We start from the raw sequence: 57671 nt of genomic DNA, 5'->3' as shown, positions 1-57671 counted from the left end.
GATATACCGGTATGCAGGACAATCAGTCCGCCTCCCCCGCTGACATAACTCAGCAGACCTGCAGTCTGCTGCGGGGATACCGTTTCGTTCCATAATTCATTATATGCGATGCAGAGATCGTATCCGGACAGATGCTCGCTTAACAGCAGCTTCTTGTTCTCCGAGCATTGTACCGTCAGAAGCTCATTCAGAATTTCACTGACCTGCTTATCTACCCCTTGCAGCGGGTGAAACCGGGGGTGTGTGTAATCGCCTAACAACAGACATTTTCTCTTATCCATGGGTCTCCTCCTCTGTATTACTTGTATTACTTGTGTTACTTGTCTTTGTACGCAGGGCCCGGCGGCCTTCTGCTACCGGTGTGCCGCAATATAGCGGCCCAGTGCCACGAACATGCTGCCCATCCGTTCATGCTCCGGCATAACAATCCGCTTCACGCCTTCTTCCTTCAGGGCCTCCGAGGTAAGCCGGCCGACGGATACTGCCAGCACCTTGTCCTCCAGTGCCTGAATGAGCGCCTCCAGCCGGCCCTGCTCCCTTGCATGCTGCGCCAGGAAGCGGAATTGCGGCGCACTTGTGAAGGCTACCGCATCCACCTGTCCTTCCGTTATCTCTGTGAGCAGCAGAGCCAGGGCTCCCGGCTCCGGCTCGGTATACCGGTAAGGCTGCACACAGCCTACGGTTGCCCCCGCCTGCTCCAGCCACCCGACCAGCTGAGGCGCAGTCTCCCCGTGCAGCTGCAGCATAACCCGCTTGCCCTGCAAATCCCAATCCTGCAGTCCGCGGATCAGACCGGCGCTGCTGCCGTCATCGTCACGCACCACCGGCTCAAGTCCCCGTTTCTTCAGGGCATTCACTGTCTTATAACCGCGCGCAGCAATAGGTGAGGCGGAGAGAACCTCCAGGAAGCGGCCTTCAAGCTCCAGCTTCGTGGCCATCTCGAACAATGCGTCGAGGCCCATGCCGGTAGTCAGAACGGCTAGATCCGGCGGCTGATTCGTCCAGGCGATCAGCCCGTCACGCAGGGCATCATCATCCAGAAAGGTGGTTCCCTGGGCGGGACGGTGCAGCGCGGTTCCTCCCATATTCTCTACCAGCTTGGCCATTTCCTCCGCTTTGCGCGGACCGGCCAGGGCCACGGTAATGCCCTTTAATTGCTCTGCCATGAACGTTTCTCCCCTTCGTCACCCCGTATTATTGCTTATCAGTATACTTGCAAAGTGTGGTAAAAGAAAAGACCAGGCCGCATATTTTTCCTCAGGAAATGTGCCGATCTTCGGGAAGACTCTCCCCGGGCTTAAGGACTTCGGACACTGGTGGAGCCTGATTTCCGGGATACAGCTTGAAGCGGCCCACGAGCTGCTGCAGCTCATCGGCGAGATGGCTCAGATCCGCTGAAGACGAGGCGATCTCCTCCACGGAAGCAAGCTGCTGCTGGGCTGCCGCCGAGATGGTCTCGGTATTGCCTGCCGCCTCCTCGGTAATGCCGCGGATCTCGCCGATGGCTTTATCCATACTGTCCGCTTCAGCGGTGAGGGTATGGACGGCTTCGTTCATCGCTTCTATTTTCTCCGCCGCCCCTTTGACGGCCCTGCGGATGCGCGAGAAGGAACGCCCCGTTGTATCCACAGCCATAATGCCGCCCATAACCTTATTCTTCGCATCCTCCATAGTAGCTGTAGCCTGGAGCATCTCTGAATGAATGGACGTAATCTGTTCGGAGATCATCCTGGCTGACTTCTCTGATTCCTCAGCCAGCTTGCGGACCTCTGAGGCTACTACAGCGAACCCTCTTCCCTGTTCACCCGCTCTGGCCGCTTCAATGGAAGCATTCAGTGCGAGCAGGTTGGTCTGCCGCGAGATCCCCGTGATCACACCGGTAATTCCCTGAATCTGTACGACCCGCTCACTCAGCTTGTCGATGACCGTCCCCATCTCCTCTACGGTCTCATGAATGCCGTTGATTTTGTCCACCACGCTGATGACCGAATCATTGCCTTCCGAAGCCGAGAACGAGGTCTTGTCCATCATCGCCGACACCTGCTCCATGAATTCCGAGATATGGGCTACCTCGCTTGTGGTGGCTGCCGTACTAATCATTCCTTTATGTACACTGTTCACCTGACGTTCAGTCCCTGCCGCCACTTCTTGAATTGCAACAGTAACATGCTCTATGGCTCTGGTCGTCTGCTCTGCCCCCGCTGTAAGCTGCTCCGCCGATGAGGAGACATTGTCCGTCATCTCCTGCACACCGATGATCATCTGCCGCAGATTCCCGACCATCTGGCGGAAATTCCCGGCCAGGAGGCCAATCTCATCCGCACGGAAATCCCCGATATCCTGCGACAGGTCGCCTCCGGCGATGCGTTCAGTCGCTCTGCGCAGACGTAGCAGCGGCTTCAGGATCGACGAGACATTGAAATAGATCAGCACCAGTGCCAGAAGTACGGATACAGAGATCACCAGCCACACCGTTTCGCGGATATCACTGGTCGCCCGCGTAATCTCATTCAGGCTGATGGTCCCCCCGATTCTCCATCCGGTCAGTCCGTTCACCATGTAGGTCAGCTTCTTCGGTGAATCCTTATAGACATAATCGAAGCTTCCGCTCTCACTCCCGAACATTTGCTTCACGAAATCAAGCGAGGATTCTTCGCCAATCGCTTCTGACGGATGAACCAGAAATTTCTTGCTGCTGTCTACAATGAGAATATAACCTTCCTGTCCGACCTTGATATTCGTCAGACTGGCGAGTGAGGACAGGTTAAGATCAAGGCTGACTACCCCGTCTCCGCCCGCAAGCACCGCCGAAATGGCAACCGCGCTCTCCTGATTGACCGTCTGAAATACCGGTGAAATCACGATGCCGCTGCCACGCTTAAGCGCATTGACATAGGAATTCTCCTTGCGCGGATCATAGCCGTCCGGCAGCTCCATCTCTGCTGCGCGGATACTTTTGCCTTTGCTGGTTCCGGCATAAATATCCAGCACATCGGAATGCAGCGCGGCATATTCCTTCAATCGGCTCTCCAGAACAGGCGCAGTCTCTCCGGCTGCTTCACTATTAATAGAATCCGCCGCAAGCTGGCCGGCAAAATAAAGAATATCATCTATTTTGGACTGAATATTGTGATTAATAATCTCGTTAACTGCTACTACGCTTTCCTTGGCATTATTGGTAAGCTGCTCCCCGACCTTGCTGCTGGCGGATTGATAGGTTTGCCAGCCTATAATGATGCTCGGCACCAGCAAGACAAGCAGGTAGGTAGCAATCAGCTTGGTACGGATGTTCAGACGCGCCTTTTTAGTCATATGATGAACTCACTCTCTCTTTCTTCATGGGTCTTAAGAACGATAATTTGGCAGACTAACTATATAATTAAATACCGCCCCCGGAAACCCTCTTTTCCGCTTCAATTCATGATTATTCTCCTATCTTTATTGATAATTTTTATATGTACACAACAAAAAACCGTTTCGATGAAAACGGTCTTTTGTTATATTCAGCCTTTTGCCCAAGGCATATCCCCGTACAAAGGTCCTATATAAGACGCACTTAAGTTTTGAACTTGAAGCTTCATCGTCACTGCGGTGAACATTTGGACTTCCGGCCGCTGTTGTCCCCAGATTTCTTGATTTTGAACCGCTGTTAGCGGGTGAAATCCGGTGACAAAGGCGGACGCTACCGCTCCTACAGTTCCAAATTTCCCCTCCGCTTCTTTTGCTTTTTGTTTTTTTCTTTAGTGCTTCTTATATAGTTCTATTGCGAATTCTTATTTCTGCAAGCCGGGCATACGCCACCGAATACAACATGCGTATGGGTGATCGAATAGCCGGTGTCCTGTGCCACCGAGTCGCTCCACTCCTGCGGAACCTGGCTCATCACTTCATCTACTGCCCCGCAGATCTCACAGACAATATGCTGATGATCGTCCAGGCGGGCGTCATACCGGCTTGCCGCCTCACCCAGCTTCAGCTCACGGATCATCTGCTTATCCGAGAGATAACGCAGGGAATTGTAGACTGTTCCGTAAGCCAGATTATGCCCCTGCTCCACTAGCCGGTTCATGACTTCCGCAGCGGTCGGGTGGTCATGGGAATTACGGACGATATCGTATACAGCTTGACGTTGAGAGGTTAAGTTCAGGGTTCTCATCTTTATCATCCTCTAGCTTGTTTTTAGATCAAGTATAAGTCCTGATGCTGAAAGCGTCAATCCAGCCGGACTTTATTTGATCATTCCTGAGTATTTCACATCGACATCGGCTTTGACCTGGAATTTCAGCTGGGGATATAAATTCTCCCAGTCCGACATCTCTGTTGCGTTGTTCCAGTGCCGTGACCCGTAACGCAGCCCCCACCCCAAGGGGTCCATGCCGCTATCCTGAATTTTGACCAGCAAGGCTGTAACAGCCTCACGCAGCTCCGCAGCTCCCGCCTCATTAATCTTCTTCAGCATCTGGTGGGTGATCATCTCCTCCGTACTGTTCTCCTCCAGAATTGCCCGGATCTTGATGGTGTACCGGATATAAGGCTCTCCATCCGGCGGATTCACAATCCGGTAGCTGGAGGAGGAGCTCTCCGTATAGTACTGATACATTCCATTCCCGATATGGGCAGGGAAATTCGTCTGCAGATCGGAGCGGGATAGCAGGTTGAACAGCCTGGTCTCATCGGGCGTGAGGACCAGCTTGATTTTATTCTTATCCAGCAGAGCGATCTTATCAATCAGGAATTGATTCTCCTCCGGCACCTCAATAATCGGCAGGATGGGATCTATCCCTTTCTCATAGATGCTCCTCATCAGCTGATAGGAGTACACACTTGAGATGAAGGGGGACTCGGTCCCTTGCCCGCTCATCGCCAGAATCAGAGAGTTGGACGGAATGCGCTCCGACGGCGGCTTAACCTGCAGCACTTCCAGCGCCCCCGGCCTGCCCACGGCAAAATTAATAATCAGCTGGATATCTCTGCGCCGTACCGCCCAGTCCACAACATGCCGGATATCCTTGGCGGCAATTTTTTCACCCAGAACCACTGATTTGCAGTGGACATAATCCAGCTCCTTCTCCACCTTGGACTTCATTCTGCGCAGCGCCTCGGAGATACTCTCCGATTCTTCCGTGAGGATCTGCATCTTCTCGTCAATCTTCGTCACATCCCCTTGCGGAATCGCCAGCTTCAGACTGACCTTGAATGTTCCTTCCGCCTTGCCGGGATCAATTCCAATCGCCACTACGAATATTCTCCGGTCGATATCCTTGTAGTTGCAGCCTGATATGAGCATGGCCATGACGGTGGACAGCAGGATCAGCAGCATTGCCCGAACGACTCTTCCCCTCACGCTCTGCGCCTCCTTATGATCCAATAACACCAGAATAACAGCAGAATCAGCAGCAGCTCCCCGTACCAACGGACATGCAGCAGGAATACGCCCAGCATATTCAGGTTGTATTGATCCATGCGCATGAGAAAGAGGGTTCCTCCCGCAAAAATCCCCAGGATAACCACCTCCCGCCGCAGCTTGGCCTTAGGCTTGCCGCCTGTAGAGGGAAGCTGGCTAAGGAACAGCTCCTTGCCGACATGCCACTGGATAATGGCACTGACCAGAGCCAAGGTACTGTATGCGAAATAAAAAATATACAGCATACGCTCCACCAAAAAAGCCTCAATACGGATGCTGTCCGCCGTGGTAAACCAGGTATACACATGCCGTTCGACACCGACGGTCCCATGGTACCCGATAGGCACATAAAAAGTGACAAGCAGCACCAGCAGCCCCTCCAGACTCAGAATCCATACATGCTTAAGCTTCAAACCATGAAATACCCGGTTGAAGATGGCCATATTAATGTAGCCGCTGAACGTAAACGTCGCTGCCGCAATACTATTCATATCCGGAGGATGTAGCGAATAGGTCATCATCTGCAGTACGGCATCCCAGCTGAAGTTCGGGTTAACGACCGCCTTGACTGTCGTATACAGAATTAAGGGCAGTGTGATCCCGAGTGTCACCTCCAGCCCGTAGAGCAGAGACAGCGGGTCAATTCGGCTGCAGAGACATACCACAGCCAGGAACCCCAGCAGGACTGCCGTTGGATGGGTATCCGGGCTGACAAACCGCAGGGTAATATCCACAAAGGACAACAGAATCAGCGCACCGGCGAAATACCATAGAACCGCATAAATCAGAATCAGCGGAGAGGCCAGCAGCCTCGGCAAGGCCGACGCGAAGATTTCCGGGAGTCCCTTGCCAGGGAATTTATTAATGACTTTGGTGAACAGGTAGATGAACAGGGTACCTGTAACCACCGCAACCAGAATGGAGGACTGCGCACCGTCAAAGCGGGTATCGAGCAGCTCCCGGGGGGTGAAGTTAATGATATTGATCAGGGAGTTCATGAGAAACAGGCAGTAGAAATAGCGGCTCTTCGCCATCATTGTCCCCCGCCTTTCTTCTTCAGGGATGTTCCTATCGTATCCAGGAAGAACAGCTTGAAATAAGGCTGGCCGAAGCTGCGCTGGCTGCATAAATACAGCGTGAAGCCCACCAGGCAGATGACCACGCCGATGAGTCCGAGGAAGGCTGCTGCGATGACAAAGAAATATTTCAGAACCCGGATCGAGAAGCTCATCATATTGAGCGGCACCAGGAAATTGGATATCGCCACAACGGAGACGAGAATAATCATGATGTTGCCAATTAGTCCCGCTGCGGTAGCCGCTTGTCCCAGAATCAGACCGCCCACTGTTGTCGCTGTCGGACCGATAGCCCGGGGCAGCCGCAAGCTGGCCTCCGTCAGAAACTCCATCATGATCATCATCAGAATCACCTCGACAAAAGAAGGGTAAGGCACCGTTGCACGGCTTCCCCCGATCAGCAGGGCAATTTGTACGCGCACAATCTCCGGATTGTACGAGGTGAAGGCTATATACAAGGCTGGCAGCCATAATGTCATAGCCACGCCCAGGATGCGCAGCAGCTTGAGGAAGCGCCCTACGAAGGGAAGCTGGATTTTGTCATCCATAGCTATGAAGAAATCGTTGAAGATCGACGGAAGCACAATAGCATACCCGGTCGTATCCAGCAGGATAGCTACCTTGCCCTCTGCCAGATTGAATACTACCCGGTCCGGGCGCTCTGTAACGATGGTTTTGGGAAAAATGCGCAGCTTGTCGCTGCTGATATACTTCTCCAGCTCTCCGGCGGCCTGCAGAATATCCAGCTTAAGCGAGTCCAGCTTCTCTTTTAACTCCGCCAGCACCTCAGGATTCACTCTGTCCTCGTCATAGAGAATCGCCGCCTTGGTCTTGGACATATTGCCAATAACGGTGAATTCCATCTTGAGTGCAGCGGATTGATAGCGCCGCCGGATCAGATTGAGGTTCACTGCGAGATTCTCCCCGAGCGCGTCGGAAGGGCCTTGACTGATGCTCTCCGTGACCGTCTCCTTCACACTGCTGGCCTCGGCCCGCAGGACATCGAAGAAACAGAGCTTATCCTGCCAGCCTATGCAGGCATAACCGCTGAGCAGAAGCTCCACCGCCCGCGGTCCCTCTGTCACCACCTCACTGCCCGGGTAATCCGCGATGTAGCTGTAATAGCCTGCGGGATTCCCCATTTCGTAGAACGGAGCAATGATATTCCGGCTGATTGCCTGTCCATCCGTAACACTTTTGATATACAGCAGGCTGACCTGCCCCGCCGGAACTGTCAAGCTCTTGTCTTCAAGGTCGCCGAACCCGCTTAGCTGACCTCTGATCCCGTTCAGGGAGGCCTCCTGCTTATGCTCTTGTCCTGACATGGGTCCGTCTCCCCTTTATGCCCGTTTCTCCTTGAATCTCTTTATATTGGCACTTCCTGCCTGTTTTCATGCACCTGTAGCTGGAGCGTGGCGTTTCTATTTCCAGAAGAGTGGTAATAATTGAATGGATAATGACTTAGGAGGGACTGTACTATGAACTCACAGGAACACCGTTCGCAAGGTCTTCCGCAATTCCCGGAATCGTTATGGAGAAGCAGCACCGGGCTGCCCTCTTTCAAGGCGCTTGCGGAAGATCATGTCACAGACGTAGCTATTGTAGGGGCGGGGATTACCGGGATTACCACCGCTTATCTGCTGTCCAATGCCGGGTACAAGGTCACCTTGCTGGAGGCCGGAGAGATTCTTGGCGGAGCCACCGGCTTCACCAGCGCCAAGATCACCGCCCAGCACGGGATGATCTACGGCGACCTGCTGAAGAATTTCGGTGAGGAGCAGGCCCGCATGTATTATCAGTCCAACCGCGAGGCCATGGAGTGGATGATGGCTACTGCGGAGGAATTGGACCTCTCCTGCGGGATGAAGCCGGAAGCCGCCTATCTCTATGCCGACAAGGGAGATGAGAAGACGCTGAAGGAGCTGAACCGGGAATTCGAGGCGTACAGCAAGCTCGGACTGCCTGGGGAGTGGCTGGATCAGGTGCCCCTGCCTCTGGGCGCGGGCGGCGCGATCCGGATGCCGGGGCAGGCCCGGTTCCATCCGCTTGAGTATTTGAAGGGACTGCTGCAGGCGGTTCTGGATAAGGGAGGCACCGTATTTGAACATACGATGATCGGAGAGCAGGTGGATTCGGACGGACATCTAACCCTTCATACCGAGGGCGGCAAATACCAAATCCGCTGCCGCCATGCCGTGTCTGCTTCCCATTTCCCTTTTTATGACGGCGGGTCTCTCTACTTCTCGCGGCTGCATGCCGAACGCTCCTATTGCCTGGCGTTCGAACCGGAAACGGATTATGAAGGCGGCATGTATCTGAGTGCCGGTGAACCGACCCGTTCGCTGCGGGCTGTGGAATGGGGCGGGCGTAAGCTGGTCATAGCCGGAGGGGAGAACCACCAGACCGGACAAGGCATCTGTACGTTCGGCCATTATGAGAATCTGGAGAAGTTTGCAGGAGAATTACTGGGCATCCGCAGCATTCCGTTCCGCTGGTCCACCCAGGATCTGATCACTCTGGACCGGGTTCCCTACATCGGCAGGCGGGCAGAGAACGAAGAAATCTATATTGCCACCGGGTTCGCCAAGTGGGGCATGACCACCGGGACCCTGGCCGCCCGCATGATTGCAGACTCGATTCAGGGCAGCAGCAACCCGTACAAGGAGTTATACGATCCTTCACGCTTCAAGGCGGTTCCTGCCATCAAGAATTTCGTCGTGCAGAACCTCTCTGTCGCCAAGGAGCTGGTAGCCGGAAAAGTGGAGATTGTCCATAAAAAGACGCAGGATCTGGAACCGGATCAGGGCGCCGTGGTCTTCCATGACGGTAAACGCGTTGGCGCCTACCGCGATCCCGAAGGCCAACTGCATCTGATCGACAGAACCTGCACCCATATGGGCTGTGAATGCGAGTGGAATGACGGGGAACGCTCCTGGGATTGCCCGTGCCACGGATCCCGCTTCTCCTATGAAGGCGATGTGCTGGAAGGGCCGGCGACTGTGCCGCTTAAGAAAATCACGGCCGGCGACTGAGCGACGGCGACTGAGCGACGGCGACTGAGCGACGGCGGCTGAGCGACGGCGGCTGAGCGACGGCGGCTGAGCGACGGCGGCTGAGCGACGGCGGCTGAGCGACGGCGACTGAGCGACGGCGATTGAGCGACGGCGATTGAGCGACGGCGACTGAGCGACGGCGACTGAGCGACGGCGACTGAGCGACGGCGATTGAGCTGAGCCTCCGCCCGCGATGCGCGTCACCGGCAGCCCGGGCGGATAGTAGGACAATATTGCCCGGGGCTGTCGCTCCGGCGTGATTGTCGCTGTCCGCTCAGGTATAATAGCAATATATTCGATCTTGCAGTACCCATCATTCTATAAGGAGCGTGACGACAGGTTATGGATTTGAGAGGAACCAGTATTGTAATTACAGGGGCAGGCAAGGGAATCGGTAAGGCGCTCGCCATGGCGCTGGCGAAGGAAGGCGCCAACCTGGGCCTTATCTCCAGAACTTCAGCGGATCTGGAGGCGCTGAAGACGGCTCTGACCGAAGTATATGACATCAAGGTCAGTATTGCAGTTGCCGATATAGCCGTACGTGAAGAAGCCGAGCGCGCAGTTATGGCCCTGCAGAAGACCCTGGGACCCTTCGATGCGCTCATCAACAATGCCGGGATCGCCCAGTTCGGCACGTTCCTGGAGATGGACCCTGCCGACTGGGAACGGCATATGCAGATCAACCTGTTCGGCGCCTACTATGTAACCCGTGCGGCACTGCCTGCTATGATTGAGCGTTCAAGCGGCAATATTATCAATATCTCATCCACCGCAGGAGAACGCGGCTTCGCCACAGGCTCCGCCTACTGTGCTTCCAAGTTCGCGCTGATGGGCATGACGGAAGCGCTGGCCATGGAGGTGCGCAAGCATAATATCCGTGTCGTGGCGCTGACTCCGAGCACAGTGAATACAGGCCTGGCTACAGGCGCAGGCCTTAAGATCGGAGAAGAAGACCGGATGATGCAGCCGGAGGATGTGGCCGAGCTGACACTCGCCGCACTGAAGCTGCCTGACCGCGTCTTCCTCAAAACAGCAGGGATCTGGACCACCAATCCGCAATAATAACAGCAGTACTTACGAAAGCCCTACAAGGAGGACTTGGTTATGCTGGTAGTTACCAATACAATTAAGATCAAAGAAGGGCACGGAGAAGCGCTGGCCTCGCGGTTCGGTGCTGATAACGGTATACAGAGTATGCCCGGATTCATCCGCATGGAGGTCTGGCGCGGAGCGCCCAAGGAAGGTGTGGAGGAACTGAAGATCTCCACCGTCTGGGAGAGCGAGGACGCGCTGAACGGCTGGACTTCAAGCCCTGCCTTCCGCGAATCGCACCGGGGCGCAGGCAAAAACGAGGCCATTGTCGGTGCCTCGCTCGACAAGTACGAGCTGCTGCACAGCCGTACTCCGGGCGGCCAGGCCTGAAGAACTGCATAGAAGTAGAAACGGCTGCGCCTTCCTTTTCAGGACAGCGCAGCCGTTTCAGCGAGAAATAGAAGAAATCTATAAATTATATTTAAACAAAATCACCGTAACGGATAAATGCCGCAAGAATTTATGCAGCCCAGGCCCAGGCAGCTTATAAAGCGGCCACAGCGTTCTCCATTCAGCCTGCTTCTGGTGGTAAGGGGCGAATGAGGTGCACTTCTGCTCCTCATTCGCTCATTTGGGTCCGCGTCCGGGGAATTCAGGTGCACTTCTGCTCTTCATTTGCTCATTTAACCCGCGTCCGGGGAATTAAAGTACTTGGCAGGTCCAGTCCAATTGTGTTCGGTTTTTCGATTACATTCGGCCTACGTGGCAGGTCCAGTCCAATTGTGTTCGGTTTTCCGATTACATTCGGCCCACAGATACTCGCACCGCACATTGTATTCGGTTTTTCGCTTACATTCTGGTCTCTTCCTTCGCTCATTTGGCCTGCGTCCGGGGAATTAAAGTACTCGGCAGAGTCAGAGGAACTTCCTTTGTTCTTGGCATAAAATCCCTATATTTGTGAACAAAGATGCCCCGCAGGCCTGATAGCCTTTGCGGGGCATCCCTATGGTTATCCCTGTGTATCTGGAACAGAGGTTTCGCTTATCTCCTCATGCTTACCCGGCCAGAAGGCCACCCGGCCGAAGAGGACGGTGATGGCCGGCACCAGGAAGGGGCGGACCACGAAGGTATCCAGTAGGACACCAATCGCTGTAATGATGCCGAATTGCACCAGTACCTGAATAGGAAGACTGGCCAGCACGGCGAAGGTACCGGCCAAGATGAGTCCGGCGGAGGTAATCACCGACCCGGTCTCATTTACGCCTTCAGCAATCGCCCGCTTCAGCGGCATATGCTTACTCTTTTTCCAGATATTCGAGATCATGAAGATGTTGTAATCCTCCCCTAGCGCTACCAGGAAGACGAAGGAATAGAGCGGAATTGAACCCTGAATCGCATCTGCACCGAGTACATAATGAATGATGATCCAGCCCAGGCCCAGTGCCGAGAAGAACGATAGAATAACTGTCCCTACCAGATACACCGTAGCTACAACGGATCTGAGATAGACCAGCAGCAGCAGCGTAATCAAGCCGATTACGACAGGTATGATCAGATCGGTATCCCGTTCCCCCAGCTCCTTGGTATCATGCTGGGTAGCGGTCTGGCCGCTGATCCACACCTTATCCTGTACGTTCCCGATTCCCGACTCCGCCAATGCCTGCTCAACCGTAGTCTGAAGTGCCGGAATATGATTCATCGCTTCGATGGAATACGGATTGTCCTTGAATTCAATATCATATCCCGTGATCTTCGGATTGACCGCTCCCTGCTGCGGGTCGGAGACGACATCCACATAGGATAAGCTGCCCAGCACGGCTTGGAGGTCTTCTCCCCCGGACAACCCTTCTGTATCGACCATCAGCTTAGCGGGCGCAAGCTCCCCCGGAGAGAACTGCTTGCCGATCAGGTCGAACCCTTCCCGCGACTCCATATTCTTCGGGAATGAGGACAGAATATCATAGGTGAATTTGATTCCGCTGGAGAACGAGGCCAATACGCCCAGAAGCACCACGGTAATCCCTACAATAGCCCAAGGACGGGTAATGACAAGCTGCCCGATTCCTTTGCGGCGGTTCGGCTGCGGCTGCGGTACCGGTCTGCCCTTGGCCTTGGCACGTTCCGCTTCCATCTGCGGAGTCCGCGGCACGAACGGGAAGAACGAGGTCCGTCCGAATATAGCGAGCAAGGCCGGAACCAGGGTCAGACTGGCAACCCCCATAATAAGAATCGAGACACTGAACGGAACCGCGAACCGGTGATAGGCGCCATATTTCGCCAGCAGTAAGGCGAAGAGGGCCAGGACAACCGTGAAGCCGCTCATCGCAATCGCTCCTGAGGAATGGGAAATGGCACTCAGCAGCGCACGCCCTTTATTCTCCTCCACCTTCAGCATCTGGCGGAAGCGCGAGATCATGAACAGACAGTAGTCTGTCCCTGCCCCGAAGAGCAGTACGGTCATAATGGAGACAGCCTGCGAATCCACCTTGATCCAGCCTTCCTTGGCCATCAGGCCCAGCACCGGGCTGGTAACGCCATAAGCAAAGCCTACAGCGATCAGCGGAATCAGAGCCAGGATAGGTGAACGGTAAATCAGGAGCAGGAAGACCAGCACCAGAATTACGGTGGCAATCAGCAGGGACACATCGGCATTCTTGAATAGTCCTGTGGCATCCACCGAGATTCCGACGGGACCAGACACCCTCAAGCTTAAGTCTCCGCTGTCCGGCTTGGCTGCAGACGGATCAGCAAGCGTCTCTGTACGTATGATTTGCTTCAGGCTGGTCAGAGACTCCCCGAGCTGGTCGCTGTCTGCCGTCTTGTCGAACAGCACCGGAGTAACCAGTGTGCTTCTATCCTCCGACAACGACGCCTGCAGTGCTTGCGGGGGCAGCTTGCCAAGCGGTGGAACGAAATTCTGATGCTCCAGAGGGTCCTGTTCAAGCTTGTTGTAGACTGCCGTTATATGTACGAGATCCTCCTCCGATATTCCTCCGTCACGATGCCATACAAGCAGCGCCGGTACTCCGCTTCCGGCAGGGAATTCCCGTTCTGCAACGACCGATGCCCGGACCGATTGTGAATTCTCCGGCAGGTTAGGCGCATTATTGGCAACCTGCGAGTTCACCGAAGGCCACAGCATGGTCAGCACCCCAACCACTGCGATCCACACCAGCAGAGTAATCCATTTGGTCTTGCTCCCTGCTACCCATTTTCCGTAGCCTGACATACCTTTCATCCTCTCTCCTGTCCGTCCGCCCCAAAAATGAGCCACGGGTCATTTTACTCTCCTTATCATATATACCCCGAAAATTTTAAGCAAACCTTTTTTCTCGTTTCATAGAAAACTAGAGGTATAATCTGCTACATCGTCAATGGCGTACCTTGATTCATTACCACTTACAGCAGGTGAATGGCGGTCTCTGTATCTATTATGGCCCTGGAAAATATTATATATTACAGAGAGTTACAATAACCATTTACTAGAGCAGTTCCCCCGGATTAATAAGCTCACTGTGGGCGGACCAGACCAGAAATGCTGTAATTAATGCAGCTTCTGCTCACCAATAATCGGGTATTCGGAGGATTGTTGCAGGGAATGCAGGAATTTTACTTGTAGCCGGTGGATAAGAGGAAGAATCGTGCCTTCTGTGCAACATTTTCCTACTGAGGTGGATTGGATGCGGTTAAAGTTGCATTTTAGGCAGGAAATGGTGAAATCGGGATGGAGGTTGGGTGGGAGTGGATTGAGGAAAGTTGGGGTTGGACGGAGTTAGTTGAGGATAGTTGGAGGCTGGATGGGAGTGGATTGAGGAAAGTTGGGGTTGGACGGAGTTGGTTGAGGATAGTTGGGGGCTGGACGGGACTTGGTTGAGGATAGATGGAGGTTGGATCGGGGGTGATGGGTGGTGGATGGAGTTGGGTTGGTTGGGTTGGTTGGGTTGGTTGGGTTGGTTGGGTTGGTTGGGTTGGTTGGGTTGGTTGGGTTAGTTGGGTTAGTTGGGTTGGGTTGATGGACCGGGTAGATCGAGTGTGTTAGGTAGATTAGGTTAGGTTCATTAGATAAAAAACGGCGTCCACGCAAAGTGGGTCCGAAGACCCTCTGCAATGAACGCCGGGGCTGAGCTATGAAGTGGAGCTATGAAGCGGAAACGGCTACGCTGTCTTTTAAAAGGACGGCATTCGTTTCAGCTTATCTTGGAACCAATCGGGATTAGCCTGCATCCGGCAGGTCATCCCCGGAGAACTGGCTGTTATACAGATCGGCGTAGAAGCCGCCTGCTTCCAGAAGCTCCAGATGGGTTCCCTTCTCAATAACGCTGCCCTGGTTCATGACCAGAATCAGGTCTGCATCACGGATGGTGGACAGGCGGTGAGCGATAACGAAGCTCGTTCTGCCGTTCATCAGCGTGTTCATGGCCTTCTGAATCTGCACCTCTGTCCGGGTATCCACACTGCTGGTCGCCTCATCCAGAATCAGGATGGACGGATCGGCCAGTATTGCCCGGGCAATGGTAAGCAGCTGCTTCTGCCCTTGGGAGATGTTCGAAGCTTCCTCATTCAGAATGGTGTCATAACCCAGCGGCAGCGTGCGGATAAAGTGATCGGCATGTGCCGCCTTGGCTGCACGTACCACATCCGCTTCCGTAGAGCCCTCGCGGCCATAAGCGATATTATCACGGATGGTGCCGTTGAACAGCCAGGTATCCTGGAGCACCATTCCGAACTTGCTGCGCAGCTCACTGCGCTTCATATTGGTGATGTTCACACCGTCGATGACAATCTCGCCGCTGTTCACTTCGTAGAAGCGCATGAGCAGATTGATCAGGGTTGTTTTGCCGGCCCCGGTTGGCCCTACAATGGCAATGGTCTGCCCCGGACTGACCTCGATATTCATGTCTTCGATCAGGACTTCATTCTCCTTGTAGCCGAACTTCACATGGCGGAATTCCACCGCGCCCTCTTCCGCATCCGCTGTACGCTTGGCAAGCGAAGTCCCCACTTCAGGAATCTCCTCTTCTTCATCCAGCAGTTCAAATACACGTTCCGCCGAAGCGATCGTAGACTGAATAATGTTGGCAATATTCGCGGTCTGCGTAATCGGCATGGTGAACTGGCGCGAATACTGGATGAACGCCTGGATGTCACCGACATCAATTGCTTTTTTGGTAACGAAAATCCCGCCGACCACACATACCAGCACATACCCCAGGTTCCCGATAAACATCATCAGCGGCATAATAATCCCGGAGATGAACTGGGATCTCCAGCCGGAGTCGTATAGCTGATCGTTGATCTTATCGAAGTCCTTCAGCGAATTTTTCTCGCGTCCAAAAGCCTTTATAATCCGGTGTCCCGTATACATTTCCTCTACATGGCCGTTCAGCTGGCCCAGCGATTTCTGCTGCCCGACAAAATAAGTCTGGGAGCGCTTGGTAATCAGCATGATGACCACGAAGCTAAGCGGCAGCGTTACAATAGTAATCAAGGTCAGCCAAGGGCTGATGGTCAGCATCATCACAATGACTCCGACAATCGTCACAATAGAGGTAATAAGCTGGGTCAAGCTCTGCTGCAGGGTCGTACTGATGTTGTCCACATCATTAGTCGCCCGGCTGAGAATCTCCCCGTGGGTCCGGGAATCGAAATATTTCAGCGGCAGCCGCTCCAGCTTGCTGTTGATCTGCTCGCGCATATCATATACGACCTTCTGTGCCACTCCGGCCATTACATACTGCTGTATATAACTGAACAGTGCACTGAACAGATAGAGTCCGGCCAGTAGGATAAGAATATCATTAATATAGCCGAAATCAATGACTGCACCAGGCACATCCATCATCTTCCCATAGGCACCTTCAAACAGCTTGGTAGTCGCTCTTCCCATTACCTTGGGGCTGAAAATACTGAATACGGTACTGGCAATCGCCATCACGAATACAATAATCAGCTGCACCTGGCGCGGACGCAAATACCGGACCAGGCGGCGCAGGGTTCCTTTGAAATCCTTGGCCTTCTCGGGAGGCATACCCATGCCGGGTCCGCCCGGGCCGGGGCCGAATCCGCCGTGTCTGCGGGCGGGCGGCTTCGTTGCTTTGTTCTGTTCACTCATGCTATTTCCTCCTCTGACAGCTGCGAGGATACGATCTCGCGGTACACCTCATTATTGTCCAGCAGCTCACGGTGCGTGCCCATTCCGACAATCACGCCATCATCCAGCACGATGATCCGGTCTGCATCCATTACCGTACTTACCCGCTGGGCGACAATAAGGACGGTAGATTCTGTAGTCTCCTCCTTGAGCGCTGCACGCAGCTTGGCATCGGTCTTGAAGTCCAGCGCGGAGAAGCTGTCGTCGAACAGGTACACTTCCGGTTTGCGGACGAGGGCCCGGGCGATCGACAGGCGCTGCTTCTGGCCGCCGGAGACATTGCCGCCCCCCTGGGAGATGCTTGAATTGAAGCCTTCCTTCATCGCAGAGACGAAGTCATAGGCCTGAGCCACCTTGGCGGCATGAATAATCTCTTCGTCTGTAGCATCCTCTTTCCCGTAACGGATATTCTCGTTAATGGAACCGGTGAACAGCACTGCTTTTTGCGGGATATAGCCGATCTTGCTCCGCAACTCCTCTTGCGTCATCTCGCGGACATCCACTCCATCCACACGGACCGAGCCTTCTATAGCATCATAGAATCTTGGAATCATGCTCAGCAGCGTCGACTTCCCTGACCCGGTTCCGCCGATAATGGCCGTTATCTCACCTGGGCGCGCACTGAAGGTAATTCCGGACAACGCCTCCTGCTCCGCACCCGGGTAAGAGAAGGACACATTGTCGAACTCTACGAACCCGCGCATTCCGTCACGGCCGTCTGCATGGGTAGCTGTAGCCGTAGTCTTCAGCTCTGCAGTTGTAGGGTCCACAATCTCAGGCTGCATATCGAGTACTTCATTGATACGCTGCGCAGAAGCGGAGGCTCTAGGAATCAGGACGAACATCATGGATACCATAATCAGCGAGAACATAATCTGCATCGCATATTGAATGAAGGCCATCAGGGAGCCGACCTTCAGATCCCCGTCGCCAATACGGATTCCGCCGTAATACAGGATGGCAATCATGGAGAAGTTCATCACGATCATCATCAGCGGCATCAGTCCCGCCATTACCTTATTGACTTTGATCGCAGTGTCAGTAAGGTCGCGGTTCGCCGCACTGAACCGTCTATTCTCATGCTCAATCCGGTTGAAGGAGCGGATGACGCGGATACCGGTCAGATGCTCGCGCAGCACCAGATTTAATTTGTCCAGCTTGATCTGGATGGCCTTGAACAGCGGCAGACCCTTCATTCCGATGAAGAAGATCGCTCCGACCAGCAGCGGAATCACCACTACAAAGATCAGCGAGAGCTTGGCATCCTCCGACACCGCCATAATAATCCCGCCGATCATCATCATCGGGGCACCGACCATCATGCGGAGCATCATAGTCAGGACGGTCTGGACCTGTGTAATATCATTGGTGGTCCGTGTAATCAATGAAGCTGTGCCCAGCTTATCGAATTCATGAAGTGTGAAGTTCTCCACATGATTGAACACCCGTGAACGGGTATTCTTGCCGAAGCCTGCCGCCACTCTGGCTGACAGATAGCTGGCAATAACAGAGCATAGGACACCGCCGGCTGCTACCAGCAGCATGAAGCCGCCGATTCTCCAGATAAACGGCTGGTCGCCGTTTACAATCCCTTTATCAATAATGTCACTCATTAAGGTGGGAAGATACAAATCACCCATGGACTGCAGGAATACAAGAATCAGCACCCCTGCGATAGCCAAGCGGAAGGGCTTCAGTTGTTTCATTAATTTAATCAAGCTTCTCATCTCCGTTCATTTGTAGCCGGTCTAGATTAGGCGGCGGATTATCCTCCATGAAGGTATAGACCTTCCCCAGCAGCTCCGCCAGCTGGTCGGATTCTTCCTCGCCTAAATATTCCACCATCTTGTTTAGTGTTGCATCCATATGGTCCCTGGCCTTACGTGTAATAATTTTGCCCTGTTCCGTCAACTTGATGCGCACGACTCTCCGGTCGGAAGCATCCGCCTGTCTTTCTACCATCTGTTTGGCTTCAAGGCTGTTAATCAGCTGGGTTACCGTTGGCGGACTCAGTCCCAGAAAGCGGCTGATCTCCGATACCTTAAGTCCAAGCTCCCTGGAATGGGAAGCCCGTGCAATGCATATTAATAAAGTCATCTCACTTGGCTTATGCCCCTCCACTGTGTGATGCCATAGCCCTTTGCGCAGCTTCCTCAGTGCAGAGAAAAGCTTGTGCCCGACTGAATGTTCACCTTCCCGCTCTATCCCAATGCCTTCACCTCATTTTAGTTAGGTCTACAAATAATTAAATCATATATTAATTAGGCTACCTAATTATATTTTCGTGCCCGCACTTTGTCAATTCCGAAATTCACGGGAATCTATGTAATTTATTTCACATTCCCACGTACAAACGCTCCCTCGACACGAATGGCCGGGGAGTCCCTCTTAGATATGAGTGCGACTGTATTGTATCTGGTAATAGGCTTAGAATTCCACTCCGTGTTCCATAATGGTAATTCCTCTTCCCTTGGACTTCTGGTCTGCTCCGGCACCGGCAAGAATGAAGCTAAACAATACCAAAACGCTGGCTGTCATCAACAGTGATTTCTTCATGCTGTCTCACCTCCCTAATCAGTTCCCGGTATGCATTCTGCTGGATCTCCGAGGCGTAATCTCTGTTCAGTTCAAACAGGGTTACACAATTAATGAAGTCCTTTCCGCTATTCAGCCTGATGGTCAGACGCAGACAATGAATGATATAGTCGATTCCCTTAGAGCATTGGTTACGGGAGATGTGGTATATGGCGATCTGATAATAGAGACGGTAGACGCGGTCCACATTAATCGTGTCCTGGAATTGTTCGAACCGCAGCATCTCGCGGGAAAAGCGCGACATCACCGCATCGGCAGAGAACCCGAAGCGGTTCGCCGACTCCATAATGATCACCATGCCGGACAGAATCTCCCCGGGATGCTCGGATAGAAATGCTATATAGGAGGGCAGCACCGAAATGTTGCCCATCAGAATCTCAAGCGTGAAGCCGTTAGCGACAGCAAACAGCTTGAAGCTCTCCACGCTGCTGCGCCCCTCGTCGTCCAGCATTTCAAACCATCCCAGGTCCGCATATCCGGCAGTATACCGCTTGGCCAGCTCATATTCCCCCTGCTTGGTAAGCGCCGAGGCCTTAAGCAGATAGCCATGCCCGTAGTAGACCACCAGCGGGCGTTCCGCCTGGAACGGCTCCCCCCGCTTCCCCTTGGTGCGCCGCAGCTCCTCGCGGTAGATGCCATTGGCCAAGGCCCTCAGCTCATCGGCGAACTTCTCCACATCCTTCCAGCGGTGCAGCGCGAAGCATACCTTCGCCAGCTTCAGCAGCCCGTCCAGCTGCATGTCCTCGGGAAGCAGCCCGCGGTAAGGCTCGAAGCTGATGACAGCACGCAGCTTCTGCTCCATATCCACATCAGGAGTGGTCTCCAGGGATTTGAAGATCCGATACTTGCTGATCGCCATCCGTTCGGAGTAGCCGTCCTGTTCATTCTCTACAATCAGTCTGTAAAAGATGATGGATTCCTGTATTCTGCCGCTGCAGAACAGCCTCTCTGCCACCCTGTAGATAATATCCAGCGGCCTCTGATATTCCATAATCCGTCCCAGAACCTCTTCAATGCACTGCTGTTTGCCAATCTCGGCACATTTGACCAGGAAAGGCTCGACACGGCGGCGGGAGATTCTATCTTCACTGAAGCACTCGTCCACATATAGCGGGTACAGCCAGCCCTCGGGGAATCCGAAGGCCCGGGTCATGGCATCCAGCTGTCCCAGCGAGATCGGCTTAGGCGGATTGCCGTGAAGAATGGCACTGAGACTGCCGCGGTTCAGGCCGGAGACTTTGGCAAATGAGGCAAGATTATGACCCGAGCGGGACAGATTCTTCTCGATTTCCGTTCGTATAGTAGTCAGCTTCGCCTCCACCCGGCACCTCCCCCATCCATCATTCAGTTTAACCTTCTATTAATTGCCATTATAGGACATGACTATGAAAAGCACAACAAAATGGCCCCACAAATCGCAGGGCCACGGGTTCCCGGACGCCGCCGGGAGATTCATATAATATAGTCTACTGCTGTAGAGCCGCCTTATTCCTGATCCGCTGGCTCTTGGTATTCTTGCCGTAAGGGGCTGCAGCGTTCTTGCGGCTGCGCAGGCTCTCCATCATCAGATTCTGGGCCATGACAATGTACCCGTCCAGCCGCTGGCTAAGCTCCAGCACCGTATGATCGCTCAGACTCCGTTCCTGGGCCACCTCCAGCAGCTCACTTCTTAAGTTCTCTATAGTAAGGAATAGCTCATCTTCTCTGTAATCCCGGCCTTTGGCATCCGGAGAATTCTGGTAAAGGTTCACAGTCACTCACCTTCTCTCTATCAACTTCCCCCTTATCATAAATCATGATGCCAAAAAACAAAATTTGCAAAAAAAGAAAAAAATGTCGATGAAAGCAGAACTAAACCCTCTTATTTATATCCTGTTCATATCTTACCCGGATGCTCCGGCGGGTGAAATCGTTCCCCGAGTACATTCATCGCAAATGCAATCCATTCCCTTGCAGCAAAGGACAGGTAACGGTCCTTCCGCCAGATCATCCCCAACTGCCAGGGAATCACCGGCTCGGTCAGCGGAATGACGGCGATCCGCGAACGGTCGATATCCCGGCAGATGGTCTCCGGCAGCAGCGCAATGCCCATACCGGCGGCTACCATCCGGCTGATCAAGTCCCACTGTGAGCTTTCATAGACCACCTTGGGCTGAAAGCCCGCTTTGACACATTCCGATATAATCCGGTCATGCAGGGCGAAGTCCTCCCGGAACAAGACGAACTCCTCTTCCGCCAGCTCCTTCAGCGGTACCTGCTGCGCTCCGTCCAGACGGTGTCCTGCCGGGACCAGCAGTTCCAGCTTCTCTTCAACAAAGGTGAAGCAGTGGAACCTTGCCGGGTTCACCGGCAGCACAATCGCCCCGATGTCGAGCAGGCCGGACTCCACATCATCTTCCACTTTTTTGGCCCCGTCCTCATGCAGCCGGATCGTGACCTCGGGATACCGCCGGTGAAATTCCCCGATGACCGCCGGAAAGAAGCTGGCCCCCACCATAGGCGGAAGCCCGATGCGGATATGCCCCTGCTTCAGATTGCGCAGACTGTCCAGCTCCGAAGAGAGGCTGGCAAAGGACTCCACAATGTTCTGCGCCTTGACGAGCAGAAGCTCTCCGGCATCCGTCAGGCGGATGCTTTTGCCTTCCCGGTAGAACAGATCCGCCCCCAGCTCCGTCTCCAGATTACGGATCATCTTGCTGATGGTGGGCTGGGTGATATACAGCGATTCGGCAGCCCTGGAGAAGCTGTTCAGCCTGGCGGCCTGCACAAAGTACTCCAGTTGTCGGACATCCATTAAGAACCACCTCCATCTATAGACAATTGGAATGTGAGATATTCAATCTATTCATTGTACCTATGAAAGAATTAGATGTAAACTTTCAGTAAGATGAAAGGAGGTAATCATTTATGAAAAAGATTGCCTTAGGCTTACTGCAGGTTGCCGGACTTACCGTGTTCTCCCTGCTGGTTAACAGTATAACCTCATTGCTGCATATTCCTCTTCCCGGAAGCATTATCGGGATGATTCTATTATTCCTGCTGCTGGAGTCCGGCGTGATCCGCCTGAACTGGGTGGAGGCAGGTGCTTCGTGGCTGCTGGCCGAGCTGCTGCTGTTCTTCATTCCTTCGGCAATCGGAGTGATGAATTACTCCAAGCTGCTTGAATCTGATGGCCTGCAGGTGCTGGCGGTTGTACTCGTAGGGACCTTTGCCGTCATGGCCAGTTCCGGCCTGTTGACAGGGGTTATCTATAAAGTGAAGGAGCGTAGAAGCTTATGATGACCGGACTGCTATTCCTTGGACTTACCATTGCAGTATACCTTGTAACCAAACGGATCTATGCGGCCAGCGGCAAAATGTATACCTCCCCGCTGATCATCACCCCGCTGCTGATCATCAGCTTCCTGCTGATGACGGGAAGCTCCTATGAATCCTACAATGCGGGAGGCAAATGGCTGTCGGACCTGCTTCAGCCGGCGACCATCGCCTTCGCCATCCCGCTGCATAAGAACTTCAAGGTACTCAAAAAACACGCCGCCGAAATTGCGGCAGGCGTGCTGTCAGGAACGGTTATGGCCGTGCTGTCCTCGATGCTGCTGGCCAAATGGCTGCACCTGAGCGGTGATCTGGCGACCAGTCTGGTCCCCCGCTCGGTGACCACGCCCATTGCCATGAGCATCTCGCAGAGCATCGGCGGGGTTCCCAGCATTACCGCGGTCTTCGTCATTCTGACCGGTGTGCTGGGAACGATGATGGGACCCTCCGTGCTGCGCCTCTTCCATATTGAGAATGAAATCGCGCGCGGGGTATCGCTTGGAACCGCAGCGCATGGCACAGGCACCTCCAAGGCCTTCGAGCTTAGCTCGCTGACCGGCACCATCTCCAGTATCTCGATGATTCTGACGGCGCTGTTCTCCATCGGGCTGGCACCGGCCCTGCTCGCCGTCTTCCTCCACTAGGCTGCCCTTGCCCCGGCCCCGGCCAGAATTCTACAGCTTCACCGGGACTCCGCTCTGGGCAGAATCATACGCGGCGCAGGTCACCTTAAGTGTCTTGTACCCATCCTCATAATCACTGAGAATGCGGGAACGGTCTCCGGTACGGACCGCGTACAGGAACGCCTCGCTCTCTACCGCGTAAGGGTTGCCCGTGTTCTTGTATTCCTTGCTGTCCCCGCTGCGGACTTCGAGGAGACGCTCCGGGTTCCAGTCCAGCATTCCGTTGTCATTATAGAAGCTGATCCCGGCTTTGTTCACCTCACCGGGCAGCACACAGGTGTTGGAGATGCTGGCCACAATGCCGCTCGCAAGCTTCAGGGATACGGTGCCCACATCGGATACGGTCACCCCTTCATGCTTCTCGTGCATAATCCGGTTGCCGAACATGCCATAGACCTCCGTCACTTCACCGGCCAGATAACGCAGCAGGTCCACGATATGGGTCGTCTGCTCCGTGAATTGCCCGCCGGACTGTTCCTGATTGCGCCACCAGGCCGCGCCGGGCATCCCGCCCATCCATTCACCGACAATCATCCCTACCTTGTCCCCGCTGAGGAGCTGCCTCAGCCGCTGGATGTTCTCCTGATACCGGAAATGGTAGCCAACCGAGGTCAAGAGCTGATGCTCCTTGATATCCTGCAGCAGACTGGCCGGAATGGCCGTACTTGAGCCGAGCGGCTTCTCGACGAAGAAGGGAATGTCCCTGCGGATCAGCGCCCGTTCAATGGCCCCGTGCGACTGCGGAGGCACACAGATATAGACGGCATCCAGCTTGTGGCTGTCCAGCATCTCGGTAATCTCCCCATACCCTTCGGCTCCGTAAGGACGGGCCATCTCCTCACCCTTAGCCTTACTGCTGCCGCACACCGCCTTCAGCGACACCTCCTCCATGCCTGCCAGCAAATCTGCATGTACTTTGGAGAACCAGCCTGTTCCGACGATTCCGATATTGAGCGTCATGTCCTTACCTCCTGAGTAGTCTGATGAATGCCTTTTCATTGATTATACCCGCTTAGGTCAGGACAGAGTAGTCCCGCCATTCCTCAGGAAGCAATTGCCGGTAAGAAGGCTGCATAAACCGGTCATCCGCCAGTATGATGATGCCGCTGTCGTTCTCGCTGCGGATCAGCCGTCCCCCTGCCTGCTGGACCTTGCACATGCCCGGGTAAATATAGGCATAATCGAAGCCGTTCCGGCCCTGCGACTGGAAATAGCTCCGCAGCAGATTGCGTTCCAGACCTACCTGCGGCAGGCCGACACCCACGACCATTACCCCGTTCAGCCGGTCGCCGGGCAGATCCACCCCTTCGGAGAAAATACCGCCCAGTACGGCAAAGCCCAGCAGCGGCTCCGGGTTGTCCGGACGGAAGGCCGCCAGGAAGCTCTCCCGCTCCACCTCGCTCATCCCGCTGCCTTGCAGCAGTACCGGGACCTCCGGGTATTTCTCAGTGAATACCTCATAGACATTCTTCAGATACACATAGGAAGGAAAGAATACCAGATAATTGCCCTTCTTCGAGACCATCCCCTTGAGCGCATCGCTTAGCGGGTGCAGGGATGCCTCCCGGTCATGATACCGCGTCGATACCGGAAGCACCGACACCTGCCACTGCTCCTTGTGAAAAGGCGAGGCGAGACTCAGGCTATAGTCCTCCTCACCCGCACCGATCATATCCCTGTAGTAAGGCAGCGGCGAGAGTGTCGCGGAGAACAGAATCTGGCTGCGGAAGCTCTTCGCCATCTGCTGCAGCAGATGTGAAGGATCTAGATTGAACAGCTTCAGATACACATCCCCGCTGCGTACCTCGGCATAAGTAATGTAGCGTTCGTCATAGGTTTTGAAGGTGCGCAGCATCCCCTGCACCGCGTAATAGGTATCCAGCAGGCTGACTGCCCCATCGTCTTCCGCCTGTACAGCGCTGAACAGGGATGAGGCATTCAGCAGCTCCGCTTCAGCTTCGGCAGCGAAGTTCTCCAGCAGCTCCGGGAGCTCCCCGGGATACGCTGCCCACTCTCCTGCCCCCTTGTCACCGCAGCTCTTGCGCAGCGCAATGAAGAAGGCGTTCACCGCCTTGGCGGCGCTGCCGAGCCCGGGATTCGCTGCCTTGTAGGTCCGGCTGAGCGCCAGGAACGGCGCCTTGGTGAGCGAGGCCGAATACATCTCCCGCCCCCGGTCCACCAGATTATGCGCCTCATCTACCAGCAGGACCGTGTTCTTCTTCCGCTCCTCGGACATCCGCTTCAGGCTGATGCGCGGATCGTAGATATAATTGTAATCGCAGATGACGATATCACAGGTATAGGCGGCATCCAGGGAGAATTCAAATGGGCAGACCTTATGCTTATGGGCATAGCCGGCAATCGTCTCCCGCGTCATCAGCGTCTCATGCTCCAGCATATCAATCAGTGCGGCATTAATCCGGTCATAATAGCCCTCCGCGTATGAACAGGAGTCATTACCGCAGATGCCCTCTTCGCGGAAGCAGGCTTTGTCCTTGGCCGTCAGCGCAATGACATGCAGATGCAGCCCCCGGCTGTTCAGCATCGCGGCCGCCTCCTGCGCCGCAATCCGCGTAACCGTCTTGGCTGTCAGATAGAAGATACCGGCCGCTTTGCCTTCCCCCAGCGCTTTGACCGCAGGGAACAGGGTCGAGATGGTTTTGCCGATGCCTGTCGGGGCCTGGGCGAAGAGATTGGCCCCCTCGGCAATTGAGGTGTAGACCGCGGCGGCGAAATGGCGCTGACCGGGACGGTAAGCCGGGAATGGAAAGGACAGGCCGGGGATGCTCTCCCCTCTCTTCACCCTGTAGCGGACCATCATCTCGGCATAAGGCGCATACCGGCTTACGGTATCTTCAGCGAAGGCTGTCAGCGCTTCGCGGGTCATCTCCCGGTACAGACTGTACTGCGCTTCACTTCCCCGCTGTACATAAGTAAGCTTGACCTGTATCGAAGGGAGCTCCAGACCGTTTGCAAGCATGTAAGCATACATATAAGCCTGCGCCCAGTGAACCTCCCGCCCCTCCAGGGAGGAATCCGGTATTCCGGCGATGGACTTGATCTCCTCCACGGTCAGGCTGCCGTCCTCCGCAGTAAGCAGGCCGTCGCAGCGTCCGTCGATCTTGAAGCGGAGGCTGCCATGCAGAATCTCAGTCTGTAAATAGACCTCCTTGCGGTCCCCTTCCTTATATTGCTTCTGGATAAGCTGGTGGCTGCGCGTCCCCTCTGACATCGCCGCTCCGCTGCGGAAGCCGGGCTCCAGACTGCCGCTGCTGTAGGCAAATTCCACGAGTGCTCTCACCGACAGCGCAATTTCTGTGTGTTCCACCTGTTCACACCTCCAATAATTTCCGGCTCATTCCACTGCCTCAGCTTCATATTCTTCTTTTAACTCCGATATTAACCGGTCTGAGGGAATTACACGCGGTAAGGTTCCTTCAGAGCGGATTTTACGCACTCTCCAAAGCTTATACGGCGGTTTCTGATTTTTGACATTCCTTCCCTGGCACTGCATAATAAGTTCTATTGATAATGGTATTCTTATGTCCAATGCCGCTGTTTCCTTCAGCCGGGAAACCTGTTCATCCTTTAGAAAGAAGGCGAAGCTGTGTCATCCGTAACTTTGAAACGATGGCTCCTTAAGCCATTTGTGTTCTTTTCCATTCTTTTTCTGTTCAAAAGCCTCTTGGCCTGGGGCGTTATCTTTGATGATCTGCAATTCTGGAAATCAGTATTAACAGAACTGCCTTTTGTCTGGGCATTGTTTTTCCTGATTGAGCGTTTAGCCTCCAAGCGGAAGCTCGGCTATTATATGACGGTCAACCTGCTGGTTACTGCAATCTTTTTTGCCGCCATTATGTACTTCAAATACTACGGTGTCATTGTCACTTACCATGCTGCTGAGCAGGTGAACCAGGTTACTGCCGTCAGCAACAGCGTATTCTCCTTGATGGACCCTTATTATCTGCTGATCTTCACCGATATTATCGTGCTTGGCTTCTACTTCTTCATTAACAAGAACGGACGCAGCTACAAGAAGGCTACCATCAACCGTCCGAATGGCAGAATGCTGCATGTCGTGCTGTTCGCGGTCTCGCTCGGCCTGTGCCTGTTCAATATTCTTCCGAATAAGGCCAGCATGAATGAGATCAAGAAGGCCCAGGAGATGGGCATCCTTAATTATGAAGCATATACGATTTTTGCTCAAGATAAACCGGAGCTTGTACAGGCCAGTGAAATTACACAGAGCACGATTAATCAGCTTAAGGGAATCGACCCTTCGGCAGTCTCGCCTTATGCAGGTGCTGCGAAGGGCAAGAATCTGATTATGATTCAGCTGGAGTCGTTCCAGAGCTTCCTGCTCGGTCTCAAGGTAGACGGCCAGGAGGTTACCCCTAACCTGAACCGCCTGATGGAGAAAAGCCTGTACTTCACGAACTTCTATCAGATGGTCGGCCAGGGCAATACCTCTGACGCCGAATTCGTGGTCAACTCGTCTTACTATATCCCTCCGCAGGGTGCAGCTACCATGTCGTATGTTGATAAGAAGCTGCCAAGTCTGCCCCGTCTGCTGCAGGACAGCGGATACCAGACAGCCACGTTCCATACCAATGTGGTGGAATTCTGGAACCGCGGTGAGCTGTACAAAGCACTGGGCTGGGAGAATTATTATGACCACAAATTCTTCGGAGACGAGGATGCCTTCTTCTTCGGTGCTTCCGATGAAGTGCTCTACCGCAAATCCTCGGAGAAGCTGAAGGAAATGAACGAGGCCGGCAAGCCGTTCTATGCCCAGGTCATCTCCATGTCTGCGCATCACCCGTTCACTATTCCTGCAGAGAAGCATAAGATGAAGCTTCCTGAACGGTATGAAGGCACCTTTGTCGGAGATTATGTCCGCTCACAGAACTACGCGGATTATGCCTTCGGACAATTCGTGGATGAGCTGAAGGCGGACGGATTATGGGAGGACAGCCTGATTATGGTCTATGGCGACCATATGGGACTGCCCATCTATTCGCTTGATAATGACGACAAGGAACTAATGAAGGAAATCTACGGCCATGAATATAGCTACGCAGATATGCTCAATATCCCGCTGCTCATTCATGGCGAAGGACTGGCTCCGCAGAAGCTTGAGCAAGTAGGCGGAGAAGTGGATATTATGCCTACGGCGGCCAGCCTGCTGGGGGTATCCATGGATAACAACATTCATTTCGGCCAGGATCTGCTCAGCCAGTCCTACAATCTGCTGCCGCAGCGGTATTACCTGCCTACCGGCTCGTTCATCTCAAGCTCTGCACTGCTGATTCCGGGGAACAGCTTCGAGGATAATACACAATATCCGCTTGCTGCCGGAGGCACAGCTCCTGCCGGTACCGAGGATGAATATAGCCGTGCTCTGCGGCTGCGCCAGTTGTCGGACAGCTATGTTACCCAGCTCCCGGACAAAGTGCCAGCCGGCGAATAGTTCGTCAAGGAAGGATACAGAAATAAGCCAGCCCCGCTGTGATGAGGGGGCTGGCTTATTGTTATTTTAGACAGGCTGCCGGTTTTGGTGTGCTAAGTTACCGTTCCTGCTTCTCCAGCAGCAGATAGTAATGGGCGAAGTTCTCCAGCTCCTCCGGCTCAAGGATGGATAGATGCTCCTCCAGCAGCAGCAGCGAGCGGCGCTGTGCTTCTTCCAGAACCCCTTGCCCTTTATCGGTGATCGTTACAATGACAGCCCTGCGGTCATTCTCGTCAGGAACACGGGCGATCAGCCCCAACAGCTCCAGACGGTCCAGCATGACCGTGACTGCACTGGATTTCACCTCCATCTTGTCGGCCAGATGAACCACCCGCGCCTGCTTCTCCTGCGCGATCATATGCAGCAGTCCGAATTGCGGTACAGTTAACCCCAATTCCTTATGCAAAGACATCTGTGACATGATTTTGCGCTGTACCTTCCACATGGATAATCCCACACGTTCGATCAACGGATTGATTTCTTGCGACATCCCTTCCACTCCCAGTCCGTTCGTTCTGCTTCAAGCGTACCATTTTACTGGCTAGACATACAGATTTATATATATAATTCATCCTTTTCCGACACAAAATCTCTTATCTGTCGCCTGCTTAAATAGCAGCCGATGCGCTATAATCGTAGCAGTGATAACTAAAACTCACTTAATATCTTAGAATCAGGGCTGGTGATACTTGTTATGAAATTGGCAACAAAATTAACTTGGATGATGCTGATTGTGTTGCTTCTGGTTGGATCATCCATAGGCTTCTTCGGGTACAACGCTGCTTACAAGCAGATTGATGAAGCTGCAGGCATTGAATTGGTAGGCTGTGCCAATATAACCACCGGCCTTATCGATCCTGCCGACATCACTGCTCTGGCTGCAGGGGATACGAGCAAGCTAGATGCTATTGAAGACCGCATAGGATGGATCAGTGATCACAAGCCTATTTTCAAAGAAGCGTTCATCTTGTCACTGGACGGCATCATCCTCGCTGCTGATACAAACTTCAAAGAAAGAGGCTACAAAGCGGGAGATCCCTTCTACTTCTCAGATGAAGATAAAGATATGATTACCACCATGCAGCATTCTACATACTCCAAGGTGTATACCTATCAAGGTACCTCGCTCAAAACCGGCTACGGCCCCATCTACCAGGACCATGACCCTACCAAACCAATCATTGCTCTAATGGCCATTAACTTCGACGGTCCGTTAATTCAGACCCGGACGATGGATATTATCACCCAGCCCTTCATGGTCGGCAGCTCGATTCTGATCCTTGCGATTCTCGCAGCCTATCTGCTGATCCGCCGTATGGTAAGCCCGCTCACCAAGCTGTCCGCCTCCGTCAATACAGTGGCTAGAGGGGATCTTACCCAGGAGCCGATGCTCTACACGGGCAAAGACGAGATCGGCAAGCTGGCCCGTGACTTCAATGCGATGACACTGAATCTGCGGAACCTGATCACACAGGTCAATGATACCTCGATGCTGGTGGCCTCCTCTTCCCAGGAGCTGTCTGCCAGCGCCCAGGAGACTAACCGGGCCGGAGAACACAGCGTCAATGTCACCCTCGAATTGGCCGACGGGGCACACACCCAGCTCCAGAACCTTGAAGGCAGCTACAAGGCGGTCCAGGACATGTCGCAATTCATTACCGAAATAGCGGGCAATGCGGACAGTGCGATGAATCAGGCTGCCCTTAACTCCCAGAAAGCCCGGATGGGCCGTGAATCTATGGATTCCACCACCTCTCAGATGGGGATTGTGAGCGGAAGCATCTCGGATCTTTCCGGGATCATTGAGTCGCTGGGCAGCCATTCCAAAGAGATTGAGAATATTGTAGGCACAATAGCCAGTATTGCCGAAGAGACGAATCTGCTATCCCTCAATGCAGCGATTGAAGCTGCGCGGGCCGGAGAAGAGGGCCGCGGATTCGCAGTTGTGGCAGGCTCTGTACGTAAGCTGGCCGAACGGTCTGCCGGGTCTGCCCGCCAGATCGGAGAGCTGGTCAGCCTGATTGTCCATCAGATGGACAAGGCCGGAGAGACCATGCATCGGTCCACGGAAGAAATGCATCACGGCAAGGAGATGATTATAGCCGCCGGGCACTCCTTCTCCGAGATCGAGAGCTCAGTCTCTGAGATGTCTGCCCAGAGCCAGCAGATTTCATCCACGGTCCGTGAGCTAGCCCTGATCTCCGACGGGCTGGTCACCGCGATCCAGAAGATCGTCGCCGTCTCCAATCAGACAGCCGAAGGCGCGGAGACCTTGTCCGCCTCGTCTCAGGAACAGCTTGCTGCCATGCAGGAAGTCGAGTCTTCCGCCACTTTCCTCTCCTCACTCGCAGAGAAATTGCAGGTATTGGTGGAGAACTTCAAGATCTAGGCTGGAGCATCAGAGTTAAAGAAGTGAATTCATTCCATAAATTTGGGAATGTATTTTGGTAATGTATGAGGTAGCTTTCGAAGCGAACATTCAGGGATAGTTGTATTCTGTACATTTAAAAACAGTGAAAAGGTAGTCTTTCCTCTTCTAGCTGTAGTCTGTACAACTAAATTTGCCCAAATGGGCGAGAACCACATACTGATGGCAGTTTAATTGCACGAAATACAGGTAAACGGGTATTCGGCGATACATCCGGCGATTTAGTTGTACAAAGTACATTTAAGCATATGATGTGCCCCTTCATCAGGGCACGGCACGCCCTCTTGCGATGGGTTACTCTAGTTCTCACTATTTTAGATAGGATGATCCAATAGGCTGGAGCGCCGATCAGCCAGAGTACGTTAATGATGATGCTGTTCCAAGGCTGTCCCAGAAGTCATGAAATGACTGCTTGGGACAGCCTTGTATTTATTGTGTGGTCAAGTTCAGCGCTTGAGCTGATGCTGAAACCTTAATTTTTTTGGCGGATAGTACGGATGGGTACGGAGGGGCATGGAAAGAGGAGGGACAACACCTCACTGATTGCACTTTATGCAGCAGATTTGGCTCTAACCCGCTAAAATTCATTTTATTGTATTTGATACAATTGATTTCGGGATAGATGCCCCAAAACACCTTTTTCACAAAAATCTAATGTACAAAGTGCTATAGCATATCGGCCAAGTCTAACCTCATGAAACAAGCTGCGTATGACCACTAACGCAAAGCAGCGATTCTCCGGGTAAGGCGGAGAATCGCTGCTATATAACATTTTAACCGTCAGCCCAATCAAGCGGTATTCTCAATAAACCATTGGCCTAGTTCGTTCACCGGCATGGGTCGTCCATAGTAGAAGCCCTGCATCACCCGGCAGCCCAGCGACTGCAGCAGCTCAATCTGCTCAGTGGTCTCTACGCCCTCGGCCACGACCTCCATGTTGAGATTGCTGGCAATGGCAATGATGTTACTGATAATCGCCTTCTTGGAATGCATCTTGCTCTTGCGGATGAATACCTGATCAATCTTCAGAGTATTGACGGGAATCTCGTCCAGGTTACCCAGCGAAGAGAAACCGGTTCCGAAGTCATCCAGCGAGACCCTCACCCCCAGATTCCGCAGCTTGGAGAGCTGGGCAACTGTCTCCTCCATGTTGTTCATCGCAATAGACTCGGTAATCTCCAGTTCAAGGAAATGCGCCGCAAGACCGGAACGCATCAGGGCCTCTTCCACTACCTCATACAGGCTCCCGCCTTCAAACATCCGTGCTGACATATTGATCGAGACCGCTACACTGGCCACCTTCGCCTTATGCCAGAGCATATTCTGTCCGCAGACCTCATGCAGCATCCAGTAGGTAATAGGGACAATCAGGCCGGTCTCCTCGGCAATCGGAATGAACTCAGCGGGTGAGATAATGCCGTGCTCCGGATGTCTCCAGCGCAGCAGCGCTTCAAGACCCACGGTTACATTCAGCAGGGAATCCCACTTCGGCTGGTAGACCACCATGAACTCCGAGCGGGCCAGCGCCTTACGAAGGTCCTTCTCCAGCGACATCCGCCGTACCTGATGACGGTTCATCTCCAGATCGAACACACTGAACTTATTCTTGCCCGAATCCTTGGAAGTGTAGAGCGCTGTATCGGCAGCCTTCATCAGAGCCGAACGGTCTGTCCCGTGCGCCGGGGTCATACTGATTCCCACACTCGCGGTCACGTATAGTTCATTACCTTCAATGCTGTAGGACTTCTTAAGCTCCTGCAGGATATGCTGTGCCACTTCCTCCGCCGCCCCGATGCTGCAATCGGGCAGGGCAATCAGGAATTCATCGCCGCCAAGCCGGAAGACCTTGCCTATCCCGCCAACGCAGCAGGTCAGCCTGGCCGATACCTCGCGCAGCAGTAAATCACCAATATCATGACCCAGCGTATCATTGATGGATTTGAAGCGGTCCAGATCGACAAAAAACACGGCGCCCGAGATACCGCCGAAGAAATCATCCTTGAAATAACGCTCCAGACCATGACGGTTCGGCAGCTCAGTGAGCGGATCATGATAAGCCATGCGCTCCAGTACATCCCTGTCCAGGAAAACAGCGCCGCCGGAGATCGCCAGCACAAACAGGGTAACCAGCGAGATGCCGGTCAGGAGAACCACATCCGTCTCCATCAGCATAGGTGCAGTAGACTGCCAGCTGTAGTAATGCAGGCCGCTTGTTCTCAGGCTAGAATAGTGCATTCCGGTAACCGCCAAGGCGATGAACATTGCCGAATACAGCTTCCAGCGGCTAAACCCTGCGTAATCCTTGAATCTGCGGAACATAAATACTCCGATATAGGAGGCGACCAGCGCAATCAACACCGATACGGCCTGATCCGCGAACTTATAATGAACCTGCGCATTCATCTCCATGGAGGACATTCCGGCATAGTGCATTAACGATATACCGCCGCCCAGTATGGTGCCGCCCGCAAGGAACCGCCAGCTTCTCTGGCGGGGGGCCGCCGCTATATGAAACGCTGTATAACAGGAGATCATAATAATTAGCAGGGACAGAACAGCCATAGCCGGATGATAACTGACCTTGAACGGCAGGCGGCTGGCCATAATGCCGACAAAATGCATGGCCCAGATCCCGCTGCCAAGCACACTGGCACCCGACAGCAGCCAAAGACGCCTGATCCGGCCCGCGGAATGGGAAACCTGCGAAATCAGATTAAGCGCGGAGTACGCTGCTGCGGCAGCAAGTGCGAAAGATAGTAAAACAATCCAGATATTATAGTGGATTCCCATTTGATCCATAGTTGACCTCTTCACCGGTTATAGTATCAGCGTCGTTTCAGCGTCTATCTCAAGGTATTCATCAATATACGAATGGCGGATAAATGGAAGAGTATATAAAGAGTTTTGGCATTCCCTGAAAACTAACTTTAGCTGTATTCTACCTTGTATTCGGCAGAGTGTCTAAGTAAATACTGGAACTTAGACCCTTTTTTTAATGTCGGCAAAAAATGTCCATATTTGGCCTCAGCCCCCGGCGCGGAGGGTTGGAAGTCCGCCGCTCTGCGAAGGGTCCGGCAGGAAGGCCCGGCGCCAGACCCAGACATTTGCAGCTGCCAGAATTACCAGATAGATGTATATTCCCGCTGGAATTAAGGTGAATACATAATGTACTCCGGCCAGCCCGGCCAGAATGAACAGCTGGACAAAAGCACTGCCGGTAAACTCCTTACGCTGCGATGCTTCATACTTCTCGGAGAACGGCAGCGCTTTGGGGAACGTGAGGAAGCAAATAACGGAATATAGCATCAGCGCAAGCACAACCACGGCCATATCTGCAATAATCCAGGAGCCTAACAGCAGGACGAACACGGCTGCTTCCAGGGCAAGAAGCGGAAGCAGCAGCTTCATTACCATGGCCTTGAGCATTCCCCGGTGCACCATGGCCGTTCCCTGCAAAGGGATTGCCCGGTAGATCCATGCGCCCTTGTAGCTGGCAGAGTAACGGACCATTTGTACCGCAGTCATCATCAGGAGTGCACAGTAATAGATAAACAGAAAGGACTTGGACCCTCTAATGCTTGCCAGATCCCCGCTCCACACCTGATTGAAAATAAAGATATAAGGAAAGATCAGCGCGAAGCCAACGGTCGGATATACCCGCAGCTTGAATTCACGTTCATGCTTCATCATGGACCAGGTGAAGCGGAAGAACATGGCCTCTACCCTGTTCCGGCACACGAGCTCCGACAACAGGCGTGGAAGCCGCCCGCTGTCCCGGCCCGCCGCCCCCTGCTCAGCCAGCTTCTGGAGACTGCGTTCAAACAGCGGCATCAGCCGGATATAGGCGGTGAACAGCACGAGCGGAACAACCACGGACAGAGCGGCCAGAATGGTTAGAGACTGGCTCCTTGTTCCGCCCATGAGCAGCTCGAACGGCGCCCCGAACCAGACGGGAGGCAGCAGGTAATGCCACCAGGCAGGGGTGAACTCAAGGCCCAGCTCTGAGATATTGAACAGCCGGCTGACAAGCTGGGCACCCACAGTTACAACCACCGAGAGAATGATCTGTACATAGTTGATGATGTCCTTCAGTTTTTCCCCGTCGAAGAACCTCAGGATCAGCAGATAGACCAGCGCGGTGAACACCAGAATGAAGCCGTCCATCAGAATAATCTCTGCCCCGTACAGGAAGAAGAACATCGGCCCGTGCCGGAATAGAGAGAACAGCAGCGATGGACCGGTGAAGGTTAGTGTTAACGTCAGCAGGTAGATCAGGATATGTATGCTCTTGGCCATATTCAGCGTGCGGCGGTCCACCGGCTTGGAGAAGAGGATGTTCTTATCCCGCAGATCCAGCATAACTGTCGAGAAGTCAGAAATCAGCGTTGTTGTAATCAGAAACATCACTATACTGAACAGCAGGCTCATCATCAGGATATGATGGTCCCTGGGCGCAACAAAGACGAGCAGCATTAGCCCCAGCAGCAGATACAGCCACTGCACCTTAAACGAGGAGCCCTCTATATTCAGCTTGGAATTCTGTGCCCCGGAGAACAGGGTGGGGGTCCGTCTGCCGTCCATCGTAAGCTTAACCTGAAGAATGCGCCGCATGACGGCGTAATCGGCTCCAAGCCTCTTAAAGATCCACTGCACCCGGTCCAGCAGCTTCAGCACCCGGAATTCATTCATGCGCCGTCCCCCCGCCAATCACGGCAACGAATTCACTGGCGATATCACTGTACTGATCGAACCCGGTGAGCTGATTAAAAATGGCCTCCAGCGAGCCCTCCCGGCTCTTCTCCCGCAGCTGTGAGAAGGTTCCGTCCGCAACAATATCGCCCCCGTCCAGCAGGATAATCCGGCTGCTGATCTTCTCCACCACATCCATAATATGCGAGGAATAAAAGATCGTTTTGCCCCTTGCCGCAAGTGTGGCGAAGATCTCCTTGACCACCATGACGCTATTGGCATCCAGTCCGCTGAGCGGCTCATCCAGGAACAGGATATCCGGGTCATGCAGCATGCTGGCAATCAGCAGCACCTTCTGCTTCATTCCTTTGGAATAGGAGGCAATCCGCATATCATAGGCCTTGTCCAGGCTCAGCAGCCCCATCAGCTTCTGCGCCTTGGCATCAGCATCCGCCTGCTGCATCCCGTACAATTCCCCGATGAAGGTCAGATACTCCCGCGCCGTCAGGCTGTCATACAGCTCCGCAACCTCAGGCACGTAGCCGATTCTCCGTTTGTAGGCTGTGTCACCGTCCGCGATATCCCTGCCAAAAATACGTATGGTCCCGTTGTACCCCTCCACAAGCCCGAGCATGATCTTGACGGTAGTGCTTTTGCCCGCACCATTGGGTCCGATGTATCCGATAATCTGTCCGCGGTATACCTCCAGATTAATCCCCCGCAGCACCATTCTGTCAATGTAATTCATCCATAATCCTTCAATTGAAATGACCGGTTCTTCCGGTACGCCCATTGTTGTCTCCTCCTTTGGCCTTGCTCACTCTTTATTCCAGAAATAGAAATTACCAATAACCCTATTCTAGCAAATTTTAGCACTTGATACGTGTGATTTATTGCAGCCTGACACCCAGTCTCGGGAAGCAGGTGGAATAATGTCTCTTAATTTATTGATTTCTGATGATTAAAGGCAAGCAGGTGGAAAAACAGCATCTACTGCTGTGGGTTCATGCCTTTTTGGGTGAATTGTGAGTATTTAAGTGCTGTTATTCCATCTGCTGTTGCAGTAGAGACCATTTGTTCACCAGCAAGTGGACAAAATCCAACTGCTAGCCAACTGCTAGCGTTCACGGAGGCATCCCGGCTTATCCAATGGGCAGATAGAGGCATCAGAAGATGAATCACCGCCGTTCAAGAACATGTGTTTTATGAAGTGCAAAATTGAGGAGTTAAGGAGTTGAGCGGATGAGGGGAATATAGGGACCACAAGAGCCTCCCAGCTGCCGGTAAAGGGCAAAATGGGAGGCTCAGTTGTTCTTTCTATTAATCTCGGTTGTCCACTCTGTTAATCTCCGCCTCGTAATGACGGGCGGAGAGCAGATATGAAATTACACGAAGCTGATTCGTTGACGCTTGCGGGCCGATTCCAGACAGCTCTCAATCAATCGCATATTCAGCACCGGGTCTTCAGCGGCAATCCAGGGCTTGCCGCTGAAGACCGCAGTAGCGAAATGGTCGGCTTGCTGCACGTAAGGATTGGCTCCGAAGGCCTCCACGCGCCGGGGCTCTTCCCCGCCGTACACGAAGAACTCCGCATCGTCGAATCTGGCATTGAACGGCATCGGAACCTCAATCCGTCCCTCTGTGCCAAGCACCTCCAGCAGCTGGCGGTTGTATGCCCACATGCCGCAGTCGAAGATCAGGCTCTTGCCGCCGGGGAACTCCACCAGGCCGGAGGCCATCATATCGACGTTGTCATGCTCCGGCGAGAACAGCGCCTGCACGGTGACTGCCTCCGGCTCTGCACCGAACAGCAGCCGTGCGGCTGTGAGCGGGTAGCAGCCGACATCATAGAGCGAGCCGCCTCCCCAGGCGGCGTTGAAGCGGATATTGGTCGTATCCTCAGCATCGTTGTAGGTGAACGTACCGCGGATCGAACGCAATTCGCCAATCTCCCCGCTTGCTATAATCTCCTGCAGCTCGTTAATCCGCGGATGATGGCGGTACATGTATGCCTCCGCCAGGTGAACTCCCGCCTTCCGGCAAGCCTCAACCATCTCCACAGCCTCGCGGCTGTTCAGTGCAATCGGCTTCTCGCATAAGATATGCTTGCCTGCTTCCGCCGCGCGGATCACCCACTCGCAGTGCAGATGATTCGGCAGCGGAATATAGACGGCATCCACCTCCGGGTCGGCAAGCAGCTCCTCGTAGCTGCCGTATGCCCGCTCAATACCGAACTCGGCGGCTACAGCGCTGCTCTTCGTAAGCCCGCGGCTGGCCACCGCGTGAATCACTCCGGTCTCTGACTCCTGAATAGCCGGCATCACCGACCCTGTGGCAATCTGGGCGCAGCCCATAATTCCCCAGCGAAGCTTCTGTGTCATAGCGATACACCTTCCTTCCTGTTAATTCTTCCGCGTATACCCTATGAACACCATACCATAGAATCGGGCATCTCTCTAAGCGGGCTATATGGAGATCCATATAACAGCTATACCCAGCACAATGATTCTTGCCACGCTCATCAGGATGAAATTCTTGACGGACAGAATGAAGGTCGTCCCTTTATGCTGCTCCTCATGGAAGCGTGCGATGTTGCGGCGGAGCGGAATCAGTGTCAGCAGGAGCAGAAGGACCAGGACCGGATGCACCCCCAGCAGGACCAGCACGATCATATCCGCAAAAGAGACATAATAGAGCAGCCTCCACAGCAGCAGCGCATTCTCCCGTCCGATATACACCGGCAGTGTATACCGGCGGTTGTCTATATCATCTTCAATGTCGCAGATATTGTTCGCGAGCATGATCCCGGCAATGCCGAGGATAGCCGGTACCGAGAACCAGAACAGGTACAGCACCTCAACGAAATTAATATGCAGGCTGATCCATTCTCCCTGAAGCAGCAGAGTGACCACCGTCTGGTCGGAGTGAATATAGGCCGAGATGAAGATAATGACGAACCCCATGAACAGCCCGGAGAACAGCTCCCCCAGCGGCATCCGCGAGATGGGAATCGGCCCGAAGGAATAGAGGATACCGATAAGGAAGGACAGTCCGCCGAGCAGGAACACCAGCAGTCCGGTCTGGAACACCAGGGCAATCCCCCCGCCTGCCGCAAGCCCGAGGAGGATGACGATCACCGCCACCACCGTGCCCTCCTTCAGCTTGTAACGGACAATCGGATTATGGGTCTCATACCCGTAGCCATGGGTTTTGGACGCTTTTTTGAAATCATAATAGTTGTTGATCGCCGTTGTCGCCATATCAAAGCTTAGCAGCGACACCAGCATCAGCGCGAAGCGCAGAATATAGAAGTCCTCGAACCGGTACAAGGCATACAGTGTCCCCAGCAGCAGCGGGAGCATACTTGCCACCTTCGTCGGCAGCTCGACAAACTTGAAGAACGTTCTTGGATTCACGGTCATTCATCCTTCTCAGTCATATGGGCGCGTTACTGTGCAGAGGTGGTAATCGTTACCGGCGACCATTCAGCGATGACCGTCTGGCCATGCGCCGATACACTGCCCTCGGGGGTCAGATCCTTCTCAGTCATGATGCCCAGTGCGATGGTGAAGCTGTTGAACTTAATAGGCACATTCTGCTCGCGCCGCACCTCCTGGCCGTTCACATAGAACACCGCTTCATTGTTGCCCCGGTGGTAGGTAATCCGGTAAGTATTGAATTCGCGCGGCTTGAAGCCGGTATCTTCCTTGAAAATACAGAAGTACTTAGTGCCGCCGGTCTCCGGTACGGTTACGCCGGGGAAGGGGAGAATTCCGTATACGCTGGCGTATTTGTCGTTGCCGGCGAAGAAATCAAGCGCTGCACCCGTAGTGAAATCCAGCAGGTTCAGCGAGACATAACCGTCATACAGATCACCCGGAGCAGTGCCCTGCGTACGGGCGCGGATCTGCAGCTCGAAACTGATCTCGCCTTCCTCCGGTATGTCCACAGGCTGGGCTGAATAATACATATGCTTGGCATTATCCAGAATCTGCACATGGTCATTCCGGCGGCTGAGCTGAGCACGCACATACAGATAATCATTGCGTACAATCACTACCGCCTCCGGCTCACGATAGGCCCAGAAGGAGCCGTCCGGCAGCTTGAAGCCGCCGGTTTGCCAGACCTTGCCTTCGTTCAGAATCGTATGATAATCCCCGATCACCATTTGTTTGCCCTCTGTATCCATGAATTCTCCCGCTTTCTGTAATGTAGTAGATTTCTGTCTTGCCATTAGATGAGTCCTTGAATCAGCAGGGCCACAGCCATGATCATCCCGCATCGCACCGATGCGCGCTGTGAGGCACCCATCAGCGGCAGGTAAGCTGCCGAAGCATTCTGCGGCTGAAGGCTGCGGTAGACCTGTACCGGGGCAATTGCCGTAAGCAACGCGAGCAGCGCATACACCGGCAATACATCAAGCAGCACACAGACAATAAGTGAGGCATAAGAGAGGTAGAGCAGCACCCGCGAGAAGATCAGCGCTCTGCGTTCGCCCCACACCACCACCAGCGTGCGCTTGCCCGCCTGCTGATCGGCTCTCCAGTGCAGGAAGTGATGGTTGAACAGCAGCAGTGTCGTCAAAAGGCCGATGGGCAGCGACAGCAGCACGGGCTTCAGGCTGAACTCCCCCGTCTGAACGAAATACGCGCCCAGGACAGGCATTAGCCCGAAGGCCAGGAAGATCGCAAGCTCGCTGTAGCCTTTCCCGCGGTATCCGAACTGAAGCGGCGGAGCGACATAGAAGTAGGCGATCAGCGCCCCTCCGGCCACAAACCAGAGAATCTCCCATCCGCTGTACAGGCTGAGCAGCACGCCGCAGCAGACCGCAAGAGCCAGCAGCCCCCAGGTCAGCAGGGCAAACAGGGATTCACGCATAACGCCTCCGGACAGAAACCCGGAGTTCGTTGAGATTGCCCCAGGTGTATTATGCGCCTCCGTATCGGTTCCGTTGCGGTAATCCCACAGATCATTCACCATATTGGAGAATAGATGGGCCGCAGCCGCTCCAACGAAGGTTATAACAAATAAAAACGGATGGAATACTCCCTGCCATACATAGGCCCCGGCCGTTCCCAAGATCACCGGTATGAGCATAACAGGGATGACTCCAAACCGTGAGGCTTTCTTAAATAGTGTCCACTTCTCCATCATGCCAAGGAAGTTCTCCTTTTATTATTATTTGATAATGATTATCATTAAATTATTATACATCAAAATTCGACACTTTGGGCAGATTTACGCTGCAAAATATTCCCTAATCGTGGTACACTATTATAGATGGTACTTATTTCCTATTAAGTCTGAAATGTTAAAGGGGATCAGATGAAACTCCGCAAAAAAATAATTATCTTCATTAGTTTGGTTGCCACGCTCGGAATTAGCGCTACCTACCTGCTGCTTCACGTGATTCTGCTGAACCGCTTCGAGAAGCTGGATGAGGCGCAGCTGCAGCGCAACCTGAACAAAGCTGTGGCTTCTTATCATAGAGAGCTGCAGGACATGACAACCGGACTGCTGAATTATACCGTCCGGGATGAGACCTACCGGTTCATGGAGTCTGCTGCGGCTCCCGGCTCTGCCCGTTCCGGTAGCACGGAGCCTGCCTTCATCCGCAGCAGCCTTGACCCGGCTACTTATCCTATGGATCATTTCGATATGATTGCCCTGCTTGATCTGAACGGCCAGCCGCGATATGGCGGTTCCTACGATCTCCCATCAGCTAAGGTTACCCCGTTAACCCAGGAGCAGCTAACGCTCATCAAGCTGATCAATAGCCGTCTGCCTGCCCCCAAGACCGCCGAAGAGAGCACAAGCGGCTTCGTCAATCTGGATGAGGGGCCTATGCTGATTACACTTACACCCATACTTAACAGCAGTACAGACAAGCCGGTCATTGGAACCGCGCTTGCCGGACGGATGCTGCATCACGAAGTGACACAGATCTGGGAGGATAGCCTGTCCAGTATGGACATGTCACGCATTCCTTCGCCCCTGCTGGAAGGCAGCGGAGGCAAGCAGATCTGGACTAGCCCCCCCTCGGGCGGGGAGATGTCGATTCACACCGTGTTAAATGATTTGTTTGACGATCCGGGAATGATCCTGTCCCTGAAGGAGCCCCGCCAGCTCTACAACAGCGGATTGAAGTCGCTTGCCACCTTCCGTCTGTTCTATTTCATCTCCATGCTGCTGCTGCTGACTGCATGTATGCTCTTCGTCAACCGGTTCATTCTGAGAAGAATGTCATCTCTCGTGCGCAATATCCGCGCGATCGGCAGCAGCAAGGATCTGTCGATCCGGATTCCAAGCTCCGGGCAGGATGAATTCAGCGAGGTGGAGGTGGAATTCAACCGGATGATTGACTCGCTGGAGCAGACCCACGATGAGCTGCGGCAGCAATCCATGCTCGACCCGCTGACCCGGCTGCCCAACCGCTCGCTCTTTTTTGACAAGCTGAATGAAGCGATTGCCGCCGTTAAGGGAAGTGACCGGCAGATTGTGCTGGTCTTCATTGACCTGGACCATTTCAAAACGGTCAACGATACCCTGGGCCACGATTTCGGCGATGCTATCCTGAAGGAGACCGCCTTCCGGCTGACACAGGTTGTCGGTACGCATGATGTGGTCTCCCGGCTCGGCGGGGATGAATTCACCATTCTGCTCTATGATGTTCCGGGTGCCGACAGCATCGCCCTGCAGCTCTCACGGATTCAGGAGGCCCTCTCCATGCCGCATCATATCAAGGGGCATCTTCTATATAATACAGCCAGTATCGGCATCAGCATTTACCCGCAGAACGGTGAAGATGCTGATTATCTGGTCAAACAGGCGGACCTGGCCATGTTCCATGTCAAAGAGACCGGCCGCAACAACATCTTCCAGTATTCAGAGGATCTGGAAGCAGGCATCCGGCGTAAGAAGGTGCTGGCCCAGCAGCTTCTCTCCGCTGCCGCCGGGAACGAGTTCGAGCTGCACTACCAGCCGATTCTCAGCGCAGGCCCATTGCAGGTATCCAAAGTGGAGGCCCTGCTGCGCTGGAATAGTCCAAGCTATGGAAATATCTCACCGGCCGAATTCATTCCGCTGGCAGAGAGCAGCGGCTCCATTGTCGGGATCGGGAGCTGGGTGCTGCGCCAGGTCTGCTCCGATATGCGAGAGTTCCGCAGCCGGGGGCTGGAGCTTACAGCCGCAGTGAATATCTCCGCACTGCAGCTGATGCAGCCGGGCCTGCTGGAGCTGCTGCTGGAGCTCCTGCAGGAATATGATCTGCCTGCCTCCAGTCTGGAGCTGGAGATCACCGAGAGTGTCCTCGTCTCCGGGGACAATATCTTCCTGTCGCTGCAGCATCTCAGAGCGAGCGGATTCCGGATCTCGCTGGATGATTTCGGCACCGGGTTCTCTTCCTTAAGTTACCTGCGCCGCTTCCCCGTTGATGTGATCAAGATTGACCGCTCCTTCGTATCTGAAATGTTACAGGACGCTCAAGGAGATGTGCTGGTGAAGGCCATTATTGAGCTGAGTCATAATCTGGGACTGCGTGTAGTTTCGGAAGGCATTGAGCATAAGGAGCAATTCGACAGGCTGCGCGCACTGGGCAGTGACGAGCTTCAGGGGTACTATATCAGCAGGCCGCTTCAGGCCAGGGCGCTGTATTCTTTTCTGGAGCAGGAACATTATTATACCGGACACAAATGACCACTTCTTAATATAGGCAAGCTACTGGCGTTATGATATGATAGGCAAGCTGATAACAGCACCCGCTTAGGGTGCTGTTATCCTATGCGAACACTTATGAAAATTGGAGGCTTTCCTTGTTATGTCAGCGCAACCGCACACCACTCAGTCCGTCAAAATCGTCACCGCCGACCCCAGCGCCATCGGCTTGTTCGGACTCGCTATTGTTACCCTGGTCGCTTCTTCACAAAAGCTGGAAATCACAACAGGTCTCAGCTACTGTATTCCTTGGGCAATCTTCCTCGGTGCCTTCGCCCAGTTGTTCGCATCCATCCAGGATGCCAAGCACAACAACACCTTCGGCATGACTGCCTTTGGCGCCTATGCATTCTTCTGGTTCGGCATGGGGGCAAGTTGGCTGATCAAGCTCGGTGTCTTCGGCGCAGCGCTGGCAGAGGGCGTTGATCCCAAGCAGCTCGGATTTGTTTTTGCAGGATATCTTGTGTTCACCCTCTTCATGACGCTCGGTGCCGTTGAGGCGAACCGTGTACTGCTGATCATCTTCATTCTCATTGACTTCCTGTTCCTCGGCCTCTCCATGGATGCCTTCGGCGTCGCTGCGGAATTCTTCCACAAGCTGGCCGCCGTCTCGGAGATGGCTATCGGAATTGTATCGCTCTACGGCTGCGGCGCAGCAGTACTTAATGCCCATTTCGGACGCACCTTCCTGCCGGTCGGCGCACCGCTAGGCATCTTCAAAAAATAGCTTCCGCTTCCTGCGGAGCCGCCATATTACCCTATTCAGAGCAACGGATAAATACTCACTGCCCTTCATGCAGACAGTATTTATCCGTTTTTCGATTTCAGCGTTTTTTGTTAGGAATTCCCTTGCGCAAACACGATAAAAATGACATGCTATAGAAACATCTGCGACATATATCGACATTTTCCTGTGGTGTAAGAACCACTTTTATTAAATTGGAAATTTACGGCTTTAATTTTTCCCGTATCGGAGGCAATTCATGGCTTTCCTTAGTAAAAAGCCTTTAACGATCATCATCGGCTTCATCATCATTCTTCAGCTCTCCCTGTTCTATTACTATTCCGTATCACTGGGCCGGGAATACAGAGCCGAGAAGGCAGATCTGGCCTCACAGGCCGTCATGCTGACCTCGAATATCGAAGAGAGAGTGGCTATTGTCAAAGGCGTCAGCTCCTTCATTCAAACGGTCGGGTTCGATGCCGATCCCGCACTGATCCAGGACTACCTGATCACGGCGCACACCAACAACGCAAGCAATGTCACGAACATTATGATCGCTCCCGACGGTCTGATCCGCTACCTCTATCCGCTTGAAGGCAATTCGGCACTGATAGGCAAAAGCCTGCTGCTGGATTCCGCTCTGTCCTCTCCAGGCATGATCCAAGAAACATTACGTTCCCGCGGTATCACAGTAGACGGTCCGCGTACGCTGGCCCAAGGCGGCTATGGGATGGTCATCCGGCAAGCCCTCTATACGGGCAGCTCCCTGGACGGTATTGTCTCCGTCACCGTGAAGATTGATAATATCGTCAACCAGCTTGCTTTTAAGGACAGCCATATCTATGTCAGCGCCAAGGATCATACCTTCCTGTTCGGCAATGAAGCCCATACGCAGGACCCGCAGCTCACCATTCCCGTTAACGTCTACAATCAGCACTGGCTGATGGGCATGTCCCTGCCCTCCTACAAGAAGTGGCAGGTGCTGCGCAGCGTGCTGTGGATTGATATCGCCTTCCTGCTTGTGATTGCCTTCATTCTGTATATTTTCTGGTACCAGAGCCGCTTCAACCGTGAGCTGGAGCGGGTAGTCAGCATCAGGACCCGTGACCTGCGGATTTCCAAGCGTCTATATGAAAAGCTTGCGCATTACGACAGTCTGACGGAGATCCCCAACCGCCGCTTCTTCATGGATGAATTCGAGCGTCTGCTGCAAAGCTCGGAGCCGACGCAGACCTATGCCTTATTCTTCTTCGACCTGAACCGGTTCAAGGAGATCAATGATACGCTCGGCCACTCTACGGGTGACCAGGTGATCAAGACCCTGGCGGGCCGTCTGAAATACGGAAGTCTGCCCTTCAAGCTGTTCGCACGCACTGGCGGAGATGAATTCGTGATGATCTTCCCCGATCTGCCGCGCGGGCACATCCCTGTGGTTGCCCAGCAGATCAGCACGCTGATCTCCGAGACCCTGCTGATCGCCGGGGCGCATCTCAGCTTGTCCACCAGTATCGGAATCTCCCTGTACCCCGAGCATTCGCAGAATACGGAGGATCTGCTGAAATTCGCCGATATGTCGATGTATCAGGCCAAGTCGCAGGAAGACGCCAATTACTTCATCTTCGACTGGGAGCTGCGCGAGAAGCTGGATCAGAAGACGATGATCGCCAAATATCTGCATTCCGCCCTGGAGCGGGAGGAATTCGTGCTGCATTATCAGCCCCAGATCAATGCCGTTACAGGTAAAATGATTGGCCTAGAGGCACTGGTCCGCTGGAATCACCCCGAGAAGGGGCTGATCGGTCCGGGAACCTTCATCACCGCCGTTGAAGAAGCCGGACTGATGATCCAGCTCACCGACTGGGTGCTGCGCGAGGTGTGCCGCCAGCTCTGCGAGTGGCGCGGCCTGGGTATGCCGCTGCTGCGCACCTCGATCAATATCTCCAATAGCTGGTTCTATAACCGCAATCTGATTGAGAATCTGTTCGCCGTGCTTGATGAGTACGGGCTGGATACGGATGTGCTCGAATTCGAGATCACCGAAAGCACCGCATTGCTGGAGGAACATTACCCGCTGCTGCAGCAGATGCGCGATCACGGAATCATCGTGTCCATTGATGATTTCGGCACGAAATATTCGTCGCTGAATTATCTGAAGCATTTTCCCGTGAACAAAATCAAGATTGACCGTACCTTCATCACCGGCATCGGCGTCAGCTCCATTGATGAGACCATTATCAAATCCATCGTGTTCGTCGCCTCCCAGCTCGGCTATGACCTGATTGCTGAAGGGGTCGAGACGCAGGAGCAGCTTGCCTTCCTGGTGAAGCATAATTGTCCGCATATTCAAGGCTTCCTGTTCTTCCCTCCGCTGCCTGCGGACGAAATCTGGAGATTGGCTTCCTGAACATCGAAATCTGCTTTGCAAGCGGAAATGGGGACCGCTATAATAGGTATATTCTGATGTTAACCGAAAGGAAATAGAGACCCATGAATAGATTAACTACCGGTGAAATTGCCGGAACCGCCCTGTTTGCGCTGATTCTAGCCATCCTGGCCTACCGCATTATCCGCGGCATGCCGAAGATGGCCGGAGATATTACCGCCTTCCGCAAGCGGACCCTCGTCTGGACCCAGGTGGCCCTGGTGCTTACGGTCCTCCAGCTTAACTTCAAGGCCGGAGACTGGCGTTTCGGAATCATCTTAGGCCTGATTGTCCTGTTCACCGGCAGCATCTGGCTGTCCGCCCGCCGCTACGATATCGCACGCCAGGCTGATGCCGAGCAGCGGGAGGGTAACTGACGGACACGGTACACTTGCAGCCATGAATCTGCTTGATGCTGTCTGATATTAATGTCTCAGGCTCCCGCCAGGGGGCCTTTTATTTTTCTGTGTCTTCCGGCCGGGCAGCAGGCATACTTTGCCTCTCCATAACCATACTAATGACATTCTATGGATACCAATGGAGGTCTAACGAATGGGCAAAAAACTGAATCTGCTGATGTTCAGCGGAGAATATGACAAGGCTATGGCCGGGCTGATTCTGGCAAATGCGGCAAGGGATATTGAGGTGGAGGTTACGATGTTCTTCTCGTTCTGGGGGCTGTTTCTCGTCCGGGACCCGGAGACCATGACCCTTGCGGATAAGAGCATCTACGAGAAGCTGATGGATGTGATTACGCCCAAAGGGCCGGAGCAGCTGCCGCTCTCGCGGATGAATTTCAGCGGGCTTGGCAAGCTGATGCTGGAGGAGATGATCGAGGACCAGGGGGCGCCGAAGCTGATTCATTTCCTGAAGGGGGCGCGCAAAAAGAACATCAAGTTCTATGCCTGCAAGCTCTCTGTGGAGATCATGGGCTTCAAGCCGGAGGAGCTGCTGCCCGAGGTGGAGATTATTGATGCCGCCGCGTATCTGAAGGATGCGCTGGAGAGCGATATTCAGCTATTCATCTGAATGCTATGGGCTTTAACCTAATTCCGCCGCCGGGCATATACTGGGGCAGACAGAGACGGATATCCCTGTAAGGCTACATAAGCTTCGGTTGAAACGATGCTGTGCACCGCCCTCTTCAGAATCCGTATCGACGGTCTATAGTATTCATTGCCTGGAGGGATTGTCCGTGCTGAGTATCCACCGCGCCGCTGCGGCAGAGGCGCCGTCTTCACTGCAAGAGCATTTCGCGGCCTTCCGTGAGCATACGGTCGGCAGCCGCCATCTGATCTCCACCCCTTACGGACGGCAGCCGCTGCTGTATGCCGACTGGACAGCCAGCGGACGCCTGTATGAGCCGATTGAGCGCAAGATACAGGAGACCTTCGGCCCCTATGTCAGCAATCCGCATACCGATTCCAACACCACAGGGCTGACGATCACCCGCTCTTATCATGAAGCGCGGAGGATGATCAGGGAGCATGTGAATGCCGCTCCCGCCGATGCCCTGCTCTTCTGCGGCAACGGCACCACCGGAGCGGTGAACAAGCTGCTGCGGATCATGGGCCTGAAGCTGCCGGAATGGCTGAAGCAGGAATACCTCAGCCTGCCGGAGGAACGCCCGGTCATCTTCGTGAGTCATATGGAGCATCATTCCAATCTGTTGCCCTGGCAGGAGGGCTTCGGCGATGTAGTTACCGTTCCCTCCGGGCCGGGCGGGCAGGTAGATCTTACGCGGCTGGAGGAGCTGCTGCAGAACTACCGGAACCGCCGCTTCAAGATCGGTTCCTTCACCGCCTGCTCCAATGTCACCGGCATCAAAACGCCGTATCATCAGCTTGCTGCGCTCATGCACCGGCATGGCGGGGTTTGCTTTGTGGATTTTGCCGCCAGTGCCCCTTATGAGGAGATCAATATGCATCCGGCCTCCCCGCAGGAGAAGCTGGACGCCATCTTCTTCTCCCCGCACAAATTCCTCGGCGGTCCCGGAACCGGCGGAGTGCTGCTGTTCGATACCGCGCTTAGCACCGGCCGGCTGCCGGATGAGCCCGGCGGAGGCACCGTCGTGTGGGTGAACCGCTGGGGCGGGCGCCGGTACATTGATGATATAGAGGTCCGCGAGGACGGGGGCACCCCCGGATTCCTCCAGGCCATCCGTACAGCGCTCTGCATCAGGCTGAAGGAGCAGATGAACGGCCCCGGACAATATATGATCGTCCGGGAGCAGGAGCTATGCCGCAGGATGCTCTCTGGACTGGAGCAGATTCCAGGCTGCTCTGTACTGGAGGGCGCGCATCGTGACCGCCATGGAATTATCTCCTTCACGTTGAAGGAGATCCATTACAACCTTGCTGTACGGCTGCTGAATGACCGCTTCGGCATCCAGGCGCGCGGCGGCTGCTCCTGTGCCGGCCCGTACGGCCATCAGCTTCTCGGACTGGACCCGGCACAATCAGAGGCGTTCATCCAGGCGATTCATGCCGGGGACCAGTCGCTGAAGCCGGGCTGGGTCCGCCTGTCCCTGCACCCGATCATGACGGAGCGCGAGGTGGAGCATATGATTCTCGCCGTACGGTCCATCGTCAGCCATATTGAAGAATGGGGCAAGGACTACCGCTACAATGCCGTCACCAACAGCTGGCTTCATACCGGGGACAGGGGCGCTACAGAGGAGGATATCCGTGATTTATTTGTTCTGTAGCGGCGGTGTGCCATGGTGCTCCCGTTCCCGCGCCAGCCGGGCGAATCTGGCCTCAATCGCCTTAACCCCCCAGAGTGAACCTCCGATAAACAGCAGCACATAGATAATCTGGCCCGGATCACGGATGAACCGCTGGACATCATTGCCGATGTAAGATACCGCGAATACCATAATAGCTTTGCCAGCACATAACGCAATCAGGTAAGAGCGCAGTCTCATCCCGGCCAGACCCGCAGCCATATTAATCACGACGAACGGTCCTACGGGAAACAGGCTGAGCAGAAACACATAACTGAACCCGCTCTGGCGGACCCAGGTCATGGCTTTGGCTACCTTCGGCCGCGCGGCCCACTTGGCCAGGTAACGGTGCCCGGCGATTTTGCGGATAATCAGGAAGGTGGCCGTACAGCCTGCGACCAGACCGATCCATGAATACAGGAACCCCAGCCATAATCCGTATACCGCCCCGTTAAGCCCCACAATCGCTATGGTCGGCAGCGGGGGCACGAACGATTTCATGAAGGTAAGCCCCACACCGGGCAGCGGCCCGAGCGAGCGGTACTGCTCGAGCAGCATCCGCAGCCGCTCCTCGGTCAGCCATGACATAATATCTATATAGAACATTTCTTCAGCGCTCCTCAGTACTCTAGTGAGCTTCAATTATACAATACTTTCTGTTTCTCTGATGCCAAGCGGAAGCGGCTTTGCTGTCTATTTTATGGACGATACCATTTCAGCGGGAATTCGAAGGATAAGTCATGATCGGGCTGGACAATCGCGAGCTGCCGGAGATATGATGAAATTATGAGAACCTTTGATTATAGTCTGCTGGCCAAAAGAGTGCTGGCCCTGCTATGTATCGGCCTGCTTACCGCAGCTGCGCTGGTCCCTTTGCTGGGCGGCGGCTCCTCGTCTGCCTGCTACAGCCCGCGGTCAGGATGGGCAGATCTGACCTCCTGCACCTTCGATGATTCTGCCGTCTACCCGCTGGGAGGGGAATGGGAATTCTATTGGCAGGAGCTGCTGGACCCGCAGGATACCCTGCCGAGAACCGCAGAGGCTCCGGCCTACATGCCTGTACCGGGCGCCTGGAGCACGGACACGGAGGCTACCGGCTTCTCCCGCTACGGATATGCGACCTACCGCCTGCTGGTCCAGCTGCCGCCGGAGGTCCCTGCCTTCGCCCTCAAGGTGAACAATATCCGCAATGCCAGCCAGGTCTATGTGAATGGCGAGCTGCTGGGCGGAAGCGGCGTGCCGGGGGAACGCCCGGAGACCGCCAAGCCCCGCAACCACCCTTACTCTCTGAGCTTCAGCGGTAGGGACAACCTGACCGAGATTCTGATACATACCTCTAATTTCACTTATTCAAGCGGAGGCATTGCCGAATCCATAAGGATCGGCACGCCCGCAGCCATAGACTCCATCGACCAGCGGAACCGGACCTACGATACCTTGCTGGTAGCAGGCTTTGCTTTTATCGGCCTGTACTTCTTCGGTCAGGGCTTCCAGCGCAAGGAGGACAAGTCCTCGCTTCAGCTGGCCGTCTACTGCTTCATGATCGCCCTTTATATGCTGACACACAGCGAGAAGCTGCTCTTCGAATACCTTCCGTCCCTGTCCTATGAAGGATTCAGCAAGCTGCAGGCGGTGTCCGGCGTAGTCGGGTTCTATTGTGTGTCCAGCTATACCTATTCTTTGTTTCCCGCACTCTATTCCCGGCTCTTCAAGCGGATCTGCTTCGTGTATGCCTTGAGCTTCTGCGCCGTCGTCCTTGTGACCCCGTTACCGGTATATTCCCGGATTACAGGACTGCTGCTGACGTTCAGCTTCATCACTGTCTGCTACACGTTCTATGTGATGGCAAAGGCAGCCTGGCTGCGGGAGACGGGTTCCTATTATCTGCTGATCGGCGTCATTGCAGCCGTGATGTTCACCCTCTCCTTAGTCAGTAATCTGTTCTTCGGCACGGAACTCTATGCAGTTCCCCCGGTGGCCGGTCCGGTCTTCATACTGGCTGAAGGACTATTCTTGTCTGCGCGCCATACCCATGCGTATCAGACCATTAAGCAGCTGTCCCTCCAGCTTGAGCGCAAGGACCGGGACAAGGACGAATTTCTGCTGAAGACCTCCACCCAGCTGCGCACCCCGCTGAATGCCATCATTAATATTGCGTTGTCCATGCATGAAGGAGCCGGAGGGCAGCTCAGCCCTTCCCAGCGGGAAGACATGCGGCTGATTCTCGGCACCGGAAGGCGGCTGGCCTTCCTGGTCAGGGATATTCTCGATTATGAGCAGATCAAGCGGCAACGCATCACGCTGCAATGGAGGACGGTCGATATCCAGGGAATTGCGGCCATTGTCATTGAGGTCTTCCAGTTCTTGAACAAGAAGGGTGAGATCCGGATCAAGAACCACCTCCCGCCCGGTCACTTCCTGGTCCAGGCAGATGAGCAGCGGCTGATGCAGATCCTCTACACCCTGCTGGATAATGCGCTAAAATTCACGGACCGCGGCAGCGTGGTCATTGAGGCTGCCTGGCAGGAGAATTCCGTCTCCGTAGCGGTTAGAGATACCGGAAGGGGCATCCCGGAGGATCAGCTGGAGGAGATTTTCCGTGATTACGAGCAGATCAGCGAGGCAGATTCACTGGAGACCGGAGGCCTGGGACTCAGTCTGGCGATCAGCCGCAAGCTCATAGAGCTGCATGGGGGCACGATCTCCGTGTCTTCCAGACTGGGCCATGGCAGCACCTTCACCTTCACACTTCCCGGCACACAGGCGGAATCCGCCATTGCTGCAGCATCGGAGGAGCTGATTGTATCCAGACCGGAGTATGCCGGGCCGGACATGCAGGACGACCCCTGGAAATACCGCTCGGTTCATCCGCCGCAGTCCGGAGGGCAGGAGGGCTCTTATGCTCCGCGCATTCTGATCGTCGATGACGACTATGCCAACCTGAAGGCGCTGACCAATCTATTGTCCCTGGAGCACTATAATATCTCCAGCCGCAGCAGCGGCAAGGAGGCACTGGCGCTGCTTGCCGTGGACCGCAATTTCGATCTCTGCATTATCGACGTCATGATGCCGGAGATGTCAGGTCTGGCCCTGTGCAGCATCATCCGTCAGACTTATACTCCGCTGGATCTGCCGATCCTGATGGCTACCGCCGGGCAGCAGCTTCACTTCAATGAGGCGGCGTTCCGGGCCGGAGCCAACGACTTTATTCATAAGCCCTACGCCTGGAGCGATCTCAAGGGGCGCGTCAACACGCTCGTGCAGCTTAGACGGTCTGTCTCTGATCGGCTAAGCTCAGAGATCGCCATGCTGCGGGCGCAGATCAAACCGCATTTTCTCTACAACGCTATTAATACGATTATCTGGATGAGTACACGCGACACCGAGAAGACACAGCAGCTGCTGTATGATCTAAGCCATTTCCTGCGCGGCAGCTTCGACTTCAGCAACCAGGAGACAGCGATCCCGTTCGAGAAGGAGCTGGAGCTGATCGAGGCGTACCTGTCACTGGAGCAGGCAAGGTTCGGCAAACGCCTGAATGCCCAGTATAATATCGGAGTCAGTGAATTCTCGCTGCCGCCACTGATTGTACAGCCGATCGTGGAGAATGCCGTCCGTCACGGACTGATGGAGAAGATCGACGGGGGAACCGTTATCCTCTCCACCCGGCAGGAAGGCGACCATATCCTCATTACCGTCTCGGACAACGGGAAGGGCATGAGCGATGAACAGCTCTCTTCCTGGATGAACGAGGACTACCGTTCCCCGCACGGAGAAGGCACCGGAATCGGCCTGCGGAACATTAACCGCCGGCTGCTGACCCAGTTCGGCCGTCCGCTTGTCCTTACACGCGGAGCCGGCGGCGGTATAGATGTACTTATAACTATCCCATGGAAGGATGAGGTCTCCTGAGTATCTCTGTAATGGTAATTGATGACGAGCGGCCGGCACTGGAGCAGATGCAGGAACTGCTGCTCCAGTGCGAAGGCATCTCCTCTGTGCTGGCCTACGATAATCCGCGCGAAGCCTTCGCAGCCGCTGCCGAGCTGAAGCCGGACGTCCTATTCCTCGACATCCAGATGCCTGAGCTGTCCGGTCTGGCTTTTGCGGAGAAGCTGCTGCCCTTCTCTCCGGATACTGAAATCGTATTCGTAACGGCTTACCGGAATTACGCCGTTGAAGCCTTCGACCTGGCAGCGGTGGATTATCTGCTGAAGCCCGTTGATCCTTCGCGCCTGCTGAAGACCTGGAACAAGCTGCTCAGTAAGCGCACGGCGCCGGTAACAGCCGGACCAAGCCCGAAGACACCCGCCTTCCGTCTCCTGGGAGATAATGAATTGACCGGACCTCACGGGTCCGTGAAATGGAGAACCCATAAGGCGCAGGAATTATTCGCTTATCTGTGGATTCACAGGCAGGGCAGCGTTAGCGTGATTCTTAATGATGTGTTTCCGCAGTGGAATTACGAGAAAGGCAAACAATACCTGCATACCACGGTCTACCAGATCCGCACCACCTTGAAGAAGGCGCTGCTGGAGAATCATATCGAGCTGACCTTCGACCGGGAGAACTACCGGCTGGAATCCAGGGGAATCGAAGGGGACACGGAACGGTTCCATGACGCAGCTACACTAGCACTCCAGCATAACCAGCTGGAACCAATGCGGGAGGCTGCCGCCCTGTACACAGGGGATCTGCTCCGGTCGCTGGACAGCCTCTGGGTGTATTCCTCCCGCGACAAATACCGGCGGCTGTATCTCAAGCTGCTGGAGCAGCTTACTGTGGAACTCCTGCAGGCCGCAAGGCCATATGAGGCCGAGGATTATGCGGTGCGCCTGACCGAGCTGGAGCCGCTGGAGGAGAGCTACACCCTGCGGCTGATCTCCCTGTATTACGAAATCGGCAAGCCGCTGCGCGCCCAGCGCACCTTCACCCAGTTCAGAGATTTCTATACCGCAGAGATGGGCGACAGCTTGCCGGACTGGTTCGTGGAAGCGTACCGGAGGTTGGGGAGATAGGGGCTGAATACGCCAGTGTTTCAATATGAGATTTCTATTGTAGGAAATACAATCATTAGAGCTATCACTTGTCAAAGGTTCATGAAGAAAAGACGACATCCCTCCACCATGCTGTGGAGGACCGTCGTCTTTTGTAATTGCAGCTTTACTTGGATAAGTCTCATTTCGTTTTGATATTCTGATTTTTCATCCATACAATCTGACCCTTCTTATTAAGATATACTTCCTCTTCATCATCACTACTATAGGCGTAGGACAGACCATTCTTAAAGTTATGGGCCCATGCAAATGTCGGCTGAATAACCCATGCGCCCGTTTTATTGATGAAGCCTGTCTTCCCTCCCGACTCCACTGCTGCAAGCCCCTCAGAAAAGTCGCCCGCTGCATCAAATTGATAGGGAATAATCAGCTTGCCTTTGGTATCTATATAACCCGATTTTCCGTTTACTTTAACGACTGCCGCGCCTTCCGAAAAGGAGTGAGCTTCCTCATAGATAGCAGGAATCACCAGTTTCCCTTTATGGTCCATGAAGCCAACCTTAGTTCCCGCTCTAACAGCTGCCACTCCTTCTGAAAAGGACTCCCCATTTGAATAATTTGCATTGAATAAGAATTCCCCTTTGTTATCAATATAACGAGAAATCCCATCTATTGTAACCAGCGCAGTTCCCTCATAGAAGTCCTTGGCACTGTCATATTGAGCCTTAATTACCAGTTTCCCCGTCGAATTGATATATCCATATTTACTCCCCACTTGGACCGCAGCCAATCCTTCGGAGAATTTGTTAGCTCGTTTAAACTGCGGTTGTATCACACTGGTTCCTGTAAGGTCCATATAACCATAGTTAGATATAGCATAGTTAGATGTCGTATCTAGCGTCCTATAAGCTGCCAGCCCTTCCGAAAAATCTTTGGCATCATAATAATTCCCCTTGGGAATCACTTTATAGCCTTGTTGATTGATGAATCCGTCAAATTTTGCATTTGCATAGACAATGGCCAGCCCTTCGTTAAAAGCATAGGCATCTGTAAACTTGGTTTGATAATCAATAACAATTTGGCCTTCCGCATCCATGTAACCGAATTTCCCTCCGTTTGCTACCGGGAAAAGGTTTTGCTTACCATATAGTGAGACAACCTGAGAATTCCCATACCACTTCACTTCGAGACCGCTGGCTTCTCCGATCAAACGAAGAGGTACAAATGTTACACCATCAATGATCTGCGGAGCTACTTGAAGGGTAGTGGGAGCTGCATTAATCCAAGCCGTATTTTGATTGATTACTAATTTAATAGTAGTGCCTGCCTTCTCCCCAGAAATGGTTTTACTTGCAGGATCATAGTTAACAGTGAAGCCCATTTTTGTGAATATTCCCTTAAAGGGAATCAGCACCGTATTATTTTTCATCATTGGGGAGTGCTCTCCTTGAATAGAAGCCCCGTATACCATCACTTTAATTCCACTCTTGGCAAAAACCGATTCTTGACTGACACATGCAATAATGAATACAGCAAGGAAAAAGGAACATGCCACTTTTATATATTTGCCCATACGCTACCCTTCAGCTCCTAATATCAATTATTTTCCAATTACAATAATTATACATTATTGCTGGCATTAAGCGTTACTTCGTCCAAGCCACGAAGGCAATAGGTTAGCGATCAGCACGCCGAAATGACGACATCCACTTTGGCATTCACCGAGTGAAGGTCGTCCTGTTAACATGAAAGATTAATTATCCTGATATAATATTTCGATATTTTCTGCCAAAGTTCGACGTTTATCAGCGATTTATCAGTGACAATTGTTACCATTGTTCATATACAAGATCATTCTTGCACAGGGATGCATCATTATGGCTATGGAGGTTGTAACATGAATAAACGATTCAGTTTCAAAAAAGCGGTCAAAGGGATGAAGGTACTGCCCCTTATGTTCTCGATGATCCGTGAGTCCGCAATGGACACCACCGCACCTGCGATGTCTGTAGAGGTAACCACCGACAAAGAGGTCTACACGCCAGGAGAAGAAGTAACTGTATTGCTATATTTAAGAGACTTCGCATCGAATGACCGGGGCTACAGCTATTTCAACTTCATTATTCAATACGACAGCCAGGTGTTCCACAACCTCGAATATACGCAGCATTCCGTCTATACGGACGATAACTATACGGCTGGCAACGAAGTGAATAATCTATTCCAGTTCAATTTTCAGAACCCTGTGGATGGAAGTATCTATCTTGGCATGAATACGAGTATGCGGGGAATCGACATCCAGGTTGAAGCGAGCAGCAGACAGCATTCTATACCGGCAGTAGATCAGACCCTGGTAACGTTCAAGCTGCGTGTCAAAGAACAGACGCTCGCCTCCTCTTCCACAATCAGCCTCGCCAATGAATTCACCAGAATCAGAACCTCTGAAGCCGGCAGCAGCTTCTATCTCTACTCGCCCGATGTTACCGTAATCCCTCCGGCACCGGTGTTCATCACCCAATCCCCCTCCGTCTCCGTCTTCTCTTCAGGGTCCCGGTCTAACCCGCCGCTCCAGTAGAGCGCTAGCAGAGAGCATCAGAACCAAAGAGTGAATTCATTCATTTCAATACTACGGATGCGGCGATTTGCGGAAATGGATGAAGTCTAATCCGAAGAGAACGTTCAACGTTCAGTGATAGTTGTATAACGTACAATTAAAAACAGGGAAAAGGACAGATTATCTCCTATAACTGTAGTCTGTACAACTAAATCTGCCTGAAACGCTAAGAACCAAGGTACAGGAGGTATTTAATTGTATGGAATACAGTTAAACGGAGCATCGGTAGTAGATCAGGCCATTTAGTGGTACATAGTGCAATTAAGAGTAAGCATACCGCATGTACCTTAATTGAAGAAAAAAGAGGATCAAGAATAACTCTCCACCACAGCAACCATCCTGAAGCCGCTGACCAGCAGCGCTGTCACATGCTTGCGTGCATCCGCTGTGAGCAACAGCAGCTCTACCGGTTCTCCGGCCGGCTCACTGCGGATGAATGTAACCCGGGCGCCGTCCAGATCCTCATATATACCGGTAATCGTATATCCCTGCCCGATAAGACTGTCGATTCTCTGCCGCTCCTGATCGAACTCTGCAAATG

43 protein-coding genes (2 of these 43 cut by a window edge) are annotated in these 57671 nt (G+C 53.6%); 16 read left to right on the top strand and 27 right to left on the bottom strand.

What is annotated here, in order from left to right; all coding sequences use genetic code 11:
* The 7 genes from HQN87_RS17315 to HQN87_RS17285 all read right to left on the bottom strand — a co-directional run.
* On the bottom strand, nucleotides 1-281 hold the start of the coding sequence (locus HQN87_RS17315) for a ThuA domain-containing protein (protein WP_173135990.1). 352 nt of this gene lie to the left of the window's left edge; 281 of the gene's 633 nt are visible here — the first part of the coding sequence; the start codon lies at nucleotides 279-281; its stop codon lies off the left edge, out of view.
* Nucleotides 282-353: 72 nt separating this feature from the next.
* Complete coding sequence (locus HQN87_RS17310) at nucleotides 354-1166, bottom strand: uroporphyrinogen-III synthase (protein WP_173135988.1); 813 nt, start codon at nucleotides 1164-1166, stop codon at nucleotides 354-356.
* Nucleotides 1167-1257: 91 nt separating this feature from the next.
* The gene (locus HQN87_RS17305) at nucleotides 1258-3312 is read right to left on the bottom strand and encodes a methyl-accepting chemotaxis protein (protein WP_173135986.1); all 2055 of its coding nucleotides are present in this window, start codon (nucleotides 3310-3312) and stop codon (nucleotides 1258-1260) included.
* A 448-nt stretch (nucleotides 3313-3760) separates the two neighbouring features.
* Nucleotides 3761-4156, bottom strand: a complete 396-nt coding sequence (locus tag HQN87_RS17300) for a Fur family transcriptional regulator (RefSeq protein WP_173135984.1) — start codon at nucleotides 4154-4156, stop codon at nucleotides 3761-3763.
* Between the two features lie 72 nt (nucleotides 4157-4228).
* Entirely contained in the window at nucleotides 4229-5344 is a 1116-nt protein-coding gene (locus tag HQN87_RS17295) for a Ger(x)C family spore germination protein (protein ID WP_173135982.1), read from the bottom strand.
* Nucleotides 5341-6441, bottom strand: coding sequence for a GerAB/ArcD/ProY family transporter (locus tag HQN87_RS17290; protein ID WP_173135980.1), 1101 nt, complete (start codon nucleotides 6439-6441; stop codon nucleotides 5341-5343). Before HQN87_RS17290 ends, HQN87_RS17295 begins: the two co-directional genes overlap by 4 nt.
* Nucleotides 6438-7805, bottom strand: a complete 1368-nt coding sequence (locus HQN87_RS17285) for a spore germination protein (protein WP_173135978.1) — start codon at nucleotides 7803-7805, stop codon at nucleotides 6438-6440. The genes HQN87_RS17290 and HQN87_RS17285 overlap by 4 nt, the downstream gene beginning before the upstream one ends.
* Before the next feature lie 153 nt (nucleotides 7806-7958).
* Here HQN87_RS17285 and HQN87_RS17280 point away from each other — a divergent pair, with 153 nt between their 5' ends.
* From HQN87_RS17280 to HQN87_RS17270, 3 genes are all read left to right on the top strand, one after another.
* Nucleotides 7959-9512 carry an FAD-dependent oxidoreductase gene (locus HQN87_RS17280; RefSeq protein WP_173135976.1) on the top strand — a complete coding sequence of 518 codons (1554 nt, stop codon included), beginning with the start codon at nucleotides 7959-7961 and terminating at the stop codon, nucleotides 9510-9512.
* Between the two features lie 363 nt (nucleotides 9513-9875).
* Nucleotides 9876-10595 (top strand): 3-ketoacyl-ACP reductase, encoded by a 720-nt coding sequence (locus HQN87_RS17275; protein WP_173135974.1) that lies wholly within the window; start codon nucleotides 9876-9878, stop codon nucleotides 10593-10595.
* A gap of 42 nt (nucleotides 10596-10637) precedes the next feature.
* Nucleotides 10638-10955, top strand: a complete 318-nt coding sequence (locus HQN87_RS17270) for an antibiotic biosynthesis monooxygenase (RefSeq protein ID WP_173135972.1) — start codon at nucleotides 10638-10640, stop codon at nucleotides 10953-10955.
* A gap of 619 nt (nucleotides 10956-11574) precedes the next feature.
* Here the strand turns inward: HQN87_RS17270 and HQN87_RS17265 are convergent.
* The 7 genes from HQN87_RS17265 to cidR form a co-directional block, all read right to left on the bottom strand.
* Complete coding sequence (locus HQN87_RS17265; protein WP_173135970.1) at nucleotides 11575-13803, bottom strand: MMPL family transporter; 2229 nt, start codon at nucleotides 13801-13803, stop codon at nucleotides 11575-11577.
* 975 nt (nucleotides 13804-14778) lie between these two features.
* Nucleotides 14779-16677 (bottom strand): ABC transporter ATP-binding protein, encoded by a 1899-nt coding sequence (locus tag HQN87_RS17260; protein ID WP_301953187.1) that lies wholly within the window; start codon nucleotides 16675-16677, stop codon nucleotides 14779-14781.
* Nucleotides 16674-18434: an ABC transporter ATP-binding protein gene (locus HQN87_RS17255; RefSeq protein ID WP_173135968.1), complete on the bottom strand. Its 1761-nt coding sequence runs from the start codon at nucleotides 18432-18434 to the stop codon at nucleotides 16674-16676. Before HQN87_RS17255 ends, HQN87_RS17260 begins: the two co-directional genes overlap by 4 nt.
* Nucleotides 18427-18813 (bottom strand): MarR family winged helix-turn-helix transcriptional regulator, encoded by a 387-nt coding sequence (locus HQN87_RS17250; protein WP_173135966.1) that lies wholly within the window; start codon nucleotides 18811-18813, stop codon nucleotides 18427-18429. The genes HQN87_RS17255 and HQN87_RS17250 overlap by 8 nt, the downstream gene beginning before the upstream one ends.
* A 412-nt stretch (nucleotides 18814-19225) precedes the next feature.
* Nucleotides 19226-20632 (bottom strand): DNA-binding protein, encoded by a 1407-nt coding sequence (locus HQN87_RS17245; protein ID WP_173135964.1) that lies wholly within the window; start codon nucleotides 20630-20632, stop codon nucleotides 19226-19228.
* Between the two features lie 145 nt (nucleotides 20633-20777).
* A complete protein-coding gene (locus HQN87_RS33025) occupies nucleotides 20778-21068 on the bottom strand; it encodes an aspartyl-phosphate phosphatase Spo0E family protein (protein WP_343221859.1) in 291 nt (96 codons plus the stop codon).
* Nucleotides 21069-21187: 119 nt separating this feature from the next.
* Entirely contained in the window at nucleotides 21188-22105 is a 918-nt protein-coding gene (cidR, locus tag HQN87_RS17235; protein WP_173135962.1) for a cidABC operon transcriptional activator CidR, read from the bottom strand.
* Between the two features lie 113 nt (nucleotides 22106-22218).
* Here cidR and HQN87_RS17230 point away from each other — a divergent pair, with 113 nt between their 5' ends.
* Both HQN87_RS17230 and HQN87_RS17225 read left to right on the top strand, forming a co-directional pair.
* The gene (locus tag HQN87_RS17230; RefSeq protein WP_173135960.1) at nucleotides 22219-22590 is read left to right on the top strand and encodes a CidA/LrgA family protein; all 372 of its coding nucleotides are present in this window, start codon (nucleotides 22219-22221) and stop codon (nucleotides 22588-22590) included.
* Nucleotides 22590-23270 (top strand): CidB/LrgB family autolysis modulator, encoded by a 681-nt coding sequence (locus tag HQN87_RS17225; RefSeq protein WP_173136361.1) that lies wholly within the window; start codon nucleotides 22590-22592, stop codon nucleotides 23268-23270. The genes HQN87_RS17230 and HQN87_RS17225 overlap by 1 nt, the downstream gene beginning before the upstream one ends.
* A 30-nt stretch (nucleotides 23271-23300) precedes the next feature.
* On the opposite strand, the gene HQN87_RS17220 is transcribed toward HQN87_RS17225, so the two are convergent.
* Both HQN87_RS17220 and HQN87_RS17215 read right to left on the bottom strand, forming a co-directional pair.
* Nucleotides 23301-24269 carry a Gfo/Idh/MocA family protein gene (locus HQN87_RS17220; protein WP_173135958.1) on the bottom strand — a complete coding sequence of 323 codons (969 nt, stop codon included), beginning with the start codon at nucleotides 24267-24269 and terminating at the stop codon, nucleotides 23301-23303.
* 52 nt (nucleotides 24270-24321) lie between these two features.
* Complete coding sequence (locus tag HQN87_RS17215; protein ID WP_367272740.1) at nucleotides 24322-26637, bottom strand: ATP-dependent DNA helicase; 2316 nt, start codon at nucleotides 26635-26637, stop codon at nucleotides 24322-24324.
* Nucleotides 26638-26931: 294 nt separating this feature from the next.
* Between HQN87_RS17215 and HQN87_RS17210 the strand changes: the two genes are divergently transcribed.
* Nucleotides 26932-28779, top strand: coding sequence for an LTA synthase family protein (locus HQN87_RS17210; RefSeq protein WP_216857341.1), 1848 nt, complete (start codon nucleotides 26932-26934; stop codon nucleotides 28777-28779).
* Between the two features lie 97 nt (nucleotides 28780-28876).
* Here the strand turns inward: HQN87_RS17210 and HQN87_RS17205 are convergent, their stop codons facing one another.
* Nucleotides 28877-29308: a MarR family winged helix-turn-helix transcriptional regulator gene (locus tag HQN87_RS17205; RefSeq protein ID WP_173135954.1), complete on the bottom strand. Its 432-nt coding sequence runs from the start codon at nucleotides 29306-29308 to the stop codon at nucleotides 28877-28879.
* A gap of 231 nt (nucleotides 29309-29539) precedes the next feature.
* Between HQN87_RS17205 and HQN87_RS17200 the strand changes: the two genes are divergently transcribed.
* The gene (locus HQN87_RS17200; RefSeq protein WP_254075536.1) at nucleotides 29540-31207 is read left to right on the top strand and encodes a methyl-accepting chemotaxis protein; all 1668 of its coding nucleotides are present in this window, start codon (nucleotides 29540-29542) and stop codon (nucleotides 31205-31207) included.
* An 828-nt stretch (nucleotides 31208-32035) separates the two neighbouring features.
* Here HQN87_RS17200 and HQN87_RS17195 read toward each other — a convergent pair.
* The 7 genes from HQN87_RS17195 to HQN87_RS17165 form a co-directional block, all read right to left on the bottom strand.
* On the bottom strand, nucleotides 32036-34045 hold the full coding sequence (locus HQN87_RS17195) for a putative bifunctional diguanylate cyclase/phosphodiesterase (protein WP_173135950.1): 2010 nt from the start codon (nucleotides 34043-34045) through the stop codon (nucleotides 32036-32038).
* Between the two features lie 225 nt (nucleotides 34046-34270).
* The gene (locus HQN87_RS17190) at nucleotides 34271-35935 is read right to left on the bottom strand and encodes a hypothetical protein (RefSeq protein ID WP_173135948.1); all 1665 of its coding nucleotides are present in this window, start codon (nucleotides 35933-35935) and stop codon (nucleotides 34271-34273) included.
* Nucleotides 35928-36728, bottom strand: a complete 801-nt coding sequence (locus HQN87_RS17185; RefSeq protein WP_173135946.1) for an ABC transporter ATP-binding protein — start codon at nucleotides 36726-36728, stop codon at nucleotides 35928-35930. Before HQN87_RS17185 ends, HQN87_RS17190 begins: the two co-directional genes overlap by 8 nt.
* Nucleotides 36729-37320: 592 nt before the next feature.
* A complete protein-coding gene (locus HQN87_RS17180) occupies nucleotides 37321-38316 on the bottom strand; it encodes a Gfo/Idh/MocA family protein (protein WP_173135944.1) in 996 nt (331 codons plus the stop codon).
* Nucleotides 38317-38400: 84 nt separating this feature from the next.
* Nucleotides 38401-39351 (bottom strand): 1,4-dihydroxy-2-naphthoate polyprenyltransferase, encoded by a 951-nt coding sequence (locus HQN87_RS17175; protein WP_436836475.1) that lies wholly within the window; start codon nucleotides 39349-39351, stop codon nucleotides 38401-38403.
* 32 nt (nucleotides 39352-39383) lie between these two features.
* Nucleotides 39384-40169 (bottom strand): DUF6081 family protein, encoded by a 786-nt coding sequence (locus tag HQN87_RS17170; protein WP_254075535.1) that lies wholly within the window; start codon nucleotides 40167-40169, stop codon nucleotides 39384-39386.
* Nucleotides 40169-41089 carry a prenyltransferase gene (locus tag HQN87_RS17165; RefSeq protein ID WP_254075534.1) on the bottom strand — a complete coding sequence of 307 codons (921 nt, stop codon included), beginning with the start codon at nucleotides 41087-41089 and terminating at the stop codon, nucleotides 40169-40171. The genes HQN87_RS17170 and HQN87_RS17165 overlap by 1 nt, the downstream gene beginning before the upstream one ends.
* Nucleotides 41090-41260: 171 nt before the next feature.
* Between HQN87_RS17165 and HQN87_RS17160 the strand changes: the two genes are divergently transcribed.
* The 6 genes from HQN87_RS17160 (at nucleotide 41261) to HQN87_RS17135 (ending at nucleotide 49501) form a co-directional block, all read left to right on the top strand.
* On the top strand, nucleotides 41261-43630 hold the full coding sequence (locus tag HQN87_RS17160; protein ID WP_173135940.1) for a bifunctional diguanylate cyclase/phosphodiesterase: 2370 nt from the start codon (nucleotides 41261-41263) through the stop codon (nucleotides 43628-43630).
* A 121-nt stretch (nucleotides 43631-43751) separates the two neighbouring features.
* Entirely contained in the window at nucleotides 43752-44375 is a 624-nt protein-coding gene (locus HQN87_RS17155; protein ID WP_173135938.1) for an acetate uptake transporter, read from the top strand.
* Nucleotides 44376-44631: 256 nt separating this feature from the next.
* Nucleotides 44632-46776, top strand: coding sequence for a bifunctional diguanylate cyclase/phosphodiesterase (locus HQN87_RS17150; protein WP_173135936.1), 2145 nt, complete (start codon nucleotides 44632-44634; stop codon nucleotides 46774-46776).
* Between the two features lie 83 nt (nucleotides 46777-46859).
* Nucleotides 46860-47171, top strand: a complete 312-nt coding sequence (locus HQN87_RS17145; RefSeq protein ID WP_173135934.1) for a hypothetical protein — start codon at nucleotides 46860-46862, stop codon at nucleotides 47169-47171.
* 175 nt (nucleotides 47172-47346) lie between these two features.
* Nucleotides 47347-47823 (top strand): DsrE/DsrF/DrsH-like family protein, encoded by a 477-nt coding sequence (locus tag HQN87_RS17140; protein ID WP_173135932.1) that lies wholly within the window; start codon nucleotides 47347-47349, stop codon nucleotides 47821-47823.
* A gap of 166 nt (nucleotides 47824-47989) precedes the next feature.
* The gene (locus HQN87_RS17135) at nucleotides 47990-49501 is read left to right on the top strand and encodes an aminotransferase class V-fold PLP-dependent enzyme (RefSeq protein WP_173135930.1); all 1512 of its coding nucleotides are present in this window, start codon (nucleotides 47990-47992) and stop codon (nucleotides 49499-49501) included.
* Here the strand turns inward: HQN87_RS17135 and HQN87_RS17130 are convergent.
* Nucleotides 49487-50125 (bottom strand): TVP38/TMEM64 family protein, encoded by a 639-nt coding sequence (locus HQN87_RS17130; RefSeq protein ID WP_173135928.1) that lies wholly within the window; start codon nucleotides 50123-50125, stop codon nucleotides 49487-49489. The genes HQN87_RS17135 and HQN87_RS17130 overlap by 15 nt on opposite strands.
* 180 nt (nucleotides 50126-50305) lie before the next feature.
* On the opposite strand from HQN87_RS17130, the gene HQN87_RS17125 reads away from it, so the two are divergent.
* Nucleotides 50306-53431 (top strand): ATP-binding protein, encoded by a 3126-nt coding sequence (locus HQN87_RS17125; protein ID WP_173135926.1) that lies wholly within the window; start codon nucleotides 50306-50308, stop codon nucleotides 53429-53431.
* Nucleotides 53432-53442: 11 nt separating this feature from the next.
* Nucleotides 53443-54537 carry a response regulator gene (locus HQN87_RS17120; RefSeq protein WP_173135924.1) on the top strand — a complete coding sequence of 365 codons (1095 nt, stop codon included), beginning with the start codon at nucleotides 53443-53445 and terminating at the stop codon, nucleotides 54535-54537.
* A gap of 160 nt (nucleotides 54538-54697) precedes the next feature.
* On the opposite strand, the gene HQN87_RS17115 is transcribed toward HQN87_RS17120, so the two are convergent.
* The gene (locus HQN87_RS17115) at nucleotides 54698-56089 is read right to left on the bottom strand and encodes a WG repeat-containing protein (RefSeq protein WP_173135922.1); all 1392 of its coding nucleotides are present in this window, start codon (nucleotides 56087-56089) and stop codon (nucleotides 54698-54700) included.
* A gap of 324 nt (nucleotides 56090-56413) precedes the next feature.
* Here HQN87_RS17115 and HQN87_RS17110 point away from each other — a divergent pair, with 324 nt between their 5' ends.
* Nucleotides 56414-57091, top strand: a complete 678-nt coding sequence (locus HQN87_RS17110) for a cohesin domain-containing protein (RefSeq protein WP_173135920.1) — start codon at nucleotides 56414-56416, stop codon at nucleotides 57089-57091.
* Between the two features lie 347 nt (nucleotides 57092-57438).
* On the opposite strand, the gene HQN87_RS17105 is transcribed toward HQN87_RS17110, so the two are convergent.
* Nucleotides 57439-57671: the 3' portion of a hypothetical protein gene (locus tag HQN87_RS17105; protein ID WP_173135918.1), read on the bottom strand. Its footprint extends 7 nt past the window's final position; the window shows 233 of its 240 coding nt (coding positions 8-240); its start codon lies beyond the right edge, outside the window — the gene reads right to left on this strand; its stop codon occupies nucleotides 57439-57441.

This window comes from Paenibacillus tritici (genome assembly GCF_013204885.1).
GTDB lineage: Bacteria > Bacillota > Bacilli > Paenibacillales > Paenibacillaceae > Paenibacillus_AQ > Paenibacillus_AQ tritici.
Note: the sequence above shows the minus strand (reverse complement) of the source record. Positions and strands in the feature narration are given on the sequence as shown.

Bases quoted from the DNA above. Each gene is read 5' to 3' on its own strand.
- HQN87_RS17205 (WP_173135954.1), bottom strand. From the start codon at position 29,308: ATGTCGCAAGAAATCAATCCGTTGATCGAACGTGTGGGATTATCCATG.
- HQN87_RS17185 (WP_173135946.1), bottom strand. From the start codon at position 36,728: ATGGGCGTACCGGAAGAACCGGTCATTTCAATTGAAGGATTATGGATG.
- HQN87_RS17125 (WP_173135926.1), top strand. From the start codon at position 50,306: ATGAGAACCTTTGATTATAGTCTGCTGGCCAAAAGAGTGCTGGCCCTG.
- HQN87_RS17270 (WP_173135972.1), top strand. From the start codon at position 10,638: ATGCTGGTAGTTACCAATACAATTAAGATCAAAGAAGGGCACGGAGAA.
- HQN87_RS17140 (WP_173135932.1), top strand. From the start codon at position 47,347: ATGGGCAAAAAACTGAATCTGCTGATGTTCAGCGGAGAATATGACAAG.
- HQN87_RS17170 (WP_254075535.1), bottom strand. From the start codon at position 40,169: ATGGCAAGACAGAAATCTACTACATTACAGAAAGCGGGAGAATTCATG.
- HQN87_RS17155 (WP_173135938.1), top strand. From the start codon at position 43,752: ATGTCAGCGCAACCGCACACCACTCAGTCCGTCAAAATCGTCACCGCC.
- HQN87_RS17225 (WP_173136361.1), top strand. From the start codon at position 22,590: ATGACCGGACTGCTATTCCTTGGACTTACCATTGCAGTATACCTTGTA.
- HQN87_RS17165 (WP_254075534.1), bottom strand. From the start codon at position 41,089: ATGATGGAGAAGTGGACACTATTTAAGAAAGCCTCACGGTTTGGAGTC.
- HQN87_RS17250 (WP_173135966.1), bottom strand. From the start codon at position 18,813: ATGACTTTATTAATATGCATTGCACGGGCTTCCCATTCCAGGGAGCTT.
- HQN87_RS17130 (WP_173135928.1), bottom strand. From the start codon at position 50,125: ATGTTCTATATAGATATTATGTCATGGCTGACCGAGGAGCGGCTGCGG.
- HQN87_RS17285 (WP_173135978.1), bottom strand. From the start codon at position 7,805: ATGTCAGGACAAGAGCATAAGCAGGAGGCCTCCCTGAACGGGATCAGA.
- HQN87_RS17160 (WP_173135940.1), top strand. From the start codon at position 41,261: ATGAAACTCCGCAAAAAAATAATTATCTTCATTAGTTTGGTTGCCACG.
- HQN87_RS17280 (WP_173135976.1), top strand. From the start codon at position 7,959: ATGAACTCACAGGAACACCGTTCGCAAGGTCTTCCGCAATTCCCGGAA.
- HQN87_RS17305 (WP_173135986.1), bottom strand. From the start codon at position 3,312: ATGACTAAAAAGGCGCGTCTGAACATCCGTACCAAGCTGATTGCTACC.
- HQN87_RS17265 (WP_173135970.1), bottom strand. From the start codon at position 13,803: ATGAAAGGTATGTCAGGCTACGGAAAATGGGTAGCAGGGAGCAAGACC.
- cidR (WP_173135962.1), bottom strand. From the start codon at position 22,105: ATGGATGTCCGACAACTGGAGTACTTTGTGCAGGCCGCCAGGCTGAAC.
- HQN87_RS17195 (WP_173135950.1), bottom strand. From the start codon at position 34,045: ATGGATCAAATGGGAATCCACTATAATATCTGGATTGTTTTACTATCT.
- HQN87_RS17230 (WP_173135960.1), top strand. From the start codon at position 22,219: ATGAAAAAGATTGCCTTAGGCTTACTGCAGGTTGCCGGACTTACCGTG.
- HQN87_RS17290 (WP_173135980.1), bottom strand. From the start codon at position 6,441: ATGATGGCGAAGAGCCGCTATTTCTACTGCCTGTTTCTCATGAACTCC.
- HQN87_RS17200 (WP_254075536.1), top strand. From the start codon at position 29,540: ATGATGCTGATTGTGTTGCTTCTGGTTGGATCATCCATAGGCTTCTTC.
- HQN87_RS17275 (WP_173135974.1), top strand. From the start codon at position 9,876: ATGGATTTGAGAGGAACCAGTATTGTAATTACAGGGGCAGGCAAGGGA.
- HQN87_RS17300 (WP_173135984.1), bottom strand. From the start codon at position 4,156: ATGAGAACCCTGAACTTAACCTCTCAACGTCAAGCTGTATACGATATC.
- HQN87_RS17120 (WP_173135924.1), top strand. From the start codon at position 53,443: ATGGTAATTGATGACGAGCGGCCGGCACTGGAGCAGATGCAGGAACTG.
- HQN87_RS17115 (WP_173135922.1), bottom strand. From the start codon at position 56,089: ATGGGCAAATATATAAAAGTGGCATGTTCCTTTTTCCTTGCTGTATTC.
- HQN87_RS17180 (WP_173135944.1), bottom strand. From the start codon at position 38,316: ATGACACAGAAGCTTCGCTGGGGAATTATGGGCTGCGCCCAGATTGCC.
- HQN87_RS17190 (WP_173135948.1), bottom strand. From the start codon at position 35,935: ATGAATGAATTCCGGGTGCTGAAGCTGCTGGACCGGGTGCAGTGGATC.
- HQN87_RS17110 (WP_173135920.1), top strand. From the start codon at position 56,414: ATGAATAAACGATTCAGTTTCAAAAAAGCGGTCAAAGGGATGAAGGTA.
- HQN87_RS17310 (WP_173135988.1), bottom strand. From the start codon at position 1,166: ATGGCAGAGCAATTAAAGGGCATTACCGTGGCCCTGGCCGGTCCGCGC.
- HQN87_RS17150 (WP_173135936.1), top strand. From the start codon at position 44,632: ATGGCTTTCCTTAGTAAAAAGCCTTTAACGATCATCATCGGCTTCATC.
- HQN87_RS17260 (WP_301953187.1), bottom strand. From the start codon at position 16,677: ATGAGTGAACAGAACAAAGCAACGAAGCCGCCCGCCCGCAGACACGGC.
- HQN87_RS17220 (WP_173135958.1), bottom strand. From the start codon at position 24,269: ATGACGCTCAATATCGGAATCGTCGGAACAGGCTGGTTCTCCAAAGTA.
- HQN87_RS17145 (WP_173135934.1), top strand. From the start codon at position 46,860: ATGAATAGATTAACTACCGGTGAAATTGCCGGAACCGCCCTGTTTGCG.